Annotated in this window: 45 protein-coding genes and 1 pseudogene (1 of these 46 running past the window's edge); 17 read left to right on the plus strand and 29 right to left on the minus strand. The window is 66.6% G+C overall.

Translation table 11 applies throughout. From position 1 onward, the window contains the following. Positions 1-133 (plus strand): annotated as a pseudogene (locus tag ACNQPB_RS15260) (MoaD/ThiS family protein); the annotation flags it as partial. 198 nt (positions 134-331) lie between these two features. Here the strand turns inward: ACNQPB_RS15260 and ACNQPB_RS15265 are convergent. Then, positions 332-1543, minus strand: coding sequence for an NAD(P)/FAD-dependent oxidoreductase (locus ACNQPB_RS15265; protein ID WP_498753102.1), 1212 nt, complete (start codon positions 1541-1543; stop codon positions 332-334). A gap of 519 nt (positions 1544-2062) precedes the next feature. On the opposite strand from ACNQPB_RS15265, the gene ACNQPB_RS15270 reads away from it, so the two are divergent. From ACNQPB_RS15270 to ACNQPB_RS15285, 4 genes are all read left to right on the plus strand, one after another. Next, a complete protein-coding gene (locus ACNQPB_RS15270; protein ID WP_498753103.1) occupies positions 2063-4003 on the plus strand; it encodes a BCCT family transporter in 1941 nt (646 codons plus the stop codon). Beyond that, positions 4000-4947, plus strand: coding sequence for a formyltetrahydrofolate deformylase (purU, locus tag ACNQPB_RS15275; protein WP_498753105.1), 948 nt, complete (start codon positions 4000-4002; stop codon positions 4945-4947). The genes ACNQPB_RS15270 and purU overlap by 4 nt, the downstream gene beginning before the upstream one ends. 38 nt (positions 4948-4985) lie before the next feature. Beyond that, positions 4986-7493: a GcvT family protein gene (locus ACNQPB_RS15280; RefSeq protein WP_498753107.1), complete on the plus strand. Its 2508-nt coding sequence runs from the start codon at positions 4986-4988 to the stop codon at positions 7491-7493. Between the two features lie 84 nt (positions 7494-7577). Beyond that, a complete protein-coding gene (locus ACNQPB_RS15285; protein WP_498753109.1) occupies positions 7578-8618 on the plus strand; it encodes an NAD(P)-dependent alcohol dehydrogenase in 1041 nt (346 codons plus the stop codon). 98 nt (positions 8619-8716) lie between these two features. Here ACNQPB_RS15285 and ACNQPB_RS15290 read toward each other — a convergent pair whose 3' ends face one another. After that, the gene (locus ACNQPB_RS15290; RefSeq protein ID WP_498753111.1) at positions 8717-9613 is read right to left on the minus strand and encodes a LysR family transcriptional regulator; all 897 of its coding nucleotides are present in this window, start codon (positions 9611-9613) and stop codon (positions 8717-8719) included. 85 nt (positions 9614-9698) lie between these two features. On the opposite strand from ACNQPB_RS15290, the gene ACNQPB_RS15295 reads away from it, so the two are divergent. Then, positions 9699-10541, plus strand: coding sequence for an EamA family transporter (locus tag ACNQPB_RS15295; RefSeq protein WP_498753112.1), 843 nt, complete (start codon positions 9699-9701; stop codon positions 10539-10541). A 99-nt stretch (positions 10542-10640) separates the two neighbouring features. On the opposite strand, the gene ACNQPB_RS15300 is transcribed toward ACNQPB_RS15295, so the two are convergent. The 7 genes from ACNQPB_RS15300 to ACNQPB_RS15330 form a co-directional block, all read right to left on the minus strand. Next, entirely contained in the window at positions 10641-12953 is a 2313-nt protein-coding gene (locus tag ACNQPB_RS15300) for an FdhF/YdeP family oxidoreductase (protein WP_498753114.1), read from the minus strand. A 34-nt stretch (positions 12954-12987) separates the two neighbouring features. After that, on the minus strand, positions 12988-13608 hold the full coding sequence (locus tag ACNQPB_RS15305; RefSeq protein WP_498753115.1) for an MBL fold metallo-hydrolase: 621 nt from the start codon (positions 13606-13608) through the stop codon (positions 12988-12990). After that, positions 13608-14693 (minus strand): S-(hydroxymethyl)mycothiol dehydrogenase, encoded by a 1086-nt coding sequence (locus tag ACNQPB_RS15310; RefSeq protein WP_498753117.1) that lies wholly within the window; start codon positions 14691-14693, stop codon positions 13608-13610. The genes ACNQPB_RS15305 and ACNQPB_RS15310 overlap by 1 nt, the downstream gene beginning before the upstream one ends. A 193-nt stretch (positions 14694-14886) precedes the next feature. Then, positions 14887-16488, minus strand: coding sequence for an APC family permease (locus ACNQPB_RS15315; protein WP_498753118.1), 1602 nt, complete (start codon positions 16486-16488; stop codon positions 14887-14889). Positions 16489-16637: 149 nt separating this feature from the next. After that, positions 16638-18179, minus strand: a complete 1542-nt coding sequence (locus tag ACNQPB_RS15320; RefSeq protein WP_498753120.1) for an aldehyde dehydrogenase family protein — start codon at positions 18177-18179, stop codon at positions 16638-16640. Between the two features lie 4 nt (positions 18180-18183). Next, complete coding sequence (gene betA, locus ACNQPB_RS15325) at positions 18184-19890, minus strand: choline dehydrogenase (RefSeq protein WP_498753122.1); 1707 nt, start codon at positions 19888-19890, stop codon at positions 18184-18186. A gap of 303 nt (positions 19891-20193) precedes the next feature. Continuing rightward, positions 20194-20778, minus strand: coding sequence for a TetR/AcrR family transcriptional regulator (locus ACNQPB_RS15330; RefSeq protein ID WP_498753124.1), 585 nt, complete (start codon positions 20776-20778; stop codon positions 20194-20196). A gap of 529 nt (positions 20779-21307) precedes the next feature. Between ACNQPB_RS15330 and ACNQPB_RS15335 the strand changes: the two genes are divergently transcribed. From ACNQPB_RS15335 to ACNQPB_RS15345, 3 genes are read left to right on the plus strand one after another with little or no spacing between them, the layout of a single operon-like run. After that, a complete protein-coding gene (locus tag ACNQPB_RS15335; protein WP_498753126.1) occupies positions 21308-22342 on the plus strand; it encodes a quaternary amine ABC transporter ATP-binding protein in 1035 nt (344 codons plus the stop codon). Beyond that, complete coding sequence (locus tag ACNQPB_RS15340; protein ID WP_498753128.1) at positions 22339-24411, plus strand: ABC transporter permease; 2073 nt, start codon at positions 22339-22341, stop codon at positions 24409-24411. Before ACNQPB_RS15335 ends, ACNQPB_RS15340 begins: the two co-directional genes overlap by 4 nt. Positions 24412-24413: 2 nt before the next feature. Beyond that, positions 24414-25385, plus strand: a complete 972-nt coding sequence (locus ACNQPB_RS15345) for an ABC transporter substrate-binding protein (protein WP_498753130.1) — start codon at positions 24414-24416, stop codon at positions 25383-25385. A gap of 145 nt (positions 25386-25530) precedes the next feature. Here ACNQPB_RS15345 and ACNQPB_RS15350 read toward each other — a convergent pair whose 3' ends face one another. Continuing rightward, positions 25531-26661 carry an LOG family protein gene (locus ACNQPB_RS15350; RefSeq protein ID WP_498753131.1) on the minus strand — a complete coding sequence of 377 codons (1131 nt, stop codon included), beginning with the start codon at positions 26659-26661 and terminating at the stop codon, positions 25531-25533. A 57-nt stretch (positions 26662-26718) separates the two neighbouring features. On the opposite strand from ACNQPB_RS15350, the gene ACNQPB_RS15355 reads away from it, so the two are divergent. Then, a complete protein-coding gene (locus tag ACNQPB_RS15355) occupies positions 26719-27546 on the plus strand; it encodes a gamma-glutamyl-gamma-aminobutyrate hydrolase family protein (RefSeq protein WP_498753133.1) in 828 nt (275 codons plus the stop codon). A gap of 51 nt (positions 27547-27597) precedes the next feature. Here the strand turns inward: ACNQPB_RS15355 and ACNQPB_RS15360 are convergent, their stop codons facing one another. From ACNQPB_RS15360 to ACNQPB_RS15370, 3 genes are all read right to left on the minus strand, one after another. Further along, positions 27598-27900, minus strand: coding sequence for a putative endonuclease domain-containing protein (locus tag ACNQPB_RS15360; RefSeq protein WP_498753135.1), 303 nt, complete (start codon positions 27898-27900; stop codon positions 27598-27600). Positions 27901-28663: 763 nt separating this feature from the next. After that, entirely contained in the window at positions 28664-29431 is a 768-nt protein-coding gene (locus tag ACNQPB_RS15365; protein ID WP_498753137.1) for a TIM barrel protein, read from the minus strand. Further along, a complete protein-coding gene (locus tag ACNQPB_RS15370; RefSeq protein ID WP_498753139.1) occupies positions 29428-30516 on the minus strand; it encodes a Gfo/Idh/MocA family oxidoreductase in 1089 nt (362 codons plus the stop codon). The genes ACNQPB_RS15365 and ACNQPB_RS15370 overlap by 4 nt, the downstream gene beginning before the upstream one ends. A gap of 156 nt (positions 30517-30672) precedes the next feature. Between ACNQPB_RS15370 and ACNQPB_RS15375 the strand changes: the two genes are divergently transcribed. Continuing rightward, complete coding sequence (locus ACNQPB_RS15375; RefSeq protein ID WP_498753141.1) at positions 30673-31662, plus strand: LacI family DNA-binding transcriptional regulator; 990 nt, start codon at positions 30673-30675, stop codon at positions 31660-31662. 62 nt (positions 31663-31724) lie between these two features. Here ACNQPB_RS15375 and ACNQPB_RS15380 read toward each other — a convergent pair whose 3' ends face one another. From ACNQPB_RS15380 to ACNQPB_RS15390, 3 genes are all read right to left on the minus strand, one after another. Continuing rightward, positions 31725-32924 carry a Gfo/Idh/MocA family protein gene (locus ACNQPB_RS15380; RefSeq protein WP_498753143.1) on the minus strand — a complete coding sequence of 400 codons (1200 nt, stop codon included), beginning with the start codon at positions 32922-32924 and terminating at the stop codon, positions 31725-31727. A gap of 161 nt (positions 32925-33085) precedes the next feature. Further along, positions 33086-34087, minus strand: a complete 1002-nt coding sequence (locus tag ACNQPB_RS15385) for a sugar phosphate isomerase/epimerase family protein (RefSeq protein WP_498753145.1) — start codon at positions 34085-34087, stop codon at positions 33086-33088. Positions 34088-34097: 10 nt separating this feature from the next. Next, positions 34098-35285, minus strand: a complete 1188-nt coding sequence (locus ACNQPB_RS15390; RefSeq protein WP_498753147.1) for a Gfo/Idh/MocA family protein — start codon at positions 35283-35285, stop codon at positions 34098-34100. Between the two features lie 103 nt (positions 35286-35388). Between ACNQPB_RS15390 and ACNQPB_RS15395 the strand changes: the two genes are divergently transcribed. From ACNQPB_RS15395 to ACNQPB_RS15405, 3 genes are all read left to right on the plus strand, one after another. Further along, complete coding sequence (locus ACNQPB_RS15395) at positions 35389-36771, plus strand: MFS transporter (RefSeq protein ID WP_498753149.1); 1383 nt, start codon at positions 35389-35391, stop codon at positions 36769-36771. Further along, complete coding sequence (locus ACNQPB_RS15400; protein WP_498753151.1) at positions 36768-37793, plus strand: LacI family DNA-binding transcriptional regulator; 1026 nt, start codon at positions 36768-36770, stop codon at positions 37791-37793. Before ACNQPB_RS15395 ends, ACNQPB_RS15400 begins: the two co-directional genes overlap by 4 nt. Before the next feature lie 96 nt (positions 37794-37889). Further along, complete coding sequence (locus ACNQPB_RS15405; protein WP_498753153.1) at positions 37890-39800, plus strand: alpha-amylase family glycosyl hydrolase; 1911 nt, start codon at positions 37890-37892, stop codon at positions 39798-39800. A gap of 123 nt (positions 39801-39923) precedes the next feature. On the opposite strand, the gene ACNQPB_RS15410 is transcribed toward ACNQPB_RS15405, so the two are convergent. The 3 genes from ACNQPB_RS15410 to ACNQPB_RS15420 form a co-directional block, all read right to left on the minus strand. Continuing rightward, positions 39924-40838 (minus strand): ATP-binding cassette domain-containing protein, encoded by a 915-nt coding sequence (locus ACNQPB_RS15410; RefSeq protein ID WP_498753155.1) that lies wholly within the window; start codon positions 40836-40838, stop codon positions 39924-39926. A gap of 12 nt (positions 40839-40850) precedes the next feature. Beyond that, positions 40851-41903 (minus strand): ABC transporter permease, encoded by a 1053-nt coding sequence (locus tag ACNQPB_RS15415; RefSeq protein WP_498753157.1) that lies wholly within the window; start codon positions 41901-41903, stop codon positions 40851-40853. A 66-nt stretch (positions 41904-41969) separates the two neighbouring features. Continuing rightward, the gene (locus ACNQPB_RS15420) at positions 41970-42968 is read right to left on the minus strand and encodes a substrate-binding domain-containing protein (protein WP_498753159.1); all 999 of its coding nucleotides are present in this window, start codon (positions 42966-42968) and stop codon (positions 41970-41972) included. A gap of 284 nt (positions 42969-43252) precedes the next feature. Between ACNQPB_RS15420 and ACNQPB_RS15425 the strand changes: the two genes are divergently transcribed. Together ACNQPB_RS15425 and iolB are read left to right on the plus strand one after the other, a co-directional pair. Then, positions 43253-43993: a GntR family transcriptional regulator gene (locus ACNQPB_RS15425; protein WP_498753160.1), complete on the plus strand. Its 741-nt coding sequence runs from the start codon at positions 43253-43255 to the stop codon at positions 43991-43993. A gap of 39 nt (positions 43994-44032) precedes the next feature. After that, entirely contained in the window at positions 44033-44938 is a 906-nt protein-coding gene (gene iolB, locus ACNQPB_RS15430) for a 5-deoxy-glucuronate isomerase (protein WP_498753162.1), read from the plus strand. Positions 44939-44983: 45 nt separating this feature from the next. On the opposite strand, the gene ACNQPB_RS15435 is transcribed toward iolB, so the two are convergent. From ACNQPB_RS15435 to ACNQPB_RS15480, 10 genes are all read right to left on the minus strand, one after another. Beyond that, entirely contained in the window at positions 44984-46060 is a 1077-nt protein-coding gene (locus ACNQPB_RS15435) for a putative endonuclease domain-containing protein (RefSeq protein ID WP_498753164.1), read from the minus strand. A gap of 157 nt (positions 46061-46217) precedes the next feature. Beyond that, positions 46218-47096 carry a sugar phosphate isomerase/epimerase family protein gene (locus tag ACNQPB_RS15440; RefSeq protein WP_498753166.1) on the minus strand — a complete coding sequence of 293 codons (879 nt, stop codon included), beginning with the start codon at positions 47094-47096 and terminating at the stop codon, positions 46218-46220. Beyond that, positions 47093-48124 carry a Gfo/Idh/MocA family protein gene (locus ACNQPB_RS15445; RefSeq protein ID WP_498753167.1) on the minus strand — a complete coding sequence of 344 codons (1032 nt, stop codon included), beginning with the start codon at positions 48122-48124 and terminating at the stop codon, positions 47093-47095. Before ACNQPB_RS15445 ends, ACNQPB_RS15440 begins: the two co-directional genes overlap by 4 nt. Before the next feature lie 49 nt (positions 48125-48173). Then, positions 48174-49091, minus strand: coding sequence for a sugar phosphate isomerase/epimerase family protein (locus ACNQPB_RS15450; RefSeq protein WP_498753169.1), 918 nt, complete (start codon positions 49089-49091; stop codon positions 48174-48176). A 27-nt stretch (positions 49092-49118) separates the two neighbouring features. Then, the gene (locus ACNQPB_RS15455; RefSeq protein ID WP_498753171.1) at positions 49119-50618 is read right to left on the minus strand and encodes a CoA-acylating methylmalonate-semialdehyde dehydrogenase; all 1500 of its coding nucleotides are present in this window, start codon (positions 50616-50618) and stop codon (positions 49119-49121) included. 90 nt (positions 50619-50708) lie between these two features. Continuing rightward, positions 50709-52637: a 3D-(3,5/4)-trihydroxycyclohexane-1,2-dione acylhydrolase (decyclizing) gene (iolD, locus tag ACNQPB_RS15460; RefSeq protein WP_498753343.1), complete on the minus strand. Its 1929-nt coding sequence runs from the start codon at positions 52635-52637 to the stop codon at positions 50709-50711. Between the two features lie 8 nt (positions 52638-52645). Continuing rightward, positions 52646-53602, minus strand: coding sequence for a Cgl0159 family (beta/alpha)8-fold protein (locus ACNQPB_RS15465; protein ID WP_498753173.1), 957 nt, complete (start codon positions 53600-53602; stop codon positions 52646-52648). After that, positions 53599-54597 (minus strand): 5-dehydro-2-deoxygluconokinase, encoded by a 999-nt coding sequence (gene iolC, locus ACNQPB_RS15470; RefSeq protein WP_498753345.1) that lies wholly within the window; start codon positions 54595-54597, stop codon positions 53599-53601. Before iolC ends, ACNQPB_RS15465 begins: the two co-directional genes overlap by 4 nt. A 127-nt stretch (positions 54598-54724) precedes the next feature. After that, the gene (locus ACNQPB_RS15475; protein WP_498753174.1) at positions 54725-55132 is read right to left on the minus strand and encodes a tautomerase family protein; all 408 of its coding nucleotides are present in this window, start codon (positions 55130-55132) and stop codon (positions 54725-54727) included. Between the two features lie 107 nt (positions 55133-55239). Then, complete coding sequence (locus tag ACNQPB_RS15480) at positions 55240-56694, minus strand: sugar porter family MFS transporter (RefSeq protein ID WP_498753176.1); 1455 nt, start codon at positions 56692-56694, stop codon at positions 55240-55242. A 124-nt stretch (positions 56695-56818) separates the two neighbouring features. Between ACNQPB_RS15480 and ACNQPB_RS15485 the strand changes: the two genes are divergently transcribed. After that, on the plus strand, positions 56819-57671 hold the 5' portion of the coding sequence (locus ACNQPB_RS15485; protein ID WP_498753178.1) for a LacI family DNA-binding transcriptional regulator. 170 nt of this gene lie beyond the right edge of the window; 853 of the gene's 1023 nt are visible here — the first part of the coding sequence; it begins with the start codon at positions 56819-56821; its stop codon lies off the right edge, out of view.

Below are 57671 nucleotides of genomic sequence, written 5' to 3' on the forward strand. Positions count from 1 at the left end.
CGGCACACCACCCCTGGCACGCATCCTCACCCGCAGCAGCTTCCTCCGCAACGAAACCGCCGTCCGCGACCGCTCCATGACGCTCGGCACGGACGACACCATCGACATCCTGCCACCCTTCGCGGGCGGATAGACCGGGAAATTGAAGCCAACGGGCGCGGTCTACGCAGAAGCGCGCACCGGATCAGCGCCAAGATGGGCTTTACGCGAGGCTGATCCTGAAAGCACGAAAGACCCCGGGCCCGCGTGATGAACGCCGGCCGGGGTTTCGTGCTGCGGAGGTTGCTTGGTTTTGCCGGATCAGCCGGCTTTGACGGCGCGGTGCGCCTTGTCAGCCGCCGGCACCAGTCAGGACGGCCTGGGCCGCGGAAGCGGCCGCCGCAGGCCGCTGTGCGGCCAAGCCACGCCGCCATTTCGTGAAGAGCCTGGGTTGGTTGAGGCCCAGCACGGCCACGGCTTCATCGCCGCGGTAGTAGACCGCAAGGAGGCTGCGTTCGGCGGGATCCCCGGCCTCGATCTCCATGCGGTCGTGGCCTGCCGAGTAGCCGGCGAACTGCATCTTGACCCCGTGCTGGTCGGACCAGAAGTAGGGGGCCTTGACCGGCTGCTGCGGGGCGTCTTCGTCCAACAGGGCCGCGACAGCCAGGGCGGGGCGCTCCAAGGCACCGGTCCAGTGTTCAATCCGGCGGTGCGTCCCGGCGGCGTCGTCGAACCAGGCGGCACAGTCACCGACGGCGACAATGCCCGGCACGTTGGTACGACCCATCGCATCGCACACCACACCGCCGTCGACCTTGAGGCCAGAACCCACCAGCCATTCGGTGTTCGGATGGGCTCCGAAGTCGACCACCACCACGTCGGCGCCGACGTAGCGCCCGTTGGAAAGACGCAGGCCTGTTACGTTGCCTTCGGAGCTGTAGAAGTCTTCGATGGTGGCGGAGGAAATAAGGTCCACGCCCTTCTCGAGGTGCAGTCCCGCGATGACGCCGCCCATCTCGGCCCCGAGCTGCCGAGCGAAGGGTACCTCGTTGGTGTCGATCATCGTCACCTCCATGCCACGGGAAAGCGCCGAGGAGGCAACTTCCGCGCCAACGAAGCCGGCACCGATGACCACCATCCGGCTGCCCTCGACCAATTCCGGCGCCAGGCGCTGGGCATCGTCGATGGTGCGCAGGGTGAAGACGTTGCTCAGGCCGGCGAGGGTCGGCAGGGAGCGGGCCCGGGCACCGGTGGCGATGACGATGCCGTCGGCCTGCACGCTGCCACCGTTGCGGAGCACAACGGTGCGTGAATCGGAGTCGAGGAAGACGGCGTCGGACCCCAGGAGCCAGTCGGCCTGCAGGCCGTCGTCCGGCGATTCCAACAGCAGGTCTTCTGCGGTGATCGTGCCGAGCAGGAATTCCTTGGAAAGAGGCGGACGGTCGTATGGCCGGTGCCGTTCATCGCCAATGATGACCAGGCGTCCGGCGAAACCCTGGGCGCGGGCCGCCCTGGCGGCGGAAAGACCGGCCAGGGAGGCTCCGACAATCGCGAGCGTCTGCATTCTCAACACCTTTGTTCAGTACGCGCTGTGTTCGTTGCCGCTGCCCGTTCCCGCAATACCTCGAGACGCAAAATGCCTCGAAACCGCTTAATACGCAACAGCAAGCACTATATGAAACAGCGTGATCCATGACACGTCCGCTGTCAAGGCATGCAAAACAGAGAGGAAACAGAGCAGAAAGTTCTTGACAAGTACTGTGAGCTGGCGCACGCTGTTGCATATTGCGAAGCGTGTTGATCCCTGCGGAACTGACCGAACGGACCGGACACTTCGTCTTTCACGATCCCGAATGCAAGAGAGGTCCCCCATGCACAAGGCATGCCTGCTCAGCGGATTGGCACACCGCGGGGCCCTGCGCCTCCACGCCGCTCCGCCGATTGCAGCCTTCCGCGCGGAAGCGGACTCTTTGCTATTGATGACACCTGCACGTATCAGGACGCTCCCCTGGCCCGAGGCCTGACTGTTGACGGCCACGTCTGAAAAATCCACTCCCCCCGCGCCGGTAAAGGACTCCCCTCAATGACCTTGAACAGCGAGATAGACCAAAGCAGCTCAATAGAAGAAGGCAACGATTTGGAACTGCGCGCCGAAGAAAGCGCGCTCAGCAACCTTGAATCCGAGGTCGACAAGCAGGTGACGGAACCTGGAGAAGACAGCGACGGCGAACTGAACCGGCAGATCCTCCAGGAACTGCGCCAGTCCAGGACCGAGAAAGCCGTCACGGAGCGCCGCAACCGGAACCTTGTCCTGGACAAGGTGACTTTTGGGATCACCGGCGTCATCGCTATCGCCTTCGTCCTCTGGGGATTCCTCGGCAGGGACAGCCTGGCAACCACTTCCCAGAGCGTCCTGGACTGGGTCATGGAATACACCGGCTGGCTCTTCATGGTCCTGGCTTCTCTGTTCGTGGTGTTCATCCTCTGGCTTGCCCTTGGCAGGTTCGGCAACATCCCGCTCGGCAAGGACGGTGAAAAGCCCGAGTACCGCACGGTCTCCTGGGTCTCCATGATGTTCGCCGCGGGCATGGGCATCGGCCTGATGTTCTACGGTGTGGCCGAACCGCTCTACCACTTCATCTCGCCGCCGCCGGGCACCGTGGACGGCCACACCCCCGAAGCCATCCAGACCGCCATGGCAACCTCGATCTTCCACTGGACCCTGCACCCCTGGGCGATGTATGCCGTCGTGGGCATCGCCATGGCATACGGAACGTACCGCCTGGGCCGCCGCCAGCTGATCTCCGTGGCGTTCACCTCGATTTTCGGCGTCCGCGCCGTCGAGGGACCGGTGGGCAAGTTCATCAACATCCTCGCCATCTTCGCCACGCTCTTCGGAACCGCCGCATCCCTGGGCCTGGGGGCCCTGCAGATCGGCAGCGGCATCACCTCCAACGGCTGGGCGGGCGAGGTCGGCACCCCGGTCCTCGTGGTGATCGTGGCCGTACTGACCTTCTGCTTCGTGGCCTCCGCCGTGTCCGGCATCAGCCGCGGTATCCAGTGGCTGTCCAACATCAACATGGTCCTGGCCGTCGTCCTGGCCGTCGTCGTGTTCGTTGCCGGCCCCACCCTGTTCATCCTCAACCTCATTCCTTCGGCCGTGGGCGACTACATCCGCGACCTCGCCACCATGTCCTCCCGCACCGAAGCAGTCGGAGACGAAGCCCTGCGCAAGTGGATGTCCGGCTGGACCATCTTCTACTGGGCCTGGTGGATTTCCTGGACGCCCTTCGTGGGCCTCTTCATCGCCCGGATCAGCCGCGGCCGCACCATCCGCCAGTTCGTCACCGGCGTCCTCCTCGTGCCGAGCATCGTCTCCGTGATCTGGTTCGGCATCTTCGGCGGAACCGCGTTCCACATCCAGCAAGCAGCCGACAAGACCGCCGACACGACGGACGGCATCGCTAAGATGGTCGACGGCGTCTCCACCATCAACTTCGACGGCGCCCTCTTCGACCTGGTCAAGAACCTCGAGATGCCCGGCTGGGCCATCTCCGCGGTGATCGTCCTGGCGATGGTACTAGTAGCAATCTTCTTCATCACCGGCGCCGACGCCGCCTCCATCGTGATGGGATCCCTCAGCTCCAACGGTGCCGAGGAACCGCGCCGGGGAGTTGTCATCTTCTTTGGCACCCTCACCGGAGCAGTGGCTGCCGTCATGCTCCTGGCCGGCGGAGACCAACCCTCCGAAGCACTATCCGGCCTGCAACGGCTCACCATCGTGGCGGCACTGCCTTTCGTGCTGGTGATGTTCCTGCTCTGCATCGCCCTCACCCGCGACCTCCGCCGCGACCCTTTGTCCCTGCGACGCCGGCTCGCCGACTCCGTCGTTGAACGCGCCATCCGCACCGGCGTCGAACAACACGGCGGCGTCCAATTCGACCTCGTCACCAAACACGAATGCGACGAACACTGCACCGGCAACAAAACCGACAGCCCCGCAAATAACCAGGAGAAACCGTGACCACCATCCTTGAAGGCCGGCCCACCGGCGGCGCAACGGCGGAAGCCGGCGCCGTTGCCACGGCCGGCACCACCGGCACCACCCAGTATGTCCTTACCCTCGCCTGCCCCGAGCGCCCCGGGATCGTCCGGGCCATCACCGGCTTCCTCGCGGACCGCGGCTTCGATATCGTGGAGCACCAGCAGTTCGACGACCACGTCAGCGGCAAGCTCTACCTCCGCACGGCGTTCACGGTGGGCAGCACTCCCGAGTCCGAAGACGAGGGAGTCTCCGCGGAAAGCCTGAACGCGGAGTTCGCCAGCGTGGCCGAAGAATTCGACATGGAGTTCACCATCCACGACGGACGCCCCCAGCGCCTGCTGGTGATGGTCTCGAAGTTCGGCCACTGCCTCAACGACCTCATCTTCCGCTGGCGGGCCGGCAGCCTCGGCGCGGAGATCGCCGTCGTCGTTTCCAACCACGAGGACCTGCGCCCCATGGCGGAGGCAGCCGGACTGCCGTTCATCCACGTCCCGGTCACCGCGGACACCAAGCCGCAGGCGGAGGCACGCCTGCTGGAGCTGGTCGAGGAGTACCAGGCCGACCTGGTGGTCCTGGCCCGCTACATGCAGGTGCTCTCCGACGGCCTCACCAAGACCCTGCGGGGCCGGGCGATCAACATCCACCATTCCTTCCTGCCCGGGTTCAAGGGCGCCAAGCCATACCACCAGGCCTACGACCGGGGCGTGAAGCTCATCGGCGCCACCGCCCACTACGTCACGGCTGACCTGGACGAGGGCCCGATCATCGAGCAGGAGGTGTTCCGGGTGGACCACAGCCTGGACCCGAATGCCCTGGTGACCGTGGGCAGGGACGCCGAATCGCAGGCCCTTTCCCGGGCGGTCAGATGGCATTGCCAGCACCGGGTCCTGCTCAACAACACCCGCACCGTCGTCTTCCGCTAGCGCGGACGCCCCCTAAGCCAACAGGAGAAATCACCCCCATGAGCGCATCACCACGCGTCGTCATCATCGGCGCCGGCATCGTAGGCACCAACCTTGCGGATGAACTGTCCAGCCGCGGCTGGGACAACATCACGGTCGTCGAACAAGGACCGCTGGAACTCGCCGGCGGTTCCACCTCGCACGCCCCCGGCCTGGTGTTCCAGAACAACCCGTCCAGGACCATGACCGAGTTCGCCACCTACACGGTCAACAAACTGCTCTCCCTGAGCAAGGACGGCCAGGCCTGCTTCAACCAGGTGGGCGGCCTGGAGCTGGCCACCACCCCGGAACGCCTAGCCGACCTCAAGCGCAAGATGGGTGTGATGACCTCCTGGGGCGTCGAAAGCCGGATCATTGACGCCGATGAATGCGAAAAGATCTACCCGCTGCTGAACACCGGGAAGCTCACCGGAGATCGCGAGGTCCTGGGCGGCCTGCTCATCCCCACCGACGGGCTGGCCCTCGCCGCGCGTGCCGTGCAACTGCTGATCGAGCGCACCCGCGAGCGCGGCGTGACTTACCTCGGCTCCACCACGGTCACCGGCATTGCCCAGGAGGGCGGCAAGGTCACCGGCGTGGAAACGTCCGACGGCGTGATCCCGGCTGACATCGTGGTCTCCTGCGCCGGTTTCTGGGGCCGCGAGCTCGGCAAAATGGTGGGCCTGGAAGTGCCGCTGCTGCCTCTGGCCCACCAGTACGTCGTCACCACCCCGCTGGCCGAGCTCGAAGGCGTCAACGAGCTGCCCAAGGGCGCCAGCAAGCCGATCCTGCGCTACCAGGACAAGGACCTGTACTACCGCGAATGGGGCAACCGGATCGGCATCGGCAGCTACGCCCACCGCCCGATGCCGGTGGATATGTCCGCCCTGCCCAAGGTGTCCGCCGAGGAAATGTCGGACCACAAGATGCCGTCGCGCCTGGACTTCACCCTGGAGGACTTCCTGCCCGCCTGGGAAGACAGCCAGGACCTCCTGCCGGCACTGCGCAGCACCGCGATCGAGGACGGCTTCAACGGCATCTTCTCCTTCACCCCCGACGGTGGCCCGCTGATCGGCGAGCACCCGGACCTCGCCGGTTTCTTCGTGGCCGAGGCCGTGTGGGTGACGCACTCCTCCGGCGTGGCCAAGGCCGTGGCCGAGCTGCTGGTCGAAGGCCGTTCGCGCACCGACCTGCACGGCACCGAGCTGACCCGTTTCGAAAAGGTGCAGACCTCGGACCAGTACGTCAGCGAGACCTCCCAGCAGAACTTCGTGGAGATCTACGACATCCTGCACCCGCTGCAGCCCAAGGAATCCCCGCGTGACCTCCGGGTGAGCCCCTTCAATGTGCGGCAGAAGGAACTGGGCGCCTTCTTCCTGGAATCCGCCGGCTGGGAGCGCCCGCACTGGTTCGAGGCCAACCGCGGCCTGCTCGAAGAGCTGCCGGCCGAATGGCAGGCGCCGGAGCGCGAGTCCTGGGCCAATATGTTCCACTCCCCCATCTCCGCCGCCGAAGCGTGGAAGACGCGTACCGCCGTCGGGCTCTACGACATGACGCCGCTCAAGCGGCTGCAGGTCGTCGGCCCCGGTGCCGAAGCGCTGCTGCACCGCCTCAGCACCGGAAACATCACGAAGAAGCCCGGCGCCGTCACCTACTGCCTCCTGCTGGAGCACGACGGCGGCATCCGCAGTGACGTGACAGTGGCGCGCCTGGAGCAGGAGAAGTTCCAGCTGGGCGTCAACAGCAACGTGGACTTCGACTACCTGCGCGTCGAGGCCCGCAAGCAGTCCGCCGAAGATCCGTCCCAGTGGGCACACGTCACCGACATCACCGGCAGCACCTGCTGCATCGGCCTGTGGGGCCCGCTGGCTCGCGAGGTCATCGGCAAGCTCAGCAGCGATGACCTGAGCAACGACGGCCTGAAGTACTTCCGCACCAAGGAAATTTCCGTGGGCGGCATCCCCGTAAGCGCCTGGCGGCTGTCCTACGTGGGTGAACTCGGCTGGGAGCTCTACACCACCGCCGAGTACGGCCTGAAGCTGTGGGACCTGCTCTTCGAGGCAGGCCAGGAATTCGGCATCGTCGCGGCAGGCCGTGGCGCGTTCAACAGCATGCGCCTGGAGAAGGGCTACCGCCTCTGGGGCACGGACATGAACACCGAACACGACCCCTACCAGTCCGGCCTGGGCTTCTCCGTGGCCAAGGACAAGGTGGGCTTTGTGGGCGCCGAGGCGCTGGCCGTCCGGAAGGAAGAGCCGGCCGCGAAGGTGCTGCGCTGCCTGACCGTCGACGACGGCACCTCGATCGTGCTGGGCAAGGAACCGGTGTACGTCAACGGCTCCGCCGCAGGTTACGTCACCAGTGCCGCCTACGGTTTCTCGATCCACACGCCGATCGCCTATGCCTGGCTGCCCGCCGTCGTCGGAGTCGGCGATGCGGTGGAAATCGAGTACTTCGGTGAGCGCATCCCGGCAACGGTGACCGCCGAGCCGCTGTTCGACCCCGGCATGGGGCGCATCCGCGGCTGACGAGCTTATTCCGCTGTTATTCCCGCTTTAGGGGGTACAGACAGGGCCTCCCTCGGCCCCGTCTGTACCCCCTAGGCTTTAAACATGACTATTGCCAAGGCCTACGCTGCTACATCCGCTACGGAACCCCTTGTCCCCAGCACCATCGAACGCCGCGAGCTCGGCCCGAACGACATCCTGATCGACATCAAGTTCGCCGGCATCTGCCACTCCGACATCCACACCGTCCGCGGCGACTGGGGCCCCGTCCCCTACCCGCTGACTCCAGGCCACGAGATCGCCGGCATTGTTACCGAGGTCGGCAGCGCGGTGACCCGCCACAAGGCAGGCGACCGCGTCGGCGTCGGCTGCATGGTCAACTCCTGCCGCGAGTGCGAGCAGTGCCTGGCCGGCCAGGAACAGGACTGCCTGAACGGCAACGTCGGCACCTACGCCGCCACCGACCGCGACGGCTCCGTCACCCAGGGTGGGTACGCCAGCCATGTGGTGGTGGATGAGGCCTTCGCGGTCCGGATCCCCGAAGGCCTGGACCTCGACGTCGCCGCGCCGCTGCTGTGCGCCGGCATCACCACGTACTCCCCGCTGCGCCGCTGGGGCGCCGGCCCGGGCAAGAAGGTCGCCGTGATCGGCCTGGGCGGCCTCGGCCACATGGCAGTCAAGCTGGCCCACGCCATGGGTGCCGAGGTCACTGTCCTGTCCCAGTCGCTCAAGAAGCAGGAAGACGGCCTCCGCCTGGGTGCCGACCACTACTACGCCACGAGCGAGCCCGCCACATTCGAGGACCTGGCCGGCAGCTTCGACCTCATCATCAACACCGTCAGCGCGGTCATCTCCCTGGACGACTACCTGCGCCTGGTCAAGCCGCACGGCGCCCTGGTGTGCGTAGGCGCCCCCGGCGAGCCCCTGGACCTGCGCATCTTCAGCCTGATCGGGGGCGGCAAGTCCCTGGCCGGCTCCAACATCGGCGGCATCCGGGAGACCCAGGAGATGCTCGACTTCTGCGCCGAACACGGCATCGGGGCCGAGATCGAGGTCATCCCGGCAGAGAAGATCAACGAAGCCTACGAACGCGTCCTCGCCTCGGACGTGCGCTACCGCTTCGTGATCGATACGGCCACGCTGTAGGGGTTCGCCGGGCGCGGTTCGGCGCCCTTCCTGAGTTCCACCGGCCCAAACGTTGGTTACACGCCGAAATTTCGGCGGGTAACCAACGTTTGAGCCGGTCATTTGCCGGCATGGGGCCGCTCCGCGGGATGTTCGTCGTACAGCTCCTCCAGCAGGGCAATGAGCCTCCGCCCCGCCGCGGGCAGCTCGCCCTTCACCCACGCGACGTGGACCGGCACCGGCGGGGCGTCCCGCACAGGCCGGTACACGAGGCCGCGGCGCCGGTATTGGTGCGCCGTGGCCTCTGCCGTTACGCCGCGGGCCTTGCCGCTGCTGATGAGCGTCAGCCAGTCGTCCACGCTGTGGATTTCCACGGTCCTGGCAGGCCTGGACTCCGGAGGCCAAAGCTCCAAGGTGGTGCTCCCGGTCCGCACGTCGATGGCCAATGCCTTGTCCGCGATCTGGGCCAGGCCCACGCTTCGGCGGCCGGCTAGGGGGTCGTCCGCGGCCATGGCACAGTAGCGCTTTTCCGTGCCGATCCGCCGCAGCTCCACGTTCCGGGCCACGGTCTTTCCAGATGGCGGCACGCGCCGCAGGATCGCGACGTCGCTCGCCCCCTCCAGCAGCCCCGCGGTCGGGCTGTTGTCCATGACCAGCTCAAGCTCCGTATCCGGGCATTCGGCCGCCCAGCGGCGCTGCAACTCCAGCGTGTGGCGGCCCAAGGCGGACCAGGCGTAGCCGAGCCGCAGCCGCCCGCCACCCTGCACTGCCCCTTCCAGCCCGACGACGGCGGCAAGCGCCCGCCGCGCGTGCGCCAAGGCCCGCTCCCCCGCCTCCGTCAGGGAGACAGTGCGCGTGGTGCGGTGGATGAGCCGGACGCCGAGATGTTCCTCAAGGGCGGCGAGGTTCCGCGAAACCGCCGTCTGCGAGATCCCCAGGCTGATTCCGGCGTCGGTGAAGGTGCCCTCGTCCACTACCGCGATGAAGCACCGCAGCTGCCGGAATTCGATCTCCATGAGGCGATTCTATTCATGCGGAAGACGCATGAATACGCCGTGTCGTGCATTATGCGGAAGTCCCGAAGCGGCACAGACTATCCGCATGAGCGATGGCAAGGTGAGCGGAACGGCCCGCGGTGTGGCGACACTGATGGCCAGTTCCCTGTCAAACCAGCTGGGCGCGGCAAGCGGGTCCCTGGCGTTCCCCGCGATCGGCCCGCTGGGCGTGGTGGCTGTGCGGCAACTGATCGCGGCTGCAGTGCTGCTGCCCATCGCCCGGCCCCGGTTCAGGAGTTTCACGCGGCAACAGCTTTGGCCTGTGTTCCTGCTGGCCGTGGTCTTCGGCACCATGAACCTGGGCCTGTATTCGGCCATCGACCGGATCGGCCTGGGCCTGGCGGTGACCCTGGAGTTCCTGGGCCCGCTCTCCATTGCGCTGTTCGCCTCCCGCAGCAAAGCGGGGGCCGTTTGTGCCCTCGCGGCGACCGCCGGCGTCCTGGCCATCACGCAGCCGGGGCCGTCCACGGACTACCTCGGCATCGGCATGGGGCTGGTGGGGGCTGCGAGCTGGGCCTCCTACATCTTGCTGAACCGCACCATCGGGCAACGCATCCCGGGCATCCAGGGCACGGCCGCGGCGATGGCTGTTTCCGCCGCGGCGTTCCTGCCGGTTGCCGTCGTCATCCTGTTCAGCAGGCCGGTGGACTGGTTCGTAATCCTCTGCGCGGCGGGCGCGGGCGTGCTGGCCTCCGTGGTGCCCTACATCGCCGACCTGCTGGCATTGCGCCGTGTTCCGGCCGGCTTGTTCGGCATCCTGATGAGCATCAACCCGGTGTTCGCGGCCTTGATCGGGCTGGTACTCGGCCAGTCCTTGGACCCCCTGCAGTGGTCAGGAATCCTGGTGATCGTGGGTGCGAACGCGGCGGTGCTGCGGCTCAGCCGCTGAGGGCAGTCGGTTATCGAACGACGGCGACACTCCGCCCGGTGCGGAATGTCGCCGTCATGCCTTACTCCGAAAGGAACCGGCTGCCTTGAAAGGGGCCCGCTACTCCGCCGCCTCCACGTGCGGCACGAAGCGGACGAACATCGCCTTGAAGCCGGGGGTGTTCGACACCCGGGCCACGTTTTCCTTGTGCACCAGCGCGTTGGCTTCCGGGAAGTACGCCGCGGCGCAGCCCTCGGCGGTGGGGTACGCCACCAGCCGGAACTTGTCCGCGCGGCGTTCGGTTCCCGCGAAAACGCTGATCACGTCAACCATGTCCCGGTCCTCGAAACCCTGCGCGGCCAGGTCCTTCGGGTGCACCAGGATCACGCGGCGGCCATCGGAAATGCCACGGTAGCGGTCGTCCAGGCCGTAGAAGGTGGTGTTGTACTGATCGTGGCTGCGCAGGGTCTGCAGCACCAGGTGGCCAGCCGGCGGCGTCAGGAACTCCAGCGGGCTGACCGTGAAGCGGCCCCGGCCGATGTCTGTGGCGAAGCTGCGGGTATCGCGCGGCGGGTTGGGCAGCACGAAGCCGCTCTTGTTCCGGACCCGGGTATTGAAGTCTTCGAAGCCCGGAATGACGCGGGAAACGTGGTCGCGGATGACGTCGTAGTCCTCGGCCATCGCGCGCCAGTCTACGGAGTGTTCCGGGCCGAAGACGGCCTCGGCCATGCGGGCGATGATTACCGGTTCCGCAAGCAGGTGGTCCGAGACCGGCTGGAGCCTGCCTTGGGTGGAGTGGACCACGGACATGGAGTTCTCCACGGAGAGGAACTGCATGCCCTTGGCGTGCTTGTCGTCCCGGTCCGTGCGGCCCAGCGTGGGCAGTATCAGGGAGGTCCGGCCGTGCACCACGTGGGAGCGGTTGGGCTTCGTGGACACATGGACCGTGAGCCCGGCGCGCTTCATGCCGGCTTCCAGCGCCTCGGTGTCCGAACCTGCCGCAGCAAAGTTGCCGCCCATGCAAACGAACACATCCACGTCGCCGTTTTCCAGGGCATGCTGGGTCTCCACGGCGTCGTGTCCGTGCTCCCGCGGCGAGGCGATGCCGAATTCCTTGTCCAGCGCCTCGAGCAGCCGTTCGTTGGGCTTCTCCCAGACGCCCATAGTGCGGTCGCCCTGCACATTCGAGTGTCCGCGTACCGGGCAGGCACCGGCGCCCGGCTTGCCGAAGTTACCCTGGAGCAGGAGGACGTTCACCATCTCCTTGATGGTGTCCACCGAGTGCGGCTGCTGCGTGACGCCGAGCGCCCAGCAGAAGATGCTGGCCTTCGACCGCAGCAGCATGCCGGCCACGGTTTCGATCTGTGCGCGCTCGAGGCCTGTGGCCTGCTCGGTGAGCTCCCAGTCCAGCGTGGAACGGGCTGCTGCGTAGGCTTCGAAACCGTCGGTCTGCGAGTCGACGAAGGCCCGGTCCACCACCGTGCCCGGGTTGCGCTTCTCTTCCTCCAGCAGCAGGTGGCCCAGGGCCTGGAAGAGTGCGAGGTCACCGCCCACCTTGATCTGCAGGAATTCATCGGCAAGGGGCGTGCCGTTGCCGACCACACCCGAGAAGGTCTGCGGATCCTTGAAGTTGAACAGGCCCGCTTCAGGCAGCGGATTCACGGCCACCACCTTGCCGCCGTTGCCCTTGCACTCCGCCAGTGCGGACAACATGCGCGGGTGGTTGGTGCCGGGGTTCTGCCCGACGACGAAGATCAGTTCGGCCTCATGGATGTCCTCCAGCGAGACGGTGCCCTTGCCGATACCGATGGTCGGGTTCAGGGCCGAGCCAGAGGACTCGTGGCACATGTTCGAGCAGTCCGGCAGGTTGTTCGTGCCCAGCGAGCGGGCGAACAACTGGTACATGAACGCCGTCTCGTTCGCCGTCCGGCCCGAGGTGTAGAACACGCACCGGTCCGGCGTCGACGCGCGGACGTGCTCGCCGATGAGGTCGAAGGCGTCCGCCCACGAGATCGGCGAATAATGCGTCTCCCCCGGGCGGATCACCACCGGTTCGCTGAGCCTGCCCTGGTTGCCCAGCCAGTACTCGGTCTTCTGCGAGAGTTCGGCGATGGAGTGCTTCGCCCAGAATTCGGCCCCGACGGTTCGGAGGGTGTTTTCCTCCGCCACGGCCTTCGCGCCGTTTTCGCAGAATTCCGCGGCCTTGCGCTTGCCGTCGGTTTCCGGCCAGGCGCACCCCGGGCAGTCGAAGCCGCCTTTCTGGTTCAGGCGCAGCAGCGACTGGGCTGTGCGGCTCACCCCGGCCTGCGCCACGGCGCGCTCGAGCGCGACCATCACGGCCTTGACGCCGGCCGCTTCCGTCTTGGGCTTGTGGACCTCAAGCTGTGCTTCGTCGATGTCCGCGATTGGTGCAGGCTGCTTGGTGAACTTCATTCCGGGTTGTGCCTCACTGTGGAACTGCGGTTTGCTATTTGGCCAGCTGCGCGAGGGTTTCCCGCTCTGCGCCGATGGTGGTGTTGTCACCGTGCCCGGTCCGCACCACCGTTTCCGCCGGCAGCGTCAGGAGGCGCTCCCGGATCGAGGACAGGATGGTCGGATAGTCGCTGAAGGAGCGGCCGGTGGCGCCAGGACCGCCGTTGAACAGGGTATCCCCCGTGAACACGGTTCCTTCGATCGCCAGGTAGAAGCAAGTGGAGCCGGGCGAGTGCCCGGGCGTGTGGATCGCCTTCAGCGTGGCGCCGCCCACCGTGAATTCCTCACCGTCGGAGAGGAATTTGTCCGGCCGCGCGTCCGGGTAGACCTGCTGCCAGAGCACCATGTCTTCCGGGTGCAGGTGGATGGGGGCGCCGACGGCGGCCGCCACCTCGCGTGCGGCGCCGATGTGGTCGTTGTGCGCGTGGGTCATCAGGATTGCCAGGACCTTGCGGCCGCGGACCTGCTCGACGATCGCGGCGGCGTCGTGCGGGGAGTCGATGATCACGCACTCCTCCTCGTTGCCGACAATCCAGACGTTGTTGTCGACGTCCCAGGTGCCGCCGTCGAGGGAAAATGTGCCCGAGGTGACCCGGTTCTCAATGGTGACCGACATCAGAGCTCCACCACCGAGCGCAGGACCTCGCCGCGATGCATCTTCTCGAACGCGGCCTCGACGTCGCCCAGGCCGATGCGCTCGGTCACGAAGGCATCCAGCGGCAGGCGGCCCAGGCGGTACTGGTCCACCAGCATCGGGAAGTCGCGGGAGGGCAGGCAGTCGCCGTACCAGGAGGACTTCAGCGAACCGCCGCGGCCGAAGACGTCCAGCAGCGGCAGTTCCAGGGTCATCTCCGGCGTCGGGACACCCACCAGGACCACACGGCCTGCCAGGTCGCGTGCGTAGAAGGCCTGCTTGTACGTTTCAGGGCGGCCTACGGCATCAATGACGACGTCGGCGCCGTTGCCCCCGGTGAAGTCGCGGATCGCCTCGACTGCGTCCGTTTCACTGGAAACCACGCCGTGCGTGGCGCCCAGGGTCTTAGCGAGTTCCACCTTGGCGGGGTCGAGGTCGACGGCGATGATCGTCGTCGCGCCCGCGAGCTTCGCCCCGGCGACGGCTGCGATTCCGACGCCGCCGCAGCCGATGACGGCGACGGACTCGCCGCGCTTGACCTCACCGGTGTTCATGGCCGCGCCGATGCCGGCCATGATGCCGCAGCCGAGCAGGCCGACGGCGGCGGGGTCGACGTCGTCGTCGATCTTGGTGCACTGACCTGCGGCGACGAGGGTCTTCTCCGCGAAGGAGCCGATGCCCAGCGCAGGGGAAAGCGGGGTGCCATCCTCGAGGGTCATCTTCTGGGTGGCATTGTGCGTGGCGAAGCAGTACTGCGGCTGGCCCTTGGCACAGGCGCGGCAATTGCCGCAGACGGCGCGCCAGTTCAAGATGACCCGATCGCCGGGCTTGACGTCGGTGACGTCGGGGCCCACCTGGCTCACCACGGCCGTGGACTCGTGGCCCAGCAGGTAGGGGAAGTCGTTGCCGATACCGCCGAGCTTGTAGTGCAGATCAGTGTGGCAGACACCGCAGCTCAGGACGTCGACCAGCGCCTCGCCCGGGCCCGGCTCCGGGACCAGGATGGTCTCGATGGTGGCAGGGGCGTTCTTTTCCCTGACAACGACCGCTTGTACCTTGTGAACCACGATTGCTCTGTTTCCTTCCGTTGATCGGACGAATATCGCCGATACGACTTACCCATGTTACGAGTGAAGCGCCCCGCACTCGGCTACCCGAAAGAGTAGGCGGGATGCCCGAAAGAGTGGCTCCGCTGAGTGTTAGCCAATTGCGTATTACACAACACGATGCACATAGTGCGTACTTGAAATATGGCAGGCGTCACACCCGGGTGTCAATCCCGGCCCTCTCCGCGACAACGGCATTCCGCGGAGTTCCGGACACCGGCTGCGCAGCGCCCGCCGCGTGTTCGGCGAGGACACCGGTCTGGTGCCGGATCTTCAGGCGGTAGAGCAGCACTCCGGCGACTGCCACGGCGCCGACGAAGAAGACGCCGCCCCACTGCAGGTACCACTCGAACGGCGGGACAGAGTTGTAGATCTCCTGGCGTGGCCAGATGAGGTTCAGGGTCATGGCCGCTCCCCACAGCACGGCCAGCAGGTTCACCACGAAGCCCCACTTGCCGAGGCTGAAGCCCACCTCGCCACCTTCGTCGGGTAGCGGCCACTTCTTCAGGAAGCGACGGCGCAGCATCGGTACGGTGACCAGCAGGTAGGAGAGGTAGATCAGCACAATGCTGATGCTCGAAAGGATCGTGAAGATGGCCGGCTGGGCCACGTTGACGATCAGCGGGATGATGGCCAGGACGCCGATCACGATGGCGGCAACAGCGGGGGTCTTGCGGACCGGGTCCACCTTGCTGAGCTGGCGGCTGAACGGAAGGTTGTTATCCCGGGCCATGGCGAACATCATGCGGATGGCGGCGGCGTGCACGGCCAGGGTGCAGACCACCACGGCCACGACGATGCAGGCCAGGAAGGCCTTTCCGAACGGACCGCCCAGCACAGACAGGACGATGTACTGCAGGCCGCCGTCGGCCTCGCCGATCTTGGGATCCTTGAGGTTGGGGGCCGCGAGGATGCCGCCGAAGAGCAGCAGGCCGCCGAGCAGGAAGGACGCCGTGACGGCCCGGATGATGGCCTTGGGAGCGGTCTTCTTGGGATCCTTGGTTTCCTCGCCGAGGGAGGACGCCGTGTCGAAGCCGTACATGACGTAGCCCGAAGCCATGGCGGCGATCAGGAACACGCCGAAGAAGCCCATGGGGTGGTCGTGACCGAAACCGGAAGTGTCGAAGAGGACCCCCGGACCGTTGACCACATGCCAGAACAGGGCCACGACGAGCAGCGCCGCGGCGATCAGCTCCACGAAAACGCCGATGCTGTTGATCTTGGTCATCAGCTTCACGCCGAAGGCGTTGATGAGGGTTGAGATGACGATCATGATGGTGGCCAGCAGAACGCCGTTGACGGCGAAGTCATACGGGCCGGTCCCGTCGCCGATGATCTGGAATCCGCTCCAGAGCTGCGGCAGGGTGATCTGCAGGGCCAGGGCTACCGAGCCCAGCGCCACGATGGATGAGATGAGCAGGAGCCAGCCCGAAAGCCAGGCCCAGGTGCCCGTGCTGAGCCGTTTGGCCCAGTTGTAGACGGAACCGGCCACGGGGTAGCGCCCGGCCAGTTCCGCGAAGCAGAGCGCCACCATCAACTGGCCGACGAAGACGATGGGCCAGGACCAGGCGTAGGCCGGCCCGGCAGTTGAGAATCCGAAGTAGAACAGTTGGAAAACGCCGGTGAGGATGGAGATGTAGCTGACTCCGGCGGCAAAACTTGCAAACTTTCCGATACTGCGGTCGAGGGTCTGGGCGTAGCCAAACTCGTCCATTCCGCTGCTGTCAGCGGCCTTGCTTGTGTCAGTGCTGCGCATTTCTGACATCTGAGCTCCTAAATCTTTAGCACGATGGTGACCGCCTTGCCCCGCGGAAGAACGTCCACAGAAAGGGCCGGCGGGACCGCGCCGGCCGTGCCTCGTTGCACGGCCGGGCGGTATTCCCCTTGTGTGTTGCCGTGCCCGTCCTAGCCTTCGGTGGACGGGTCTGCGACGGGCTGGCCAAACCAACCGCTGGGAGCAGGTTGGATGTTCTGCCAGATGTGCTTGGCCTCGCGGTACTCGTTGAGGCCGGCACTGCCAAGTTCACGGCCAATGCCGGACTTGCCGAACCCGCCCCATTCCGCCTGGGGGACGTACGGGTGGTAGTCATTGATCCACACCGTTCCATGCCGGAGAGCCGCCGCTACGCGCTGCGCTTTCGACGCGTCCGAAGTCCACACCGCCCCTGCCAGGCCGTATTCCGTGTCGTTGGCTATGGCAACGGCCTCGGCTTCGCTCCGGAAGGTCTCGACGGTCAACACCGGACCGAACGACTCCTCCAGGAGCACGCTCATGCCGGAGCGGCAGTTACCGAGCACGGTGGGCGGGTAGAAGAAACCGTCCGCGAGCGGCCCGTCGTCGGGGATGTAGCCGCCGCACAAAAGCTCGGCGCCCTCCGCAATGCCGGCCTGGACGTAGGCATGGACCTGGTCGCGGTGCTTGGCGGAAATGAGCGGGCCCGTTTCCGCATCGGGATCAAAGGGCCCACCCAGCCGGATCTTTTTCGCCCGTTCCACCACCTCGGCGACGAAGCGCTCCGCGATGGTCTCCTCGACAACAAGCCGGGCCCCGGCCGAGCAGACCTGGCCGGAGTGCAGGAAGACGGCGGTCAGGGCGTTGTCGACGGCGGTCTCCCAGTCCGCGTCCGCGAAGACCACATTCGGGTTCTTTCCGCCGAGCTCGAACGCGACGCGCTTCACGGTCTCCGAGGCCGCCGCCATGATGGTTTGGCCAGTGGCCAGGCTTCCGGTCAGGGAGACGAGATCCACCCGCGGGTCCGAACTCAACGTGGGCCCCACCCTCGAACCCTTTCCGGTGACCAGGTTCGCAACACCGGCGGGAACCCCGGCTTCTGCCAGCGTTTCCATGAGCAGGATGGAGGTGGACGGCGTGAGCTCGCTGGGCTTGAGCACGAACGAGTTCCCCGCAACAAGCGCCGGCGCCACCTTCCAGGCCGCCTGAAGGAGTGGGTAGTTCCACGGCGCAATGAGGGCACAGACGCCGAGCGGTTCGTAGACCACGCGGCTGATGGCATTGGGCCGGCCCGTATCGATGACCCGGCCGGCGTCGAGGCCTGCGATCTTGCCGTAGTAGCGGAAACACGCGGCTATGTCATCAATGTCGTATTCCGCCTCGACCAGGCGCTTGCCTGTGTCCAGCGCCTCGGCCCGGGCATAAGCTGCTTTGTCCCGCTCGAGCAGCCCGGCGATGCGAAGCAGGACCTCGCCACGTTCGATGTCCGTCAGCCGGCGCCACGGGCCACCCTCGAACGCAGCCCGGGCACTGGCGATCGCCCGCTCCGCGTCCTCGACGGTGGACGAGGCGACAACAGCCACCTCGCGTCCGTCCGCCGGGCACCGCACAACCGTTGTTCCGCCGTCGGATGCCTGGTGCCAGCCGCCGTCGATGTAGATGCCGCGCACCGTCTTGACTGCGCTGGCCTCTGTTTGGATGTCGATCACTGTCATCTCCTTAGCCCGCCACTGCCTGGCCGTTGGCGGACTTGTCCCGCTGCAGGGGCGAAACCCCGTGCCGGTAGAACTCGGTGTGCTGTGCCGCAAGCGGCGTCTTGCCGAGGATAAGGTCGGAGGCACGTTCGGCCAACATCATCACCGGGGCGTAGATGTTTCCGTTGGTGACGTAAGGCATGGCGGAGGCGTCCACCACGCGCAGGCCCTTGGTGCCGTGGACGGACATGTCCAGCGGGTTGACCACGGCCATGGGATCGGACGCCGGCCCCATCTTCGCGGTGCAGGAGGGGTGCAGCGCCGTTTCGGCATCGGCTGCGACCCAGTCCAGGATTTCCTTGTCGGTCTGCACGCCGCGGCCGGGAGAGATCTCGCCGCCGTTGAAGGGCGCCATGGCGGACTGGCCCAGGATGTCCCGGGAGATGCGCACGGCTTCGACCCACTCGCGGCGGTCCTGGTCCGTGGAGAGGTAGTTGAACACCATGGACGGGTGGACCGTGGGGTCCGTGGACTTGATCTTCAGGCTGCCGCGGGCGTCCGAGTACATGGGGCCGATGTGTACCTGGTAGCCGTGCTTCGCGTCCGCCTTCTGGCCGTCGTAGCGGACAGCAACCGGCAGGAAGTGGAACATCAGGTTGGGGTACGCCACGTCCTCGTTGGAGCGGACGAAACCGCCGCCTTCGAAGTGGTTGGTGGCGGCCGGACCCTTGCGGGCGAAGAGCCACTGCATGCCGATCCACGGCATGCGCCAAACGTCCAGCGCGGGCTGCATGGAAACCGGCTGGGTGCAGGCGTGCTGGATGTAGACCTCGAGGTGGTCCTGCAGGTTCTCACCGACGCCGGGGAGGTTGACTACCGGGTTGATGCCCAAGGACTTCAGGTGCTGGGCATCGCCCACACCGGAAAGCTGCAGCAGCTGCGGGGTGTTGATGGCGCCGCCGGAGAGGATCACTTCGCCTGCATTGACGGTGTGGAGCTTGCCGTTGCGGCGGTATGTGACGCCGGTGGCCACATTGCCCTTGAAGTTGACCTTCGTGGCGAGGGCGCGGGTGAGGACGGTGAGGTTGGGGCGGCCGGTGTTCGGGCGCAGGTAGGCACGGGAGGCCGAGAGCCGCTGGCCTTTGTGGACGTTGCGGTCGAAGGGCGCGAAGCCTTCCTGGCGGTAGCCATTGACGTCGTCCGTCAGCGGGAAGCCGGCCTGCTGGGCGGCCTGGAAGAAGGACTGGAACAGCGGGTTGGTGGCCGGGCCGCGTTCGAGGACCAAGGGGCCGGAGTGGCCGCGGAACTCGTCGTCGGGATCTGCGGCGAGGGTGTTCTCCATGCGGCGGAAGTACGGGAGGCAGTTGGCGAAGTTCCAGCTCTCCATGCCAGGATCGGCGCCCCAGCGTTCGTAGTCCATGGGGTTGCCACGCTGGAAGATCATGCCGTTGATGGAGCTGGAACCGCCCAGGACCTTGCCGCGGGCGTGGGCAACGCGGCGCCCGCCCATGTGCGGTTCCGGGTCAGATTCGTAGCGCCAGTCGTAGAGCGGGTTGCCGCTGGGGAATGTCAGGGCTGCCGGCATCTGGATGAACAGATCCCACGGGTAGTCGCTGCGGCCCGCTTCAAGCACGAGGACGCTGTGTGTGCCACCCTCGCTCAAACGGTTGGCCAGCACGGAGCCGGCGCTTCCCCCACCCACGATGACGTAGTCGTAGCTAGTCTCAGTCATTCTGCAAGTCTCCTTGTACCTCGGGCGGATGCGGCCTGGTGCCAATACCGAGGACCATGGCGCGACATGTGTGCCGCTGGCCAAGGCCGGCCTAATCTCCGCGGGTCCCCGCCAGTGTGGCGTGGGTCATACCTTCGAGGTTAGCCGAGCTTGAACATACGTTCAAGAGTTCGGCTGGACATTTGTTCAAAATGGAGCGCACTCTCATCTTGAGACGCTTTGACATGCGCCGCCTGCCGATTTCGGCATGGTACGGCGGGACGGTCACAATCCATCGGCAGCACGGTAGCCGTGGTGCTTCCGCTAGTCGGCGAAGGCGATCTCTTCGGTGCGGGCAATGCTCCGCTGGATGGATCCCTTTTCGATGCCCAGCAGGGATGTCAGCCACATCCCGTTCTGCACGACGACAATGTCAGCTGCCCGGTCCTTGCACTCTTCGCGGGAAAGTCCTGGCTTGGCATTGCCTATCAACGTTGCGAGCCCATCCAGGTACTGGTCGAATGCCTCCGCGTTAATCAGGGCAAAGTCTTCATGGGCCTGCGCGAGCGCCCAAAGATGAAGGCGGAGGGACAAATATTCCGTAGTCAGGATTTCCGGCCCTGCGACCCTCCTCAGAGCATCCTTGAGCTGCTCGTCCGGACGCGCCTCCGGGTCGGGGTCGACCAATCGCATGTCACTTTCGCCGATTCGGTTCAAGACCGCCCGGATCAGACTCGGCTTGTCCGCGTAGTAATAGTTGACGAGCCCGAGCGCGACGCCGGCTTCGCGGGCCACCGCCCGCATGTTGACCCCTGAGATGCCGTGACGCGCCAGCAGCTCCATCACCGCATCCAAGATGCGGGACTGCCTGTCAACCTGCACTCCGGAGTTCACTGTCCTTGTATCCACCCCGCCAGACTATGGCGAAAGTGAAGACGCTGCATCCTGCCCCGGCGCCGGGCGACACAGCCGTCGGCGGCAAGCTGTCCACGTGGGCGGCGCCGGCGATTCTCCTGTGAGGAGACCGGTAGGCGCCAGCTCCCCAGGAATTGCGTATTACACAACGCGGTTCACATAGCGCGCAAAAAATCCCATCCGTCCCAAGCGGGGGTCCAGAGAAAACGCAAACATTTCGTCCGGACGGTACATATACGATTTCCCCTACTCCCTACTGCCAAGCGGGCCCATAAGCCCCCACCGCGGGTACACAATGAGCGCGCCACCACGCGCATCGCGCGAAGCAAAACCGCAAGCCAGGCGCAAGTCATGAAGGGGCGCCGGAGAACAAAATGCTTGACAAGACCTTGTGAGCTCCGTCACTCTGTTGCGTATAACGGTGCAAGTTGCACATTAAACAACCACCGTAATTCGAACTTTTCCCCATGCTTTCCCCACGTGATGCCTCCCCAACGAGCAGAACCCCAGCAGGAGTACAGGAATGAACAGTTCCGACATATCAGTACGCAACCTTTGGAAAGTCTTCGGACCAGGCGGCGCGAAGATCCCCACTAACCCGGAACTGGCATCTTTGTCTTCCTCCGAGCTCCTGGCACGCACCGGGTGCGTGACGGCCGTCCGGGATATGAATTTTGACGTCGCCAAGGGCGAAGTCTTCGTCATCATGGGCCTCTCCGGGTCCGGAAAGTCCACTTTGATCCGTTGCCTGACCCGGCTGATCGAGCCCACCTCGGGCCGGGTAACGGTCGGCAACAAGAACATCCTGGAAGCCAACTCTGCCGAGCTGCGCGAGTTGCGCAGGCAGAAAATGTCCATGGTGTTCCAGCACTTCGGCCTCCTGCCGCACCGCACCGTGCTGGACAACGTCGCATACGGGCTGCAGATCCGTGGCGCCTCAAAGAGCGAACGCTACGCCCGCTCCAGGGAAGTCATCGAACTGGTAGGCCTCAAAGGCTACGAACAGCACTTCCCCGAACAACTCTCCGGCGGCATGCAGCAGCGCGTAGGACTCGGCCGTGCGTTGGCCGGCGATCCGGACACCATCCTCTTCGACGAGCCGTTCTCCGCGCTGGATCCGCTGATCCGCCGCGACATGCAGGCCGAAGTCATCCGCCTGCACAAGGACATGGGAAAAACCATGGTCTTCGTCACCCACGACCTTTCCGAAGCCCTCAAACTGGGCGACCGGATCCTGATCATGCGGCACGGAGAAGCGGTCCAGTGCGGTACCGGTGATGAGCTTGTCGGCTCGCCGGCCAACGACTACATCGCCGACTTCGTCTCCGAGGTCCCCCGTTCGGACGTCCTCACCCTGAAATGGATCGCCGAACCGGTGGCCCCGGGAACACCAAGCGACGCACCGGTGCTCGGCTCGTCAACCATCATCCGTGACGCCATCCATACGGTCATGCACTCAACCAGCCCCGTCCTCGTAGAGGAAGCGGGCATCATCACCGGCCAGATCGATCGCGACAGCATCCTTTCCGTGCTTCGCGGAGTGAGAGCAGCAGCATGAGCACAACCGTGATCGAAGCGGAAGAAACGGTGCGCACCGAAATTTCCCCAAGTCCGGAATCCCAGCGCCGGCGGCCCAGCCGCCGGGTTGTGCTTCTTGGCAGCGCGGCGTTGATCTGGCTTCTGGGATTCCTCTTCCTCCACGGAACCGCCACCTTGGCGCTTCCCACCTCGGAATTGACCGATCTGCACCGCACACTGAACCACTTCAACTCCTGGGTGGCATCGAACCGCAGCGACAACCCGGTTTTCCTTTACCTGCTGTCCCCGCTCCGCACCGGCGTCGACGCCGTTGCCAACGCCTTCATGGCCATCTTCGCGGCCAGCCCCGCCGGCCTGAGGCTGCCCGAAATCGGCTGGCTGGGAACGGTCGCCCTGCTTGGCTGGATTGCTTGGGCCGTCGGCAATGCGAGGGTAGCCCTGCTGACCGTTGCTGTGTTCACCTTCTTCGGCTTGCAGGGACTCTTCGTCGAGGCCGCCTACACCTTTGCCCTCGTCCTTACGGCGGTGTTGCTCTCACTGTGCGTGGGCATTCCGCTGGGCCTCTTGGCAGGAATCAGCAGCCGCTTCGAGAAGGCCGTCACTCCAGTGCTGGACTTCATGCAGATCCTGCCGTCCTTCGTCTACCTCGCGCCGCTGGCCTTGGTCTTCCTTATCGGCCCCGCCTCTGCGGTCATCGCCACCGTGATTTATGCAGCGCCGCCGATCATCCGATTGACTGCCCACGGCATCCGGGGCATCCCGGAGAACACCCGGGAGGCTTCCGATTCCCTGGGAACCACTGCACTGCAGCGCTTGTTCACGCTCCAGATCCCCATGGCCCGGCGAACGATCGTCATGGGCATCAACCAAGGCACCATGGCCGCGCTGTCCATGGTTACCATTGCCGCGCTGATCGCCGCCCCCGGCCTCGGCCAGGTGGTGGTGCGCGCCCTGCAGTCGCTCGACGTCGGCACGGCAGTGAACGCAGGCCTGTCCATTGTGCTGATGGCGATCACCCTGGACCGCGTGACCACGGCGGCAAGCGAACGCGCAAAACCCAAAACCCAACGACCCCAAAGCAAACTCCCGCGCCGCCTCCGCACCATCCTGCTGGTAGCCGGCTTCGCCGTCGTTGTGGTCCTCGTCCAGCTTTCCAGGACCGTTCTCTGGGCGGCCCAATTCCCCAAGGACGTCAACTTCGGGCCGGCAATCGTCAGCGGGGTCGCCGGGGCCAGCGGATGGATTCAGACGCATTTTTCCCTCCTGACCGAGACGTTCCGCGAAGGCATGACCGTTTCGTTGCTCAACCCCTTCCAGACCTTCCTGACGGATACACCGTTCTTCATCCTGTTCGCCGTCCTGGCCCTCGCCGCCTACGCCTTCGGGGGTTGGAAGCTGACCGCCCTGGTGCTCGCCTGCCTCACCGCAATCGCGTACCTGGGCCTGTGGGGCGATGCGATGGTGACCCTCGCGAGCACGCTGGTGGCGACCCTGATCGTCATGCTGCTGGGAGTTGTGTTCGGCGTAGCGATGGGCCGCTCCAAGCGGCTGGACAATTTCCTGCGGCCGATCCTCGACGCCGGGCAAACCTTGCCCTCCTTTGTCTACCTCGTTCCCTTCCTCGGCCTTTTCGGCGCAACCCGCTTCACCGCAATCGTGGCAGGCGTGATCTATGCCGCGCCGGCCGCGATCAAGATCATGGCCGACGGCATCACAGGGGTCTCCCCTACCGTGGTTGAGGCAGCGGTGTCCAGCGGTTCAACCCCGTGGCAGGTCATCACGAAAGTCCAGCTCCCCATGGCCAGGAAGTCCCTGGGACTGGCTGCCAACCAAGGACTCATCTACGTCCTGGCGATGGTTGTTGTGGGAGCGCTGGTCGGCGCCGGCGGCCTCGGATACGACGTCGTCGGAGGCTTCGTCCAGAGTTCGCTCTTCGGCAAGGGCCTGGCCGCCGGCCTGGCCATCGTCTTCCTGGGCATCCTGCTTGACCGCATCACCCAGGCAGCCGCATTCTCGGCGCCGGCAAGATCACCTCACACCGCAAAACCCACCCCCAACAACTCCGTTCCCAACACCAAGGAGGCTTGACCATGAGAAAAACCAGCGTCATAAAACGGGTTGTCCCAGCCCTGGCCGGAGCTGCCGCAACTGCCCTGCTTCTTGCCGGCTGTGGAGGCTCATCCCTCAACCAGGCAGCGGCAGGCGACAGCTCCAAAGCGAGCTGCGGCACCGTCAATGTAGCCCTCAACGCCTGGGTCGGCTACACGGCGAACGCTGCTGTGTACAGCTACGTAGCCAAGGACAAGCTGGGCTGCACGGTGGTGCAGAAGGACCTTAACGAGCAGATCGCCTGGCAAGGCTTCGGCTCGGGTGAAGTCGACGTCATCATCGAAAACTGGGGCCATGCAGACCTGGCCAAGCAATACATCACCGATCAGGCCGTGGCCGTCGATGCCGGACCGACCGGGAACAAAGGCCGGATCGGCTGGTACGTTCCGCCATGGCTCGCAAAGGCCCACCCGGACATCCTGGACAGCAAGAACCTGAACAAGTACGCCTCCCTCCTGAAGACCTCCGAGTCCGGCGACAAGGGCCAGGTCCTGGACGGCGATCCGGCGTTCGTGACCAATGACGAGGCCCTCGTCAAGAACCTCAACCTGGACTACAAGGTGGTCTATTCGGGCTCGGAAGCGTCCCTGATCCAGTCATTCCGCGCCGCCGAGAAGAACAAGACCCCGCTGCTTGGCTACTTCTACGAGCCCCAGTGGTTCCTTGCCGAAGTTCCCCTGGCCAAGGTCAATCTTCCTGCGTGGACCAAGGGTTGCGACGCCGATCCCGAAAAGATCGCCTGCGACTACCCGGACTACACCTTGAACAAGATCATCTCCAAGAAGTTCGCTGACAGCGGCTCGCCGGCTGCGAAGCTGGCCAAGGCTTTCAGCTGGACCAACGCGGACCAGGACTCCGTGGCGACGGACATCCAGAAGGGCATGAAGCCGGAGGCTGCCGCCAAGAAGTGGGTGGACGCGCACCCCGAGCAGGTTGCTGCCTGGCTTAAGTAGCCCCTCTCAGTAAGACAGCGCCGTAACGCAACGCCGGGCACCACAAGGTGCCCGGCGTTGTGTGTTTTCAATGCAGGATGTTCAGCGCCCCGAGCCTACCGGTCCCCCATCGCCGTGAGGGGGCATGTCCGTTGGGAACGGCGGCCTATGCCAGGACCGCGAGGGCTTCCTCCACGGTGTCCACCAGGTGGATGCGGCCGGCCATCGGCTTTCCGGCGGCGAGCGCCTGCAGCATGGGCCACGCCGGATACGTTTCCTGCCAGTGTCCATGCCCCACCAGCACCATGGGCGTAATGGTTTCCGGCGCCCCGTAGTAGTTTTCGCAGGCGTCCTGGAAGATTTCCTGCACCGTGCCGGCCGAGCCGGGCAGGAACACGATCCCGCCCGTGCACAGTTCCAGCAGGATCGCCTCCCGCACCGAGTTCGCGAAGTACTTGGCGATGTGGGTGGCGAACAGGTTGGGCGGCTCGTGCCCGTAGAACCAGGTGGGAATGCCAAGTGTCGCGGTCCCTCCCGGGTATTGCCCGACGACGGCGGCCGCCGTCCGCGCCCAGTCCGTCACCGAGGGCCGGAAGCCCGGCGCGGCGGCGAGGGTTCCGAGCGCGGCGGTGAAGTCGCCGTCGGGCAGTCCGCTGAGGTAGGCGCCGCAGTTCGCGGCCTCCATCGCACCTGGCCCGCCGCCGGTGGCGACCGTGAAGCCGGAGCGGGCGAGGAGCCTTCCGAGCCGGGCGGCGTCCGCGTATTCCGCCGTGTCGCGCCGGGCCGCATGGCCACCCATCACGCCCACCAACCGGGTGCCCGCGAAGTCCCCGTTAGCCAGTGCTTCCTCCAAGGCGTCCCCGATGGCGTGGTCGTGCAGGGCGGCAGCGAGCGTGGCGTCCAGGCTGCTGCGCTGGCCGGGCAGGATGCTCCACTGGTAGATCCGGGCGTCCGGGGTCGCCTCGTATTCGTGCCCGGCGATGTCCTCGTAGAGCTCGGCGGCCGTGTACAGGCTGCCGCGGTACGGATTGAAGGGGATGCCGCGCAGTTTCGGGAATATCAGGGCGCCGCGGCTGCGCAAGCTGTCCTCCACGCCGTCGTCGAAGGTGCAACCGAGGAAAATGGCGCCCTGCGCGTCGAGGGCCGTGAGCTCACGGCTGCGACCGCGCAGGTCCAACGACTGGGCGTGCCAGCCGTGCATCGTCCCGGCACCCGCGCTCACCAAGCTGTCGAAGTGAGCCACGCTTTCGACGTCGAGGGTGCGCGGGCTGGGATTGAGGCGGCCCGAGGGTGTCATCCGATCAGCTTAGGCATGGGGTGCCTTTTCCGGGGAGGACCGTAGCAGAATGGGGCCATGCAGCCTTCAAACGCTTCTCCGCGCATCGGCATCCCTGTCCGGCTCAGCAGTTCCGAGGGCGCCGATCCGCGCGTCGGCAAGGCGAACAGCCTCTTCGGACTCATCGTGGAGCTGCTCCACCGGGCCGGAGCCGAGATCGTGTCGCTGGATTCCGCCGGGGATTCCGCGGCGGAAGTCCGCGAACTCGACGGTGTCCTGCTGCCCGGCGGCGGGGACCTGGACCCCGGCCTCTATGGTGAGGAGCCCGGCCCGGCACTTTACGACGTCAACCCCGCCCAGGACGAGCTGGACATCGCGGTTGCCAAGGCAGGGATCGCGGCCGGCCTGCCGGTGCTGGGCGTCTGCCGGGGCCACCAGCTCCTGAACGTGCTCTACGGCGGCACGCTCATCCAGGACATGCACCCGTCCGACGTCGCTCACCGGATCGCGGCGGGCACCGGGCCGGCGGCAGAGGTCGAGCGCACCTGGGCTGAAGATTCCTGGGCATGGCACGACGTCGAACTGACCGCAGGTTCCCGGCTCGCCGGCCTGTACGCGGCGGCGGAGGATGGAGGCGACGCAGCGGCAGGCGGCGCTGCGGGACGCCCGGCCACCACGGTGCGGATCGCTTCGGGCCACCACCAGGCCGTCGCCCGGGTGGGCGCCGGCCTGCTGGTCACGGCAGTGGCCGACGACGGCACCATCGAGGGCCTGGAGGATCCCCTGCGCTGGGTGGTGTCCATGCAGTGGCATCCGGAGGCCGAGAAGTTGCCGGACGGGCAGCGGCTGGCGCCGTTCCGGGCCTTCGTGGAGGTGTGCCGCTCGGGAACCCACCGGGACCGTTGAGTGCTCAGTTGTGGCGACTTTTCCACGGAAAAACCCGCCACAACTGAGCATTCAACGGTCACCCGCACGCTGCAAGGCCTCCCGGACTTTCGCCACGACAGCCGGCCGCATTCCCCTAAGGTCCTTGGCGCCGATGCGTACCTCGGTCCAGCCGAGCTTCGCGGTCCGCGCTCCCCGGTCAATGTCCTTCTGGTACTGCAGCTCTTCGCCATGGACTCCGCCGTCGTATTGAAGGCTGATCCTGGAGGACCGATAGGCTGCATCGGGCCAGAGAACCGGATACCCGCCGTCGTCGAACAGAACCACGTTGAGTTCCGGTTCCGGCAGGCCATGTTCGAGCAAAAGCAGCCGCATCTTTGTCTCCTGCGGTGAGTCCGCGCCAGGACGCATGAGCTCCAACGCGGAAAGCGCCTGAAGCTTCCCCTTCTTCTTTGGGTGATTCATGGTGACTCGGCGCAGCTCTTCCAAGGTACATATCGGTTCGCAAGGGAACGGATGGTCCGGACCGTGGCAGTTGACAAGGTAGTCCCCAGCCGCCACGAGGTCATGCAGGGGAAGGTGGTGGGCCAGGTCCAGCCAGGTCCGCGCCGGTGAAGTGATCCGGACCCCGTTGAGCATCACCACCTCTCCCGGCAGCAAGAGAGTCCGGTGACCCACCGTGCCCTTCCGGCGTGGGTGCGTCCCGCCTCGTGTCCGGGAGAGATGGATGCGCTGATCAACCCACCCCGGCAAGGGGATACCGCGTGCGTTCGCGGCTGTGGTTTCGGAAACCACGGTGTGATCGTCCGAGGCCGTATATCCACGCAGGCTTTCCAGGAACCCGAGTACTTCGCCCTCCGGCGACCGGATTCCCCGGGAGGGAGCGGCAAGGTCCCTTGCCCTCAGTCTGCTGCGGCTGAGCCCGGCGGCCATACCTTCGGACGTGGTGAAAGAAGCGGTCCTGAACAGACCCGGCAATTCGGAAGGACTCATGGGCACATCAGAACAGCTGAGCCCACCGGGCTGTAGGGCGCGATCCAGCTATGTGGATAAACCCACGGTCCGGCCCCGTTGAGTGCTCAGTTGTGGCGACTTTTCCGCGGAAAAACCCGCCATAGCTGAGCACTCAACGGAGGTCCTACCGTCCGAAGGCAGCGCCGAATGCCCGCAGGGCCTCGTCCGAATCGCCGGCGGCCCACGCTTCCATGCCGACTGTTCCTTCGTAGCCGAGATCCACGAGGGCGCGGTGGACCGCAGCGTAGTTGATCTCGCCGGTGCCCGGCTCACAGCGGCCCGGGACGTCGGCCACCTGGATCTCGCCGATCCAGGGCCGGGCCTGGCGCACCAGTTCCACGAGGTTCCCCTCGCCGATCTGCGCGTGGTACAGGTCCAGCATCAGCTTGACGTGCGGGTGGTCCACCGCCTTGACGAGGGCGAGGGTGTCCTTGGCCCTGGCGAGCGGGATGCCCGGGTGGTCCAGGATGGTGTTCAGGTTCTCGACGGCGAAGGTCAGGCCATGCTTCTCGCCCAGCGCGCCGAGCTTCTCCAGGGTCTTGGCGGCCGTTCCCCACATGTCACCGGTGGAGCGCCAATGCGGACGGGCCGCCCGCCCGTCGACCAGTTCGGCGGGATGCACCACCAGGCGCTCGACGCCGAGGTCCAGGGCGGTGGGGATCAGCCCTCCGGCGGTGCGGACCACCTCGTCCGCGGTGTCGGCCTCCACGAGCGAGCCCGCGGCGTAGCCGGTCATCGAGGAGAAACGGGCACCGGTGGCCTTGAGCGCGGCGATGTCCTTGGGGCGTGAGTCCCAGAGTTCGACGTCGAAGCCGGCGTCGTGGATGCGCTCGACCCGCTCAACGAACGGCAGCTCCGTGTAGACCATCTCGGCGCAGACGGCGAGCCTCATGCGAGGACCTCGGCGCCCGGAACGACGGCCGTGGCACCGGACTTGACGGATTCGATGCAGGCGAGCGCGACGGCGAGCGCCCAGCGGGCATCGCTCAGGCCCGGGGTGAGCGGCACGCCATGGTCCGGAGCAGCCTCGCCGGCACGGCGGGCTCGCACGGTTTCGGCGAAGTCGACCAGTTCCTGGGCGTAGGCGTCGGCGAAGAGTTCGATGTTCAGGCGCGGGGTCCCGGCTGAGAGACCCTGAGCCGTGTACCGCAGGGCACCGGTGTCCGTGGCGCGGCCCGCCTGGACCATGCCGGCCGAACCAAAGACCTCGCCGCGGCAGTCGTACCCGTAGAGGGCGGAGAAGTTGGCTTCGGCCACGGCGATGGCGTTGTTGCTGTAGCGCACCGTGACGACCGCCGTGTCCAGGAAGCCCTGCTCCCTGAGGGACGGCTCCACGAGGGCATCAGCCGTGGCGTGCACGCTGACGGGCTCGGCTCCGGGGTTCATCCAGTTCAGGGCATCGAAGTCGTGGATCAGGGTCTCGAGGAAGATGGTCCACTGCGGGACCCGGGCAGCGTGCGGGAGGCTGCCGTTTCCGGGGTCACGGGTGAGCGAGCGCAGGAGCTGCGGGGTACCGACGACGCCGCCTTCGATGTCGCGCCGGGCGGCCAGGAAGTCGGCGGCGTAGCGGCGGTTGAAGCCGATCTGCCAGTGCACCCCGGCGGCGGCCACGGCCTCCTCGACCCGGGCAAGCTCTTCCAGGCTGACGGCGCCGGGCTTCTCGCAGAACACGTCCTTGCCTGCGTTGGCGGCGTCGATGGACAGCCGGGCGTGGAAGCGTGCGGGGCCGGCAATCACGACGGCGTCGATCTCCGGGTCGGCGAAAAGGTCGGCCGGTTCCGGGGTCACCTTGGCCACGCCGAGTTCGGCGGCCAGCGCGGTGGCGTTGTCGATGGCCGGATCCGCGATGGCGACCAGTTCGGCGCCGGGGATGCGCAGGGCGAGGCTGCGGGCGTGGTAAGCGCCCATCCAGCCGGCACCGATGAGTGCGACACGCACCGGTGCGGGCCGGGCGGAAGGAACGGGGACGTAGCTCATGGAGGGTCCTCTCGAGGAAAACTAGAACGATCTAGTCAAGACAATGCAGACAGTGTGGCACGCCTCGGAGCGTCCCGTCTAGATCGATCTAGTAGACTCTGGGGACAGCTCCCCCAACAGAGCCCAACCAAACGCAGCCCGGAACAAGGAGGACTGATGGCCAAGCGCCCCACCCTGGCCGATGTCGCAGCAGAGGCGGGAATCTCCCGCGCCTTGGCCTCGATCGTGCTGCGCGGTGCCCCGGGCGCCAGCAGTGCGACCCGCGAGCGCGTCCTGGCCATCGCGTCCACCCTGGGCTACCGCCCGGACGCCCGGGCCCGATTGCTGCGCAGTTCCCGCAGCGGCCTGCTCGGCGTCGTCTTCGCGCTCGACGGCGACTTCCACAGCGATCTGGTGGATGCCATCTATCCGGCGGCCGAGGACGCCGGATTCAGCGTTGCGCTGAGCGCCCGCGGGCCCCGCCGCACGGAGACTCAGGCACTCCAGACCCTCCTGGACCTGAATGTCGAAGCCCTGCTGGTCCTCGGCCCGGCCGAAGGCAGTGCGCAGCTGAACGGCCTGCCGGTGCCCGCAGTCCCCGTCCTGGATCCGTCGCCCGCGTCCGGGCTCCCCGCCGTCATGACCAATGAGGCCGAGGGGGTGCGCCTTGCCCTGGAGCACCTCTGGCAGCTGGGGCACCGGCGCATCGCCCACACAAGCGGAGGGAAGGCCAGCGGCGCGGAAGCACGCGAATCCGCGTACAGGGACTTCATGCTCTCCAGGGGACAGGAACCCTTGATCCTCCCGGGTGGGGACAACGAAGCGACGGGGATCAACGCTGCGCCGTCGCTTGGCGCGCTGCTCAGGGAGGGTGCGGGCGCAACCGCACTCCTGGCCTTCAATGACGCGCAGGCACTGGGGCTCCTGCACGGGCTGCGCACCCAAGGCATTGAAATACCGCGGGACCTCTCGGTGGTCGGCTACGACGATTCACACCTGGCGGCCCTGGCCTATGCCGACCTGACGAGCGTGCGCCAGGACCCCGACGCCCTGGCGGCGGCCGCCGTCAGGGTCGCCCTCGGCGCCCTTGACGGTCGCCACGAGCAGATTCTCGTGGCGCCTTCCCTGACGGCGCGTTCCAGCACGGCGGCACCGGCTCACGCCTGAACGGGCTCCCCGCGGCCTACCACCGCGGCCGGCACATCCGCGCCCATCCAGAACAGCTGGCTTCAGGCTGTCGCGGCCGTGGTGCCGTCCAGCAGCGGGATCGCCTTCCACTGTCCGTCCGCCGCGGAGGCTTCGGCGGCGGAAACGATCGCGGCCGCCGAGGCGGCGTCGTGGATGTTGGAGTTCAGCTGCTCCCCGCCGGTGACGGCCACGAGGAACTTCTTCGCCTCGATCACCTTCAGGTCGTCGAAGCCCATGGCGCAGCCGGGTCCGGGTTGGAAACGGGAGTAGTCGCCATGCCGGGGGCTGCCGATCACCGTGGTGTAGCCCTGTTCGTCGTTGTTCCGGCCCAGCACCACCTGGAGTTCATTCATCCGTTCGAAGTCCCACTTCAGCGAGCCCTCGGTGCCGTAGACCTCCAGGCGGTACCCGCAGTCACGGCCCACCGCCACGCGCGAGGATTCAATGGTCCCGACCGCCCCCGCACCGCCGAATCGGACCAGGGCCGCGGCGTAGTCCTCGTTTTCCACCGGCCCCATTTCACCGTTTTCGATCACCGCGAAGTGGTTGCCCTGGCCCATCGCCAGCTTGGGGCGTTCCTTGTGGACCGTGCTGGTCAGGGCCGTGATGTCAGAAATCGGGCCGACCACGTACTGGCATAGGTCCGCGGCGTGGCTGAACAGGTCACCGAGTACACCGCTGCCGGCGAGCTTCCGGTCGAAGCGCCAGGACAGGGCCCCGTTGGGTTCGGCCGAGTAGCCGGCCATGAATTCGGCCCGGACGTTGGTGATGCGGCCCAGCTTGCCTTTCGCCACCAGCTCGCGGGCGTGCTCGACGGCGGGGGCGTGCCGGTAGTTGAAACCGATCGTGCTCAGCACCCCGGCCTCGATCGCGGCGTTCCGCACCGCGGTGGTCTCCTCGATGCCACGGCCCACGGGCTTCTCGATCCAGAAGTGCTTGCCGGCTTTCGCGGCGGCGATGCCGATCTCTGCATGCAGGAAGTTCGGGGCGCAGATGGAGACGACGTCGACGTCCGGGTGGGCGAGCACCTCACGATAGTCCGTGGTGCCCTCCGCGAAGCCGAGGACCTCTTTGGCGTACTCGATGCGGCTGGGCTCGGTGTCGGCGGCGATGACCAGGCGGGGCCGGATCCCCAGCTCCGGATACACGAGCGGCAGCTGCGTGTACGCCTTGGCGTGCAGCTTTCCCATCCAGCCGACGCTGATGAGGCCGACACCGACACTACGGATTTCAGTGGACATGGGCTTGCCTTTCAGCTGTCGGAGGAGGGTGCGGCCACGGCTTTGTGACGGGCCCCACGCAGGACGCTTGTCGATCATATGAACGACAGTTTGTCCTGTCAATAGTTCTTAATTGGCGACGGCGGCGCCCAAGCCGGGTGCCGCCGTCGCCCTTTCGACGCTTAGTCGTCGATCATCGCCGCCGCGTCCTTCAGGACCTTGGCGGCAACCTCAAGGCCTTCGATGCGGCCGAGGGAGACGTCTTCGTGCTCGATGTTGACCAGCATGTCCGGATCCACTTCGCGCAGGGCGCGCAGGAACTCCGCCCAGTAGGCGGTGCCATGGCCGCGGCCCAGGGCCACGAAGTCCCAGGCGGAATCCTTCGGCCATTCATTGGCCCATTCATCGCCGCCGAGGTTGGTGCGGGGCTCCTCCGGAGAGAGCCGGCGGAAGCTGTTGTCCAGTACGCCGTAGAGGCGGGCGTGCTCGGTGTTGACGCGTACATCCTTGGCTGCGGCGTGGAACACCAGCGGGCCGAGTTCGCGGACCACGGCCACCGGATCCATCTGCTGCCAGAACAGGTGCGAGGCGTCCAGCTCGACGCCCACGTTCGTGGCGCCGGTCAGTTCCACGAGCTTGCGGACATCGGCAGTGTTGAACACCAGGTTCTGCGGGTGCAGTTCCAGGGCCACCTTCACGTCATGGTCCCGGGCCAGGAGGTCCATCTCCTTCCAGAACGGCACGGCGACGCTCCACTGGTAGTCCAGGACGTCCAGGGCAGCGGAATTCCAGGCGTTGACCACCCAGTTGGTCACCGTCGCCCCGGGCTCACCGCCGGGCAGGCCGGACATGGTGACCACGCGGTGCTGGCCCAGGCGTTCGGCGAGCCTGATGGAGCGGCGGATGTCTTCCGCGTGCTTCTGCCCGATCTCCGGCTTGGGGTGCAGCGGGTTGCCGTTGCAGTTCAGGCCCGCAATGTCGACGCCGGTTCCCTCGAAAAGGCCCAGGAAGTCATCCCGCGCCGCGTCGGAGACCAGGATGTCGTCCATGGTGGGCACGTGGACGGCCGGCAGGAAGCCGCCCGTGTTGAGCTCGATCCCGGTGAGGCCAAGGTCCGCGATGACCTTCAGGGCCTCCGGCAGGGGGCGGTCGTGCAGGATTGCGTTGTAGACGCCGAGTTTCATGGTTGCCTTCCTAGAGTTGCACGCGGGAGCCGCTGGCGGCGGCGGAGCGGGCCACGGCGTCCAGGATGTTCATGCTGCGCAGGCCGTCTTCGAAGGTGGCGCAGCGGGGCAGGGATTCCTCCGCGGACAGGCCGGCCACTTCCTCGAGGAAGGCCCGGGACTGGTAGGCGAAGGAGTCGTTGTGGTTATAGCCGACGCCGGGGGCATCCATCGCCATGCCGTTGGCAACATACGGCAGCCCGGGGCCGATGAGGACCTGGCGGTAGCCGTTCGCAGAGTACGGGCCCCCGTTCAGGTACAGCCCGAACTCGGCGGGGCGGTCCTGGTCGAAGCGGGCGGCGCCGTTCTCACAGAAGACCTCGAACGTCAGCGAGTTGGGGTGGCCGGCGGCGATCCGGGAGACCTCCAGACTGCCCTTGCAGTGCTCGAACTCGGCCGAGTAGGCCGCATAGTCGTCATTCTCCACGGGTTCGAAGACGTCGCTGACGGCCGCGTGGTCGTGGCCCATGACGGCACCCAGTGGCACCGGGCGCTTTTCGATGGCGGTGTGGAACTGCCCGCCGGAGACTGCCAGGGTCTTGCCGCAGAGGAACTCGGAAATGTAGGTGGTGTGGCTGCCCAGGTCCGCCAGTGCGCCGGAGCCCGGTGCACCCTTGTAGCGCCAGCTCATGGGGGCGTGCGGGTCGCAGGAGTAGTCGGTCCAGTAGCGGGAGGAGAAGTGCAGCGGCCGGCCCAGGGTACCGTTGTCGATCAGCTTGCGGATGGCGGCGATGGCGGGGGAACGCAGGTAGGTGTAGCCGATGCGGGCCAGCACGCCGCGCTCCTCGGCGGCGCGGGCGGCGGTGAGCATCGCCTCGGCGTCGGCGATGGAATCGGACAGCGGCTTCTCGCACAGCACGTGCTTGCCGGCCGCAAGCACGCCCTCCACCACCTCGCGGTGCAGGGAGTTGGCGATCACCACGGAGACGACGTCGATGTCGTCGGCTTCGGCGATGGCCTGCCACGAGGAGTCATGGCGTTCATAGCCGAAGCGGCGCGCGGCGGCCTGGCCGAATTCGGCGTTGACGTCCCCGATGGAGACCAGCTTGACCTCCGGCAGCGTGGGGGCGAAGAGGCTGCTGGCGACGCGGTAGCCCGCGGCGTGGGATTTGCCGGCCATGCCGGCACCGATGACGGCGACACCCAGTGGCTTAGTCATGGGTCCTCCTTGGAATTGAGGTGTGGGTTGGGTAACATTTGGAGCGCTCCAAACGAGAGTAAGGCTGAGTAATTTGTCCTGTCAATACACCAACAGAACTGCGTTGGCACTCCTGGTCGCGGCGACCTTCTTCCTGGAGTTCCTCGATGGCACGGCCCTGGCCACCGCACTGCCCGCCATCGCAAGGGACTCCCAGGTGAGCGCCGCGTACGCGAACGTGGCCATGACGGCCTATCTCCTGGCCGTAGCCATGGGGATCCCGGCCAGCTCCTGGCTTGCAGGCCGCTTCGGCTTCCGGCGGATCTTCTGTCTGGCCATCGCGGTCTTCACCGTCGCCTCCCTGCTCTGCGCCCTGAGCCCGTCCTTGTGGGCCCTGACGGCTTTCCGCGCCCTGCAGGGCCTCGGCGGAGCCATGATGGTGCCCGTCGGGTCGCTCCTGGTGCTGCGGGACACCCCCAAGGACCAGCTCCTGCGGATGACGGCGTTCCTGGTGTGGCCCGGCCTCATGGCCCCGGTGCTGGCACCGCTGGTGGGCGGGCTGCTCACCGAGTACCTGTCCTGGCACTGGATCTTCCTGGTGAACCTTCCCTTGGGACTCGCTGCCTTCATCGCCGCGCTGCGCCTGGTCCCCCGCACCACTGCGGACCGGTCGGCGCGCCTCGACTGGCCGGGCGTCGCGCTCACCACCCTGGGCGTCGGGGCCCTGGTGACCGGGCTGGAACTGCTCGGCTCCGGCGCCCCGGCCGCCGCCGCCGTCGTACTCCTGCTGCTGAGCACGGCACTCCTGGCGGCCGCGGCCCAATGGATGGGCCGCCGCGGACCAGGCGCCCTCTTCGACCTCGGCGTCTTCCGGGTCCGCACCTTCCGTGCCACACAGACCGGCGGCCTGGCGTACCGGGTGGCCGTCTCGGCGATCCCGTTCCTGCTTCCGCTGCTGTTCCAGGACGGGTTCGGCTGGGACCCGGTCCACGCCGGCGTGCTGGTGACCGCTGTGTTCATCGGGAACATCGCCATCAAACCGGCCACCACTCCGCTGATCCGCCGCTACGGGTTCAAGCCCCTCCTGATACTGGCCGGCACCGGTTCGGCGCTCAGCTTCGCGGCATGCGCCGCCCTCGGCCCCGGAACACCGGACGCCGTCATCGTGGCGCTCCTGGTTCTTTCCGGGGCGCTGCGCTCCCTCGGGTTCTCGGCGTACATGAACGTCCAGTACGCCGACGTGTCCGCCGGGCAGCTGGCCAGCGCGAACGCCGTCGCGAACACCCTGGTGCAGCTGGCGCACGCACTGGGTGTCGCCGTCGGGGCCCTGTTCATCCGGGCAGGCGCCGCGCTGCTGCCGGCCGCCCACGGTTCGGCGGATCCGTACCGGGCCGCCCTGCTGGCGGTGGCCGCACTCATGGTGCTCAGCGTGCTGGATTGCCTCTTCCTGCCCCGGCACGCGGGCACGTCGGTGAGCGGGCGCGCTGCGGGTACGGTGAAGGCATGAGCGCCCGCCCCACTATTTACGATGTTGCCCAGCACGCGGGCGTCTCCAAGTCCCTGGTCTCGCTGGTGCTGCGGGACGCCCCGCACGTGGCGGAGGCCAAGCGCGAGGCCGTCAAGAAGGCGATCCGGGAACTTGGCTACCGGCCCAGCCGCGCCGCGAGCGCCCTGGCCAGCCAGAGCACGCGTTCCATGGGGTTGCTCATCGACGACTTCCGCAACCCGTGGTTCGTGGAGCTGCTGGCCGGGGTCCGTTCGGTCCTGGACCCGGTTGGGTTCACGGTGAGCGTGGCGGACCTGCGGCTTGAGGAGGCCAGCGGCCGGGATCCCGTGGACGGCTTCCTGGCTCAACATGTGGACGCGCTGCTGGTCGCCGCCGAAGCACCCTTGGACATGGTGAAGGACGTCCGCGTCCCGCTGGTCGTCGCAGGCACGCGCAGCCTCACCCCGCTGCTCGGGGACGGCGGCGCGGCCGACGTGGTGGCCGGGGATGACGACGCGGGCGGGCAGCTTGCCGCCCGTCACCTGCTGGAGCAGGGGCACCGGCGCATCGCCCACCTGAGCGGGCAGGGCGCCCCGGCGGAGCACCGCCGGCGGGGCTATGTCCGCGCGATGGTGGCGGCCGGGGCCGAGCCCCTGGTGTTCGGCGTCGACGGCGGCACGGACGAGGCCAGCGGCTTCCGCGCGATGCGGCAGGCCCTGGAAGCCGGCGAACAGGCCGCAGGCGGGCCGCCCACGGCGGTGTTCGCCGCCAACGACGTCATGGCCCTGGGTGCGATGGCTGCCCTCCGGGACGCTGGCCTGCGGGTGCCGGAAGATGTCTCCGTGCTCGGCTACGACGACTCTCCCCTGGCCGCCTACGGCTACATCCGGCTGAGCACCGTGGACGGCCACAGCCGGAGGCTCGGGGCCGAGGCGGCACGGATGGCGCTGGACCGGATGGCTGCCCCGGAGGCGCCGCCACGCCGGCTCCTGTTGGAACCGGCCCTGGTGGAGCGGTCCTCGGTGCGGGAAACGAATGCGTAAGCGCTTTCACGCTTTGCCCTGATCCCGTTACAGTGTGTGATGCAGCGCATATTTCCCGCTGCGGCTGCTGCCACGCACGGTGTACAAGGAGGTCCGATGGGCGTAACGACCAGCGACGGGATGGGGACCTTCAAGCAGGTCCTCTCGGCTCTGGAAGCAGAACCGGGGCTCCGCCGCAGGGGACCGGACTGGAAGTCATTCCTCGACCGTGTGGACCGGTACGTGCCGGTGCTGGAAGAACTGTTCGCCTCGCTCTACGGCTCCCGCCCGGACTGGACCGACCACCTGGCCGCCCTCGTGGTGGAGTGCGCCAAGTCCTGGCAGGACCGTCCCGCGGACCTGAAGGAACTCGACGCCCGGCGTGAGGTCGAGCCGCAATGGTTCCAATCCGGGAGCATGCTCGGCGGGGTCTGCTACGTGGACCGCTACGCGGAAAACCTCGAAGGGCTGCGCGGACGCATCCCCTATTTCCGGGAGCTCGGGCTGGGCTACCTGCACCTCATGCCGCTCTTCCTCGCCCCGGAACCGAACTCGGACGGCGGCTACGCCGTGTCCAGCTACCGGGACGTCAACCCGAAGCTCGGCACCATGGCCGGGCTGCGGGAGGTGGCCGCGGAGCTGCGGGCCAACGGCATCAGCCTGGTGGTGGACTTCATCTTCAACCACACCTCGGACGAGCACGAATGGGCGCGGCGCGCTGCCGCTGGCGAACAGGAGTTCTCCGACTACTACTGGATCTTCCCGGACCGCACGATGCCGGACGCCTACGAGCAGACGGTGCGCGAAATCTTCCCCGACGACCACCCGGGCAGCTTCGTGCAGCAGCCGGACGGCCGGTGGGTCTGGTGCAGCTTCCACACCTTCCAGTGGGACCTCAACTACTCCAACCCGGCCGTGTTCCGTGCGATGGCAGGCGAGATGCTGTTCCTAGCGAACCAGGGCGTGGAGATCCTGCGCATGGACGCGGTCGCGTTCATCTGGAAGCAGCTCGGCACCGCCTGCGAGAGCCTGCCCCAGGCCCACGAGCTGCTGCGGGGATTCAACGCGGTGTGTCGCCTGGCAGCGCCGGCGCTGCTGTTCAAGTCCGAGGCGATCGTCCACCCGGACGAGGTGGTGCAGTACATCGACCCCGCCGAATGCCAGATCTCCTACAACCCGCTGGAGATGGCGCTCGGCTGGGAAGCCCTCGCCACCCGGGACGCCTCGCTGCTTTCCCAGGCCCTGGAACGGCGGCACAACCTCCCGGAGGGGACGGCCTGGGTCAATTACGTGCGCAGCCACGACGACATCGGCTGGACCTTCGCCGACGAGGACGCAGCGGAGCTCGGGATCAACGGCTACGACCACCGCCGCTTCCTCAACTCCTTCTACGTCAACCGCTTCCCGGGCAGCTTCGCGCGCGGGGTCGCCTTCCAGGACAACCCGCGCACCGGGGACTGCCGTATTTCGGGCACGACGGCGTCCCTGTGCGGCCTCGAGGACGGCTCGCCGGAGGCGGTGCGCCGGGTGCTCCTGCTGCACTCGATCGCGATCAGCACCGGCGGCATCCCGCTGATCTACCTCGGCGACGAAGTAGGGCAACTCAACGATTACGGCTACGCCCAGGAACCGGGCCACGAGGCCGACAGCCGCTGGGTCCACCGCCCGCACTATCCCGCCGAACGCTACGCGCACCGCGACGATCCATCGACGCCGGAGGGCGCCATCTTCGCGGGCCTCAAGCGGATGCTCGCGGTCCGTTCCGGGACGCCCGAGCTCGCAGGGAACCCGCTCACCGGGTTCACTGCCAACAACCGGCATGTCCTGGGCTACCAGCGGCCGGGGAACGGCCGCGCGGTCCTGGTCCTGGCGAACTTCGCGGACACAGCCCAGCATGTCTCGGCCGGGACCCTCTCGGGTTTCGAGCCCGGCGCCACCGAACTCCTGGGCGGCAGCGAAATGTCCCTGGCGGACGGCGTGACGCTGGGAGCCCAGGAATTCGTGTGGCTGGCCGTGCGGGCGGTCTGAGCTACTTCCCCTGCTGTTGTTCGCACTGCCGCACGGGCACGACGACGGCGCGGCGGGCCGGGTGGCTCGTCGCGCCGTCGTCAGTGCTGGCCGTCGTCGGTGCTGGCCGTCGTCGGTGCTGGCCTAGGCGCTGGGGGCGTCCGCCTGCACGGCAGCGGCCTCCGCGCGGACTTCCCTGAGCTGTTCCGGGTGGCCGCCGATTTGTTCGAGCTCGTGGGCGAGTTCGGCCAGCTCGGCGCCGCCGGCCATCTGGGCGGTGAGTTCCTCGAGGGTGATGTCCTTCTTGTCGTAGTAGCCGATCGACTTGCCGCGTTTGAGGAGGAGGAAGCGGTCGCCCACGGGGAAGGCGTGGTGCGGGTTGTGGGTAATGAAGATGACACCCAGGCCGCGGTCGCGGGCCTGCAGGATGTACCGCAGCACCACACCGGACTGCTTCACGCCCAGGGCCGCCGTCGGCTCATCCAGGATGAGGACCTTGGCGCCGAAATACACGGCGCGGGCGATCGCCACGCACTGCCGTTCACCGCCGGAGAGCTGGCCGATGGGCTGTTCCACATCGCGCAGGTCGATGCCCATGTCCGCCAGTTCCTTCTTGGTGATCTCCTTCATGCGCTGCACGTCAAGGCGCTTGAAGGGACCGACGCCGGTGGTGAGCTCGGAGCCGAGGAAGAAGTTGCGCCAGATCGGCATGAGGGAGACCACGGCCAAGTCCTGGTAGACCGCGGCGATGCCCGAATCCAGGGCCTCGCGCGGGCTGGAGAGCTTCCGCTCCTCGCCCATGATGGTGAACGTGCCGTGGGTGTGCTGGTGGCGGCCGGCGATGATCTTGATCAGGGTGGACTTGCCGGCACCGTTGTCGCCCAGCACGCAGGTGACGCGGCCGTTGTCCACGGCCATGGTCACATCCGTCAGGGCGATGATGTTGCCATAGTGCTTGGCCACCTTGTCCAGTTTGAGCAGGTGCACGGGACGGTCGGTCAACGGATCCGTCTCGTCGGCCAGCAGGGTCTGGTTGGAGATGTGTTTGTTGTCAGGCATGGTCGGGCCCCTTTACTTGCTCGCGTCCGCGCGGCGTTTGACGATCAGGTTCACGATGGTGGCCAGAAGCAGCATCAGGCCGAGGAAGAACTTGAACCAGTCCGGGTTCCACTGGGCGTAGACAATGCCCTTGTTGGCCATGCCGAAGATGAAGGCGCCGATCGCCCCGCCCACCGCGGAGCCGTAGCCGCCGGTCAGCAGGCAGCCGCCGATCACGGCCGCGATGATGTAGAGGAACTCGTTGCCCACGCCCTCACCGGACTGGACGGCGTCGAAGGCGAAGAGGTTGTGCATGCCCAGCAGCCAGCCGCAGAAACCAACGGCCATGAACAGGCCGATCTTGGTCTTGGTGACCGGCACACCGACGGCGAGCGCGGCGTTGTCGTCGCCGCCGACCGCGAAGATCCAGTTGCCCACCTTGGTCCGCAGCAGGATCCAGGAGGCGATCGCCACGAGGATGATCCAGTAGAACACGGTGATTTTCACTTCCACTCCGCCGATCGAGACGGAGGAGGCGAAGATGGCGCGGGCCGATTCGAAGCCGTCCAGTTTCGCGATCGACGGCGAGGAGACGCTTCCGCCGACCGCGCGGGTCAGGGCCAGGTTCAGGCCGGTGAGCATCAGGAACGATGCCAGGGTCACGATGAAGGATGGCAGTTTGGTTTTGATCAGGATCCAGCCGTTGATGAAGCCGATGGCCAGCGAAACCACCAGGGCCACGCCCACGCCCACCCAGGCATTCATCGAGAAATACCAGGAAAACAGGGCCGCGGTCAGGGCAGAGGAGATCACCGCGACGCCGGTGGAAAGGTCGAACTCGCCGCCGATCATCAGCAGCGAGACACCCACGGCCATGATGCCGATCGTCGAAGATCCGTACAGGACCGTGGCCAGCGCGTTGGGCTGGGTGAAGGTGGGGGCCACCGAGGCGAAGAAGATGAACAGCGCGATCGCGCCCACGAGGGCGCCGACCTCGGGCCGGGCCAGCAGCTTCTGGAAGGGATTTCGCTTCGCAACACGCTCATCCGCCAAGGGAGCATGCGGAGCAGTGACAGTTGATGACATGGGAATACTCCTGGGTTGCGGGGTGCCGCCCGGCCGGAACCGTACGGCACCCCCGGGAACGTCCGTTTAGCGGACGCCTTCCTTGGCGTACTTGAGGGTCTCTGCGCCGTTCTCCTTGTCGATGATGGCCGGGCCGGTCAGGACCGCCTGTCCGCCACCGATCTTGAAGCCGCCACGCTTGTTCTGCCACAGGGAGTCCACCGACATGTAGCCCTGCAGGTACGGTTGCTGGTCCACTGTGAAGAGGACATTGCCGTCCACGATCTGCTGCGCCAGCTCGGCGTTGAGGTCGAAGCTGGCCGCCTTGGCGGAGCTACCGGCGTCCTTGATGGACTTCAGCAGGGTCAGGGTGATGGGGGCGCCCAGGCCGATGATGGCGTCGGCGTCCTTGGTGGCCTGGAGCTTCGCGGTGGCGGTGGACTGCACGCTGGTCATGTCCTGGCCGTTGACGTACAGGACCTCCGTGGCGGGCACCTTCTCCTTGACGCCGGCACAGCGTGCTTCGAGGCCCACGTGGCCCTGCTGCTGGATGACGCAGATGGGGTGCTTGTATCCCTCGGCGGCGAGCTTGGTGCCCACGGCCTCGCCGGCGAGCTTCTCGTTCGAGCCGAAGTGGGTGAAGGCGCCGAGCTTGGCGGAGGCGTCCTCGCCGCCGTTGAAGCTCACCACCGGAATGCCGGCGTCGACGGCCTTCTTGACGACGTCCTTCAGCGCGTCCGGGGTGGCCAGGGTGACGGCGATGCCGTCCACCTTCTGGTCGATGGCCTGCTGGACCAGCTGGGCCTGGCGGCCGGCTTCCTGGTCGTTGGTGTAAAGCAGGTCGACGTTGTCCTTCTTGGCAGCTTCCTCGGCGCCCTTACGGACGATGTCCCAGAACGTGTCGCCGGGGGCCGCGTGCGTGATCATCGCAATCTTCAGTCGTGGCGTGCTTACGGCCGCTTGGCCGCCACCGTTGCCGTTGCTGCTGTCGGCAGGCTTGCCTCCCTGCGCGGAACAAGCCGCAACGGCCAGCAGGGGCGCCATGAGCGCGACGGCGGCGACACGGCGCCAGGTGTATTTCTTCATCCGAATCTCCTTCGATCCTTTCCCACGGAACGGCGTGGGGGGCTGCAACCGATCATGGGTGATCGGCATCACAATAGTCAATAGTTTGTCTTGACATATTTACGTCACGATAAATAATGGGTCCTAGGAACCGTCGTATGTCAGCTACTGCTGACATACGCTCCAGGGCTTCCGGGTGGTGCGTGTCGCTGCCGTGGCGCGGATTCCGGGCCTACACTTCAGGCAAGGCATTTGTCCATGCAACCAGACATGCCACATCCACCCGACGCAAGGGAGAAGTAGAGATGGCACAACTCCTGAATATCCCGATCGACCGCTCCTCACCCGTGCCGCTGTACCACCAGGTGGTCCAGGGCATCGAGGGCATGATCCGCTCCGGCACCCTGGAACCTGGTTCCCGGCTGGAAAACGAAATCGAGCTCGCCAACCGGCTCAACCTGTCCCGCCCCACCATGCGCAAAGCGATGGACGAACTGGTGCGGTCCGGGCTGCTGGTCCGCAAGCGCGGCGTCGGCACCCAGGTGGTGGCAAGCCAGGTGCGGCGCCCCTTGGAGCTCTCCAGCCTGAACGACGACCTCGTGCGTACCGGCCAGAAGCCCAGCACCCGCGTGCTGTCCTTCAGCCACGGCCCCGGGCTGGAAGAACAGCGCACCACGCTGCAGCTGCCGGCCGGCGTCGGCATCTACCACTTCACCCGGCTGCGAAGCGTCGGCAACAAGCCGCTGGCGCTCATGGAGAACTGGGTGCGCGACGACGTCGCCCAGCTCAGTGAGGAAACCCTCCAGGAGCGCGGCATGTACGACCTCCTGCGCACCGCCGGGGTCAACTTCCGGCTCGCGCAACAAAGGATCGGCGCCGCCGTCGCGGACGAATACCAGGCCGAGATGCTTGGCTGCGAGCCGGGCGCGGCGCTGGTGACCATGGAGCGCACCGCCGTCGATGACACGGGCCGGAACATCGAAACCGGGCACCACGTGTACCGGGCCGATTCCTACAGCTTTGAAATGACGCTCGTCCAGCGCTGAGGCGCGGGGCCGGCACCCCGAACGAAAGGACGCTCCCCCATGGCCGAATGGGTCTACCCCTACGGAAAAGCAGCCGACGGCGACTGGCAGGTCTCGCTCGGCGCGCACGACAGCAGCACGCAGGTGGACGGCTGGGCCCACACCGGCCTCAAGGTGGCCACACTCGCCCCCGGGGCTGCGGTGCGGCTCGATGCCGCCGCCGAAGAGCGGATTGTCGTGCCCCTGGAGGGATCCTTCACGGTGACCGTCGACGGCCAGGACCATGAACTGCGCGGCCGCACGAGCGTCTTCCATGGCACCACTGACGTGCTGTACACCGGCATCGGCAAGGCCGCCACGGTGAGCAGCGCTGCCGGGGGCCGTGTCGCCGTCGCGCTGGCACCGGCAAAGGCCGAATACCCCACCCGCCTGGTCCGCGCCGAAGAAACCCCGCTTGAACTGCGCGGCGCCGGCAACTGCTCCCGACAGGTCCACAACTTCGGCACCCCCGCCGCCCTGGAAGCGGACCGCTTCATCGTCTGCGAAGTCATCACCCCGGCCGGCAACTGGTCCTCTTATCCGCCGCACAAGCACGACGAGGAAAAAGACGGCGAGACCGCGCTCGAGGAGATCTACTACTTCGAGACCCGGCTCGCTGAAGGTTCCCCCGTCCCGGCGGACAGACTAGCCGGAACCGATCCGCTCGGCTACGTGCGGGTCTCCGCTTCGGACGAGCGCCCCATCGACATCTGCGGCGAGGTCCGCACCGGCGACGTCGTCCTGGTCCCCTACGGCTGGCACGGCCCGGCCATGGCCGCCCCCGGTTACGACATGTACTACCTCAACGTCATGGCCGGCCCCGGACGCGTGCGCGAATGGCTCATCAGCGACGACGAGCACCACGGCTGGGTGCGCACCACCTGGGAAGGGGTCGACGTCGACCCCCGCCTGCCGTTCACGGCGTAAGGTCCTTTCCATTCGCTTCTACCAGCCCAAACGTGGGTTGCCTGCCTAAATTTGGGCGGGCAACCCACGCTTGGGCCGGTAAGAATTCGCCGGAGCGCGGGGGACCCCGGCACGCAGGAGTTTGGCGGCGAGCCGCTCGGGCCGGGTCAGCTCATCCCATTCCCACCGGATCACGCCGTAGCCCAGCGCACGGATGCGGTCCTCACGGGCTTTCTCCTCGGCTACTACCTCCTCAATGGATTTCCCGCTGAGCTCCCGCGCCCGGGTGTACTTGATGCGGCCATCGAACTCGCCGACCAGCTTCCGCTCCGGCCAATGGAAATCCGTCCGGGCCACCTCTCCGTACGGCCCTACGACACGGAACTGCAGGTCCGGAACCTCGAAACCAAGCTGTGCGATCACTGCCCGGCTGAAGGACTCGCCCACGGATTCGGAGCGATGGTCCGCGAAGGCCACGGCCGCGGTCATGCGTTCCCTTTGAGCGGCTTTCGTGAGCAGGACGCAAAGGCCTGAAAGGTGTTCCTGGCTTCGGATGTATGGTGCCGCGGACTGCTGCGAAAGCACCTGGTCAAGCACCGCCACCGCGTTATGGAAAGGCAAGCGGTGAATGGTGTCGGTGAGTAATCCGTCGAAGTCCTGGACCCGCAAGCGCAGCCCGAGCTTCTCCGACACGACTGCCCAATTTCCTGTGTGCGTGCCTAGGCGTTTGGCGTCACGGAACCCTGTGGGAAGCATTGAAAGGTCCGGGGCTACGCGCTTTCTGAGTTCCTCCGCGGAATCCCGGTCGCCATAGAGGCCCGGTGCAGCCGTGCGGCCTACCTGGTCTTGATGACGGGTCAGGTATTCCACCGTCTGCGGAAGTCCGGCGAGCTTCAATCCCCACAGGAGCAGACCTGTCTCCCGGCAAAAAACGGGAGATTCGCCGCGGACGGCAAGTGACGCCGTCGTCAGCGCATAACGCTCCCAACCATTGACGGACAGCCATTGCTCCGCCGGAACGTAGACCCCTTGCCGGATCCGGACAAGCTTCCCGCGCTTGTAGCCGTGGTGCAGCTCCCAGGCTGTCGCGCCCGCACGGCTGCCGGTCGGTGAGCTGCGGAAGGTGGCTTCGGGGAATTCCATACCCCCACTGAAACGGGCCGGAGCGCTGCGGGCACCACGTAATGGCGCCTATGTGGAAAAGCCGGACGAAACGTGGGTAGCCCGCTCAATTTTGAGCGGGCTACCCACGTTCAGTCCGGTGAAAGGCGCCGGGTCACGGCGCCCGGCACTCCCTGGCTCAGCCCTTGCCGAACTTCGCCACGTACTTTTCGATCGTTTCCAGCTGGTACCGGGCAACGTCGTGTGCGTTTTCGTCTTCGGCGAAGACGGAGGAGCACATGACTGTGTCCGGCGAGTCCAGGAAGCCCACCTCGGCCAGGCCGCCGAAGAACTCGTCCCAGTTGACCTCGCCGTCGCCGATCTTCAGGTGCTGGTGTACGCGCACCGCGTTGCCGGGCGGGTTGGTGATGTACCGGAGGCCGTGCGAGGCGTGGTGGTTCAGGGTGTCCGAGACGTGGACAACGCGCAGGCGGTCCCCCGCGGCGCGCATGATGTCCAGCGGCTCGTCCTTCATGTGGAAGGTGTGCGAGGCCACGTAGACCATGCCCACGTTCGGGGAGTTCAGGCCCCGGATCACGCGCCAGGCAGCCAGGCCCTCCTCCACGAAGTCGTCCGGGTGCGGGTCGATCGCCACGTGGACGCCTTCACGTTCGAAGACCGGCAGCAGCTCCTCCATGGACTTGTAGAAGGCGGCCTCGGACTCCTCGGGCAGCTCGGGGCGGCCGGAGAACTCGGTGTTCATCTGGGTGCAGCCGAGGTCCACGGAGATCTGGATGGCGCGCTTCCAGTAGCGCACAGCGGCCTGGCGCAGGGTCTCGTCCGGGCCGGACCAGCGGAGCACGGGCAGCACCGACGCCACTTCGACGCCGGCAGCCTCGCAGTTCTTCCGGAACTGCGCAACGAGCGCGTCGTCTGCCTTGGGGTGGCGGAAGAACGGGATCATGTCCGCGTGCGGGGTCATCTGGAGGTAGCGGTACCCCAGGTCCGCGGCGAGCGCCGGGAACTCCAGGAGGGAGTGGCTGTGGTGGAACGGGGTGGGGTCGAGGGCGATCTTCACTGCTTCTCCCCCTCGGCCCGGTAGAGCTCCGGCCTCTCGTTCAGCACGACGGCGACCTTCTCGCCGCTCTTCTGCGCCTCGACGCCGGCCTCGCAGCAGGCGGCGGTGGCGTAGCCGTCCCAGGCGGAGGGACCGCCCAGCCCACCGCGGGCGGCAGCGTCCACCCAGGCCTGGACTTCGGCGTCGTACGCGGCACCGAAACGCTCGATGAAGCTCGGGGTGACCTGGCCGCCCCAGGCGCCGCTGCGGCGCACGTACGGGCCGCCGTCGCGCCCGATGTTCACGATCGCCTCTTCGAAGGCGGCTTCGGTGGCCACCTCGTAGCCGAACTTGGCGTTGACGAAGATCTCGACGTCGGCCAGGACACCGGACTCGGTTTCGATCAGCACGTGCTGGGGGTCGTGCTGGCCGGTGGGAGCCTTGCTGGACGCCTTGCCCAGGCGGACCTGGACCGAGGTGATTTCCTCGCCGGTCAGGAAGCGGATCACGTCGAACTCGTGGACCACGGAGTCGTTGATGAGCATCTCGTTGGTGAATCCGGCAGGCGTTGAGGCATTGCGGTGGCGGCAGTGCAGCATGAGCAGTTCGCCCAGCTCGCCGCCGCGGATCAGGCCGCCCAGTTCGGCGTATTCGGCGTCGTAGCGGCGCATGAAGCCCACCTGGATGCGCTTGCGGCCGGCCTCCACTTCGGCTTGGACGATCTTCCAGGCCGATTCGGCGTCCGGGGTGAGCGGCTTCTCGCAGAGGATCGGGATGTCCAGCGGCAGCGCCTCGAGCAGGGCCTGCTCGTGCAGGAAGCCGGGGGTGGCGATCACGACGGCGTTGACGTCGCCGGAGGCGTAGGCCTCCGCGGCCGTCGCGAAGGCCTTGGCGCCGGGAATCCCGGCGATGGCGGCGTTGGCACGGTCCAGGTCGATGTCGACGACGGCGGCCACCTCGGCGCCGTGGATACGCGTGTGCAGGCGCTTGATGTGGTCCGCGCCCATCATGCCGGCGCCAATGACGGCGACGCGCAGGTTTTCACTCATGGTGACTTTTGCCTTTCAGCTCAGTGGTTGCTTGTGGGGGCCCGCGTTGTCAGCCGACAGTGGTGCGGGAACCGCAGGAGAGCAGGTAGTTCCTGGTGCGCTTGGCGATGGGCATCGGCACATCGAAGGCCACCGGATACATGTCCTGCTCCACGATCCCGAAGATCGGGCGGTTGAGGCCTTCCACGGCCTCGATCACGGCGCGCAGGTCCGGCAGGCCGTTCGGCGGTTCGGTCATGACGCCGGCAAGGTTGGCGGCTGCCCAGGTCATGTCCTTCTCATTGACCTCGGCCAGGACCTCGGGGTTGATCTGCTTCAGGTGCAGGTAGCCGATGCGGTCCGGGTAGTTCTTGATCAGCTCGAGGCTGGAGGCTCCGCAGTATTCGGCGTGCCCGGTGTCCAGGCAAAGGTTCAGGTACTGCGGGTCTGTGGCGGCCAGCAGGGTTTCGATGTCCTGCTGCGCGCCGACGTGGGAGTCCGCGTGGGAGTGGAACTGCTGGTGCAGGCCGAAGTCCTCCAGGAGGATCTTGCCCATGCGGTTGTGTCCTGCGAAGAGGTCCGCCCACTGCTCGTCGGTAAGCTGACCGCTTTCCACGGCTTCTCCGGTGACGTCGTCACGCCACATGGCCGGGATGACCACGATGTGCTCGCCGCCCATGGCTGCCGTCAGTTCGGCTACCTTGCGCGCCGGTTCCCATGCTTCGTCGTACTGCTTCGCGCCGCGGTGGAAGGCGGTGAAGACCGTTCCGGCGGTGACCTTGAGGTCGCGCTGCTTGAGTTCCTCGGCCAGCCGCGCGGGGTCGTTGGGCAGGTAGCCGTAGGGACCCAGTTCAATCCACTTGTAGCCGGATTCGGCCACCTCATCCAGGAACCGTTCCCAGGGAGTCTGCCTGGGATCATCGGCGAACCACACACCCCAGGAGTCGGGCGCGGTACCGATGATGAGCTTGTTCTCGACGTCTGTCATGACAGCGGTGTCTTTCTCGGTGGGGATTCAGTTGGTGGGGAAGTTGTAGCTGGCACCGGTGCGCTGCTTGGGTTCGGGCCAGCGTTCGGTGATGACCTTGGCACGGGTGTAGAAGGACACGCCTTCGGGGCCGTAGATGTGCTTGTCGCCGAACAGGGAATCCTTCCAGCCGCCGAAGGAGTGGTAGGCCACGGGCACCGGGACTGGCACGTTGATGCCGATCATGCCCACGTGCACGCCGCGGTGGAACTTGCGGGCGTTCGCTCCGGAGGAGGTGAAGATCGCCGTGCCGTTGCCGTAGGGGTTGGAGTTGATCAGCTCGATCGCTTCCTCGACGGTTTCGGTGCGCACCACGGACAGGACGGGGCCGAAGATTTCCTCCTGGTAGGCGTCCATGTCGAAGTCGACCTTGTCGATCACCGTGGGTCCGAACCAGTAGCCGTCCTCCTGGCCGGCCACAGTGAATTCGCGGCCGTCCACCACCAGGTCTGCGCCGGACTCGGCGGCGGCAGTGACGATCGAGCGCATCTTCTGCTGGGCGGCCTTGGTGATGACCGGGCCCATCTCGGCCTCCGGGTGGGTGCCGTCGGCAACGCGGACGGCTTCGGCGCGGTCCTTGACCTTGGCCACCAGCGCATCGGCGGCGTCGCCGACGGCGATGGCGACGGAGATCGCCATGCAGCGCTGCCCGGCGGAGCCGAAGGCGGCGGCGGCCAGGTGGTCGGCGGCGTTGTCCAGGTCGGCGTCGGGCAGGATGATTGCGTGGTTCTTGGCACCGCCCAGGGCCTGGACGCGCTTGCCGTGGGCCGTACCGGTGTCGTGCACGAGCTTGGCCACCGGGGTGGAGCCGACGAAGGAGATCGCGTCGATGTCCGGGTGGGTGAGCAGGCCCTGGACCACTTCGCGGTTGCCGTGCAGCACCTGGAACACGCCGTCGGGCAGGCCGGCCTGCTTGAACAGCTTCGCCAGCAGCATCGCCGCCGAGGGCACCCGGCCCGAGGGCTTGAGGATGAAGGTGTTGCCGGTGGCGATCGCCATCGGAGCCATCCAGAGCGGCACCATGACGGGGAAGTTGAACGGGGTGATGCCCGCGACGACGCCCACGGGCTGGCGGTAGGAGAACACGTCGATGCCGGTGGAGGCCTGGTCGGAGTACTCGCCCTTGAGCAGCTGCGGGATGCCGCAGGCGAACTCGATCACCTCGAGGCCGCGGCCGATCTCGCCCTTGGCGTCGGAGAGGACCTTGCCGTGCTCGGCCGTGATCAGGGCGGCGAGTTCGTCCACGTGCGCGGCGACAAGCTCACGGAACTTGAACAGGATGGTGGTGCGCTTGGCCAGGGAGACATCGCCCCAGGACTTCGCGGCTTCCTTCGCGATCGCGACGGCCTCGTTCAGATCCTCCGGGCTGGCCAGGCGGACCTCGCCCGTCTGGGCACCGGTGGCGGGGTTGAAGACACCCTCGGTGTTGGTGCCGGTGCCGGGGTGCTCGGCGCCGTTGAAGAAATGGGGAATGGTGGTGATGGTCATGTGTTTCTCCTGCGTGGAAGTTTTCAAGGATGTGCGGGGCCGGTCCTTCAACGGACGGTCCTTCAACGGACGGTCCTTCAGCGGACGGTTTCAGCCCAGCAGGGGCTTCTGGACGGCTTTCCAGTCTTCGTAGACCTGGTAGGCCTTCTTGGTGCTGTCGAGTTCGGCGACGGCGGACACGGGCACGTCCCACCAGGATTCGGAGGACGGGGCGTCGATCAGGGGATCGGATTCGAGGTGGATCACGATCGGGCCGCTGCCTTCGGGGGCGGCCTTGGCCTTGGCGATCGCGGCTTCGAGGTCCTCGATGACGTTCTCGCCCGGTTCGATCCGGTAGACGGTGGCGCCCAGGGATTCGGCGTTGGTGGCCAGGTCGATCGGGAGTTTGTCCCCGGCGTCGAAGCTGTGCGTGGCCTTGTCCAGCACGCGGTACTGGGTGCCGAAGCGCTGGGAGCCCAGGGATTCGGAGAGCGAACCGATCGAGGCGTAGCCGTGGTTCTGGATCAGCACCACGATCAGCTTGATGCCCTCGGCGACGGCGGTGACCAGTTCGGTGTGCATCATCAGGTAGGAGCCGTCCCCGACCATGACCACCACGTCACGATTCACCCCGCCGGCTTTGGCTTCGTCCAGGGCGGCGCGCTTGACGCCCAGGCCGCCGGCGATCTCGTAGCCCATGCAGGAGAACGCGTACTCAACGTGGTATCCGAACGGGTCGGTGACCCGCCACATCTTGTGCAGGTCGCCCGGGAGGGAGCCTGCGGCGCAGATCAGCACGTCCTGCGGGGCCATGGTGCGGTTGGTGGCGCCGATGATCGCGTTCTGGGACACGAGGGGCGCGAAGCGCTGCGCGAAGGCGGCGTCCACGGTTGCGTCCCAGCGGGCCTTTTCCTCCACGACCTCCGCCGCCACGGACGCGCCGATGCTGTAGCCGGACAGCTCCACGGTGAGGGCTTCCAGGGCCTTGCGGGCATCGGCCACGATCGGCAACGAGGTGCCGTGCTTGTACGCGTCGATCGCGGCGACGTTGATGTTCACGAAGGACACGCCCTCGTTCTGGAACGCGGTGCGGGAGGCGGTGGTGAAGTCCTCGTAGCGGGTGCCGATGCCGATCACCAGGTCCGCTTCGCGGGCCAAGGCGTTGGCCGCCGTCGTGCCTGTGGATCCAATCGCACCGAGCGCCTGCGGGTGGTTCCAGGGCAGGACGCCGACGCCGGCCTGGGTCCAGCCGACCGGGATGCCGGTGGCCTCGGCGAACCCGCGGAGCTGGTCCTGGCCGAAGGCATACAGCACGCCGCCGCCGGCGACGATGAGCGGGCGCTTGGCGGCGCGGATGCGGCGGACGGCCTCGGTGATGTCCTCGGGTTCCGGGGCGGGGCGGCGGATGCGCCATTCCCGCTCGGCCAGGAATTCTTCCGGGACCTCGATGACCTCGGCCTGTACGTCCTGCGGCAGGGCGATCGTCACCGCACCGGTCTCGGCAGGGTCCGTCAGCACGCGGAGGCCGTTCAGCAGGGCCGAGAACAGCTGCTCGGGGCGCTGGACCTTGTCGTAGTACTTCGAGACCGGACGGAACGCGTCATTGACCGTGATGTCATAGCCGTGCGGCTGTTCGATCTGCTGCAGCACCGGGTCCACGGTGCGGGTCGCGAAGGTGTCCGAGGGGAACAGCAGCACCGGCAGCCGGTTGGCCGTGGCCAGGGCGGCACCGGTGATCAGGTTCGTGGAACCCGGGCCCACCGAGGTGGTCACCGCGAACGTCTGGCGACGGCGGGTGTGCCGGGCGTAGCCCACCGCCTGGTGCGCCTGGGCCTGCTCATTGCGGCCCTGGTAATACGGCATGACGGACGGGTCCTTGGCCTGCCACTGCTTCAGGGCCTGCCCCACGCCGGCCACGTTCCCGTGCCCGAAAATGCCGAACATGCCCGGAATCAGCCGCTCCCGGAATTCCACCCCGCCCACACGGTCCACGGTGTACTGCTTGCCCAGGAACTCAACAATGGCCTGGGCCACGGTCATGGTGCGCGTCATCGCACAGTCTCCTTGCTGACGGAGGGGGTGATTTCTTCAGGCCTGACTTCTTCAGTGTGCAGCAGCGACGCCGCAGCCGCGACGGCACCTGCCACGTCGCCGTCGGCCGGGTAGAGCAGCGTGCGTCCCACGGTGAGGCCCTGCACGCCGGGCAGGGCCAAGGCCTTGCCCCACTCGGCGAACACCTCATCCGGGGAGCCGGTCGGGTCCCCGCCCAGCAGGACCGTGGGCATGGTGGTGGCCGCCATGACGCGCTCCATTTCATCCACGACGGGCAGCTTCATCCACGTGTAGGCACTGGTGGCGCCCAGGCCGGAGGCGATGCCGATGGACTTGATCACCGCATCTGCGGACAGGTCGTTGCGGACCTTCCCGTCCACCCAGGCGGACAGGAACGGCTCCACCATCGCGATCAGGCCGCGGCTGGTCAGGGAGTCGATGGCCTTCGCGGTCGCTTCCAGGAACTGCGCCGTCACGGGGTCACCGAGCGCGATGCGGGTGAGCATCTTGCCGCCGTCGGCCCCGAGGGCCGCGAGGGCCTCGGCCGTGTGGCCGGTGAAGCGGTCGTCGAACTCGTTCACCAGGCCGGCCAGGCCGCCGCGGTTCATCGAGCCGAACACCAGCTTGCCGTCCAGGGCACCCAGCAGGAGCAGGTCGTCCATGATGTCCGGGCTGGCGAGTACGCCGTCAACTGCCGGGTTGGCGAGGGCGAGCTGCAGGCGGTCCAGCAATTCGCGGCGGTTCGCCATCGCCGTCGGCTGCCCCTGGGCGGCGAGCGCCCCGCGTGCGGCGTGGTCGGCTGCCACGATGAAGTTCTGCTTGCCGAGCACTGCACCGGGGTGCTTGATGCGTGCGGCGGCCGCACGGGCTACGGCTCCCGGATCCTCGAGGCGGATCTTGGTGAGGAACTCGTAGCGGCGCGGGTTCTCAATGTCGATGGTTTCGAGGCTCATTTGGCCACTTCCTTCAGGGAATCGGCCACCAGTCGGCCCCGTTCGCTCAGCAGCGAGACGACTTCTTCGGGTGTGGGCATCGCGTCGGCGCAGGAGAGCCGGGACGCCACGATTGCGCCGGCGGCGTTCGCGTAGTCCAGGACCTCGGCCAGGGACCAGCCGGCCAGCAGCCCGTGCACGAAGGCCCCGCCGAAGGAATCCCCCGCACCCAGGCCGTTGAGGGTCTGCACCGGAACCGGGGCCGATACCACACGTTCGGTGCGGGTCTTGGCCATCACGCCTTCGGGGCCGAGCTTGACGACGGCGATCTGCACGCCGGCGTCCAGCAGCCGGTCCGCCTGCTCGTCCGGAGTTCCGGGCCCGACGGCGACGGCGCACTCTTCGTCGTTGCCGATCGCCACGGTGACGTGCGGCAGCACCTTGGCCACCTGCTCGCGGGCCTCTTCGACGCTGTTCCAGAACATCGGCCGGTAGTCGAGGTCCAGGACGGTGTGCTGGGCGCCTGCAAGGCCGCTGTGCGGACGGGCCTCGTGCGCGGCGATGTGGGCGGCGCGGCTGGGTTCCTGACACAGTCCGGTCACCGTGGACCAGAAGATCCTGGCATCCCGGATTGCGTCCAGGTCCAGCTCGCCTGCTTCGATCTGCAGGTCCGGGGCGGTGGGGAAACGGCCGTAGAAGTACAGCGGGAACTTCTGTTCCTCGGGCAGGATGGCGCAGAACGTCGCAGGGGTCTGCAGGCCCTCGACGCCGCTGACGAAACGGTCGTCCACGCCGAACTTTGCCAGTTCGCGGTGCAGGTACTCCCCGAAAGGATCCTGCCCCGTGCGGGTGATGACCGCCGTCGAACGGCCATGCCTGGCCGCCGCAACCGCAACGTTCGAGGGCGAACCGCCCAGGTACTTGCCGAAGCTGCCCACCTTATCGAGGGTCACACCGACGTCGTTCGGGTAGATGTCGACGCTGATGCGTCCCATCGTGAGTAGCTCGAAGCCCACTTCTTCCGCCTTCCTTGTCATTCCGGTTTCCCGGCGCGGACCGCAGCCGTTGTGATGCCGGCCACAGCTAAACTTTCCTACGATTTTAATGTCCTGTCAAAGGTTTGTCAGCACATTTACTGTGAAATTACGACGCCGATGGCACCTTCAGCTCACCCGTCAGGTACTGGGCGCGACCGAAGCCGAACGTCCAGTCCTCGGGGCCGTTTTCCACGTAACCCAGGAAGATGTCCTCGCCGGCGACGCCGACGCCGCCGAGCGCTTGGTGGATCCTGGCGTAAAGGCTCTGCTTGGCCTCGACGCTGCGGCCGCGTTGGGTGAAGATCTGGAGCATGACCACGCCGCCGCTGCGCTCGAAGCCGAGGCCCGCGTCCTGCGCCACGAGCTGACCCTCAGGGTGCTCGGTGAGGATGTGGAAGTAGTCGCGCCCGGGGATCCGGTACTCGTCGACAATCGCTTCGTGGACGGCCCTGCTGATGGCCTGGAGCTCTTCGGGGCTACGCCCGGCGGTGACATCGATACGAACGAGGGGCATGGCAACCTTCTTGCTAAAACTTTGTCCTGACATTCTTACAATATCCTCGCGCGGAGGGCCGGGTCAATACCCGGCCCCCGCGGCGCCAGGACAAAGGGCGGTGCAGGCTACTTGGCCTTCGCCACCACGAAGATGGCGCCGGTGGAAACGTCCTCTTCCAGGGCTTCCAGGGTGTGCCCGCGGGTCTCGGGCACCTGGGTGGTGACGAAGAGCAGCGCCAGGGCGCCTACCACGGCGAAGAGGAAGAAAGTTCCCGTAATGCCGACCCCGGCCACGAGGGACGGGAAGTAGAGCGACAGGAAGCCGTTGACGATCCACAGCATGAAGATCGAGATACCCGTGCCGATGCCGCGCATGTGCAGCGGGAAAACCTCGGCAAGGTACACCCAGACGGCGACGTTCAGGAAGGTCTGCATCGAACCGACGAAGGCCACCACGAGGAACAGGATCACGAACGGCCGGACCGGATTGCCCACAGGGAGGGCCATGGAAGCGACGCCGATCAGCAGGTGGCAGACCGTTGTGAGCGAGAGGCCCATGATGAAAGTCTTGCGGCGGTCGATGCGGTCCATCATGGTCAGGGCGATGACGCCGCCGACCACGGCGATGACACCGGGAGCGATGTTGGCGATGAGCGCACCGCTTTCACTGAAGCCGGACTCCACCAGCACGGTCTGGCCGTAGTACATGATCGAGTTGATACCGGTGAGCTGCTGGGCAACGCCCAGGCCGATCCCGACGAGGAGGATGCGCAGCAGGTTGCGGTTGCTCAGGATGGCCCGCCAGCCGACCTCACCCGCCTCCTCTTCTTCCTGCGCCACCTTCTCGACGTCGGCGAGCTCGGCGACCGCGCGGTCCCCGGAGCGCACCGTCTTCAAGACCGCGAGGGCCTCCGCATGCCGGCCCTTTTCGACGAGCCAACGCGGCGACTCCGGCATCCGGAGCATGCCGAAGAAGAGCGCGACGGCGGGCAGCGCACAGACTGCGAACATGATGCGCCAGACGCCCTCGAGGTGGCCGAAGAGGCCTCCGATGGCTGCGTTGACCACGAATGCTGCGAGCTGTCCGACCACGATCGCGAGCTCATTGCGCCCGGAAAGGGACCCGCGGATCTCATAGGGCGCAAGCTCGGCCAGGAAGACCGGAACAACAGCCGATGCACCGCCCACCGCGATGCCAAGGAGGATGCGTCCGGCAACGAGGACCGCGAAGTTCGGCGTGAACACCACCAAGAGCGTTCCCACGAAGAAGAGCGCGGCAAGCAGGATGATCGTCTTCCGGCGGCCCCAGCCGTCGGAAATGCGCCCACAGGAAATCGCACCAAGGGCGGCTGCGAACACCAGGGAGCTGGTGACAATGCCCTCCGTGAAGGCCGTGAGGCCGAGCTCCGCGGTCATGGGGCGCAGCGCCCCGTTGATGACTCCTGTGTCGTATCCGAAGAGAAGGCCGCCGAAAGTGGCAACGAGGGCTACCAGGCCCAAGCGCTTCCGGTGCGGGCCTCCCGTCAGGGGCGGAAGTGCGGCACCGCCCGCCAGTTTGCCGGCCGTGGAATGTGAGCTCATGAGACTCCTTTGTCGTCAGGTCATGCGAGGTGGATCACACTTAGCCTAACGCGCGAAAGATAGTTTGTCAGGTCATACTCTCAAAAAGTCCAAAGGTTTCTTTGGCCATGCCATCATTGTTCCCATGCGCACGCCGGATACGGACACAGCCAAGCGGGCGGTGACACAGAGCGACGTGGCCCGCCATCTGGGGGTGTCGCGCACTCTGGTGTCTTTCGCCATGCGCGGCGCACCGGGCGTCAGCGAGGACATGCGGCAGCAGATCCTCAAGACCGCGGACATGCTTGGTTACCGCCGCAACATCCAGGCGGCCGACCTCGCGCGGAAACGTCCGACCGCGGTGGGGCTGCATCTCGCGGACCTCAACAATGACGTCTACGCAGATGTCTTCAACGGGGTGCAAAACGTACTGAGGGCCAACGGCTCCCGCCTGGTCATCAGCGTCAACCCGACACCCTACTACCCGGATCCACGTGCCCTCGATCCGCTCTTCGAAAGCCAGGTGGGGGTCATCATCGCCGCCTCGCTGCTCGATCCGGACGAGCGGGTGCGGGAGCTGAACCGCATGGTTCCCTTGGTCAACGTCACGCGTTCAGTACCCGGGGTGGACAGCATCCACTCCGACGACATCAGCGGCGGCCGCCTGGCAACTGAGCATCTGCTGGAACTGGGCCACCGGAAAATAGCACACCTGTGCGGGCCGGCTTTCGAGGGCCACCTGGACCGGCGCATCGGCTACCGGGACACCATGCTGGAACACGGGCTGCGGCCACTGGTCCTGGAAGCCGCGGGTTTCGGCCGTGCCGATGCCGCCGCCGTCGCGCTGCAGGTGCTCTCCTCCCCGCCAAGGCAGCGGCCAAGCGCAATCTTCGCGCACAGTGACGAACTGGCCCTCGGGGTGCGGGAGGCCGCCGCCTCGCTCGGGCTGTCCGTTCCGCGCGATCTTTCCCTGGTGGGCTACGACAATTCCCGGGTGG

It is taken from the genome of Curtobacterium sp. LFS079 (assembly GCF_047977865.1).
Classification (GTDB): domain Bacteria; phylum Actinomycetota; class Actinomycetes; order Actinomycetales; family Micrococcaceae; genus Arthrobacter.

Coding starts and splice junctions, on each gene's coding strand:
- ACNQPB_RS15265 (WP_498753102.1), bottom strand. CDS start 1,543: ATGCAGACGCTCGCGATTGTCGGAGCCTCCCTGGCCGGTCTTTCCGCC.
- ACNQPB_RS15270 (WP_498753103.1), top strand. CDS start 2,063: ATGACCTTGAACAGCGAGATAGACCAAAGCAGCTCAATAGAAGAAGGC.
- ACNQPB_RS15280 (WP_498753107.1), top strand. CDS start 4,986: ATGAGCGCATCACCACGCGTCGTCATCATCGGCGCCGGCATCGTAGGC.
- ACNQPB_RS15285 (WP_498753109.1), top strand. CDS start 7,578: ATGACTATTGCCAAGGCCTACGCTGCTACATCCGCTACGGAACCCCTT.
- ACNQPB_RS15290 (WP_498753111.1), bottom strand. CDS start 9,613: ATGGAGATCGAATTCCGGCAGCTGCGGTGCTTCATCGCGGTAGTGGAC.
- ACNQPB_RS15295 (WP_498753112.1), top strand. CDS start 9,699: ATGAGCGATGGCAAGGTGAGCGGAACGGCCCGCGGTGTGGCGACACTG.
- ACNQPB_RS15300 (WP_498753114.1), bottom strand. CDS start 12,953: ATGAAGTTCACCAAGCAGCCTGCACCAATCGCGGACATCGACGAAGCA.
- ACNQPB_RS15305 (WP_498753115.1), bottom strand. CDS start 13,608: ATGTCGGTCACCATTGAGAACCGGGTCACCTCGGGCACATTTTCCCTC.
- ACNQPB_RS15315 (WP_498753118.1), bottom strand. CDS start 16,488: ATGCGCAGCACTGACACAAGCAAGGCCGCTGACAGCAGCGGAATGGAC.
- ACNQPB_RS15320 (WP_498753120.1), bottom strand. CDS start 18,179: ATGACAGTGATCGACATCCAAACAGAGGCCAGCGCAGTCAAGACGGTG.
- betA (WP_498753122.1), bottom strand. CDS start 19,890: ATGACTGAGACTAGCTACGACTACGTCATCGTGGGTGGGGGAAGCGCC.
- ACNQPB_RS15335 (WP_498753126.1), top strand. CDS start 21,308: ATGAACAGTTCCGACATATCAGTACGCAACCTTTGGAAAGTCTTCGGA.
- ACNQPB_RS15340 (WP_498753128.1), top strand. CDS start 22,339: ATGAGCACAACCGTGATCGAAGCGGAAGAAACGGTGCGCACCGAAATT.
- ACNQPB_RS15345 (WP_498753130.1), top strand. CDS start 24,414: ATGAGAAAAACCAGCGTCATAAAACGGGTTGTCCCAGCCCTGGCCGGA.
- ACNQPB_RS15350 (WP_498753131.1), bottom strand. CDS start 26,661: ATGACACCCTCGGGCCGCCTCAATCCCAGCCCGCGCACCCTCGACGTC.
- ACNQPB_RS15355 (WP_498753133.1), top strand. CDS start 26,719: ATGCAGCCTTCAAACGCTTCTCCGCGCATCGGCATCCCTGTCCGGCTC.
- ACNQPB_RS15360 (WP_498753135.1), bottom strand. CDS start 27,900: ATGCGGCTGCTTTTGCTCGAACATGGCCTGCCGGAACCGGAACTCAAC.
- ACNQPB_RS15365 (WP_498753137.1), bottom strand. CDS start 29,431: ATGAGGCTCGCCGTCTGCGCCGAGATGGTCTACACGGAGCTGCCGTTC.
- ACNQPB_RS15370 (WP_498753139.1), bottom strand. CDS start 30,516: ATGAGCTACGTCCCCGTTCCTTCCGCCCGGCCCGCACCGGTGCGTGTC.
- ACNQPB_RS15375 (WP_498753141.1), top strand. CDS start 30,673: ATGGCCAAGCGCCCCACCCTGGCCGATGTCGCAGCAGAGGCGGGAATC.
- ACNQPB_RS15380 (WP_498753143.1), bottom strand. CDS start 32,924: ATGTCCACTGAAATCCGTAGTGTCGGTGTCGGCCTCATCAGCGTCGGC.
- ACNQPB_RS15385 (WP_498753145.1), bottom strand. CDS start 34,087: ATGAAACTCGGCGTCTACAACGCAATCCTGCACGACCGCCCCCTGCCG.
- ACNQPB_RS15390 (WP_498753147.1), bottom strand. CDS start 35,285: ATGACTAAGCCACTGGGTGTCGCCGTCATCGGTGCCGGCATGGCCGGC.
- ACNQPB_RS15400 (WP_498753151.1), top strand. CDS start 36,768: ATGAGCGCCCGCCCCACTATTTACGATGTTGCCCAGCACGCGGGCGTC.
- ACNQPB_RS15405 (WP_498753153.1), top strand. CDS start 37,890: ATGGGCGTAACGACCAGCGACGGGATGGGGACCTTCAAGCAGGTCCTC.
- ACNQPB_RS15410 (WP_498753155.1), bottom strand. CDS start 40,838: ATGCCTGACAACAAACACATCTCCAACCAGACCCTGCTGGCCGACGAG.
- ACNQPB_RS15415 (WP_498753157.1), bottom strand. CDS start 41,903: ATGTCATCAACTGTCACTGCTCCGCATGCTCCCTTGGCGGATGAGCGT.
- ACNQPB_RS15420 (WP_498753159.1), bottom strand. CDS start 42,968: ATGAAGAAATACACCTGGCGCCGTGTCGCCGCCGTCGCGCTCATGGCG.
- ACNQPB_RS15425 (WP_498753160.1), top strand. CDS start 43,253: ATGGCACAACTCCTGAATATCCCGATCGACCGCTCCTCACCCGTGCCG.
- iolB (WP_498753162.1), top strand. CDS start 44,033: ATGGCCGAATGGGTCTACCCCTACGGAAAAGCAGCCGACGGCGACTGG.
- ACNQPB_RS15435 (WP_498753164.1), bottom strand. CDS start 46,060: ATGGAATTCCCCGAAGCCACCTTCCGCAGCTCACCGACCGGCAGCCGT.
- ACNQPB_RS15445 (WP_498753167.1), bottom strand. CDS start 48,124: ATGAGTGAAAACCTGCGCGTCGCCGTCATTGGCGCCGGCATGATGGGC.
- ACNQPB_RS15450 (WP_498753169.1), bottom strand. CDS start 49,091: ATGACAGACGTCGAGAACAAGCTCATCATCGGTACCGCGCCCGACTCC.
- ACNQPB_RS15455 (WP_498753171.1), bottom strand. CDS start 50,618: ATGACCATCACCACCATTCCCCATTTCTTCAACGGCGCCGAGCACCCC.
- iolD (WP_498753343.1), bottom strand. CDS start 52,637: ATGACCGTGGCCCAGGCCATTGTTGAGTTCCTGGGCAAGCAGTACACC.
- ACNQPB_RS15465 (WP_498753173.1), bottom strand. CDS start 53,602: ATGAGCCTCGAAACCATCGACATTGAGAACCCGCGCCGCTACGAGTTC.
- ACNQPB_RS15475 (WP_498753174.1), bottom strand. CDS start 55,132: ATGCCCCTCGTTCGTATCGATGTCACCGCCGGGCGTAGCCCCGAAGAG.
- ACNQPB_RS15480 (WP_498753176.1), bottom strand. CDS start 56,694: ATGAGCTCACATTCCACGGCCGGCAAACTGGCGGGCGGTGCCGCACTT.